Genomic DNA, 40,707 nt, shown 5'->3' with positions numbered 1-40,707 from the left:
ACTAGGTCGCGCGCCGCCCTCATGGGATGGATGAGAGGTATTATGATAGGCTTTGTGTGGGGTGGGATAAGATTGGAGAAATCCATATACCTCCCAGACTTAGAAACTCGCAACATCCGCTCATTCTATCGACATCCGCACTTTCCCGCGAAGGCGGGAATCTTGGGCGATGTTTCCAGTATTTTGTGAGATCCCTGCCTGCGCAGGGATGAGCGGGTTTTTGGGAATTATGGGACGTGATTGTTTAGAGAATGAGCTCGTTGGCTAAATTGGTCCAATCTGGGTTGGTTTCTTCGATCAAATTGATCTTCCATTGCCGCTTCCATTTTTTCATACGACGTTCGCGGATGAAAGCACTTTCCCGCGTGTCATGGAGTTCATACCAAACCAATGTTTCGCAATTATAGCCATGCGTGAAGCCATCTGATGTATGATTACGGTGTTGCCATGCACGCTTATTTATATCGTCCGTCATACCTGTATATAAAACACCTTGGCGTTTATTAGTGACGATATAGACATAAAATGGCATGTGGTTTCCCAACCTTTCCCCCCTCGTAAGACCATCATAGTCCGCTCATCCCTTCGAAGGAAGGGATTTTGGTGAATATGGGGCGTACTCTCATGAGATTCCCGCCTTCGCGGGAAAGAACGGTGTGGCGGGAAAGAGCGGTGTTGGTAGGAAAGAACGGATTTGTGCATACTCCCTTAGCAGAGGAGCGCCCCTCTCTACCCCATCGCATCTTCTGGTTCTAACTCATACATTTCCATGATTTTGCCGTCTGGGTCGACTTCTTTGAGGGAGACGGGATAGCCCCAGAGGTTGGCGAGGTGTCGCAAGACGCGCCATGTGTCATTCTCATCCAAGAGCACGCCTTCAGAGACATAATGGGTGAGGTTTAGACAGCGATCGCCGGCGAGGTCTACGTCTGAGACTTGGATATTCGCGTCTGATCGCGAGACATCATAATCACGCGAGAGCGCCCTGCGCACTTTTAGATAGCCGCGTTCATCATGGATGGCCGCGACTTCGATTTCCTCTTCATCACTATCATCGACGATGTGAAATAGGCCCATTTTTCGGATAAGGTGGGGCGATAAAAATTGTAGCACAAAGCTTTCATCGCGGAAATTAGCCCAGATATCTTTGAGCACATCCATATGATTGCCTTTGCCGGCAATATCGGGAAACCATTCCAAATCTTCTTGGCTTGGTTCATTGCAGATGCGCTCAATATCCTCACACATGGCAAAGCCCAGCGCATAAGGATTGATGCCGTTAAAGCGCCGATCGTCAAAGTCGGGCTGCATCACCACGCCGGAATGCGAATGCAGAAATTCCATAAACTGACCATCTGAGATTTGCCCCTTTTCGTGAAGGCGCGTCATGATGCGATGATGGGTATAGGTGGCGCAGCCCTCATTCATCATTTTTGTCTGGCGTTGGGGATAGAAATACTGCGCGATGAGGCGGACAATGCGGATGATTTCGCGCTGCCAAGGGGCCAGTTTGGGCGCTGTCTTTTCCAAGAAATACAATATGTTTTCTTCGGGCAAGCCAAGGATTTCACGCTGTTTGGCGAGCATTGCCTCATCGGGGCTGACCTTCTTTTCTTCACCTTCTGGCACTGTGCGCCATAAATCATTAAACAGGGCTTCGCCATGCTCGCGGCGTACGCGCTCACGGTCGGCTTCTTCGGCTAGGCTGGCTTGGCGTTTTTTGGGATAGCGATGAATGCCATGTGATTGCAGGGCATGGGCGGCATCAATCATCCGCTCGACGGCATCAGGTCCGTATTTATCTTCGCATTTGGCAATATAGGCTTTGGCAAAGGCCAGATAATCAATAATGCCGCTTGCGTCCGTCCATTGTTGGAAGACATAATTATTCTTGAAGAAATGCGAATGCCCAAAGGCTGCGTGCGCGATCACCAATGTCTGCATGGTGGCGGAGTTTTCTTCCATAATATAGCACACACACGGATCGGAATTGATCACGATTTCATAGGCTAAGCCCTGAAAGCCTTTGCGATACATGCTCTCATTATAGGCGTATTGCTTGCCAAAGCTCCAATGATGATAAAATAACGGCATACCTGTGGAGGCATAGGCATCGAGCATTTGCTCAGATGTGATCACTTCAATCTGGCTGGGATAGGGATCAAGCTTCATCTCGCCAATCGCGATGTCTTCGATGGCATTATAAACTTTATCGATCAGCGGTGCATCCCAGTCTGCACCCGTAAACAGCAAGTTCTCACCTGCGAGTGGTTGGGTTTTTTGTTTCTTCTTTTTTGTCTTTGTCTGTGCGGTCATGTCATGCCTCACACTTTCTGGTTTTCATTAATTTACGCGGATGCTTTGGCCGTTTCACGTTTTTTAAACAGCTCGGCGAATACAGGGAAAATCTCCCGCCTATGCTTTACTTTGCGCATCTCAACCGCGCCGCCCGATTCAACGAGATGATGATATGCGCGCCATAGGCCCGTCTCTTCATCACCCGACATACGAAAACGTTGTTGATCCTCATTGCCAACTTCCAGATAGGCGTAATATTGGCAGAGCGGCAGAATTGTATCTTGCAGCATGGTGATTGTTTTCAGGTTATCCGACGGCAGATTATCGCCATCTGATGCCTGTGCTGCATAGATATTCCATTGATCGGCAGGATAACGCTCGCGGATGATGTCAAACATCTGATCTAAAGCTGTAGAGACGATTGTGCCGCCGCTTTCTCGGCTATAGAAGAATGTCTGCTCGTCGACTTCTTTTGCTTCATGCGTATGACGAATAAACACCACTTCCACGCGGCTATAGCGTGTTTTCAGGAATAGATAGAGCAGGCTGTAAAAACGCTTGGCTAAATCCTTCATGTGGTCATCCATAGACCCTGACACATCCATCAAACAGAACATCACAGCGCGCGCGACAGGCTGGGGCACCCCTTCAAACCGGCGATATTTCACATCCAATGGATCAATGAAGGGAATAAACTTACGGCGCCGATTGAGCGTGGCGAGTTTTTCCTCAGCTGTTTTGATTTTAGCTGCGGGCGCTTCATCAGTGATCAGTTTTGTAATTGCTGATTGGGCAGCCTCAATCTCTTCATCACGTGGACGGCGCAATGCCACCCGCCGCGACATGGAATTGCGCATAGTCCGGCCAATCGCAATGGCTGACGGTGATCCAGCAGATTGAAATCCGGCGCGTTCAGGGATCACATCTTCAACACCCATAACCTGACGCTTTGCCAAATCTGGCAATTCAAGGTCTTCTAGGAAAAGCTCCATAAATTCTTCGCTGGACAGGTTGAATGTGTAGTCATCCTCGCCCTCACCTGAATCAGATGCTTTATTGCCCCGTCCTCGCCCATCTTCAGGGCGTTCAATGCGGTCACCTTCGAGAAATTCCTTATTTCCCGGCATGACACGTTCGCGCCGACCGCCTTCTCGTCCTTTGCGCAAAGACGGTTCGTGGACGCCGTCAGCGGGGATAACAATATCCCCGCCCTTGCCTGCATCTTTGATAGAGCGCCCGCTAGAGGCATCTTTTACTGCTTTTTTTACAAGCGCTTTTGAACGCTTTAAAAACCGTTGTCGGTTGGTAAGGCTTTTGCCCCCTTCACGTCGTCGGTCAATAATGTGCATGTGCGACTACCCCGCCTGTCTGACGCGCATATACCATTCAACAAGTCGTCTAACCTGACGTCCTGTATATCCGCGCTCGATCATGCGATCGACAAACTCGTCATGCTTTTTCTCGCTGTCAGAGTCTTTTTTGGAACCAAAAGAAATAACCGGAAGCAATTCTTCAACCTGCGCAAACATACGCCGCTCTATCACTTCACGGATTTTCTCATAGGAGGTCCAACTTGGGTTCTCACCTGAATTATTCGCACGCGTCCGCAATGAGAATTTCACCACTTCATTTCTGAAGTCTTTCGGGTTGGCAATTCCAGCTGGTTTCTCAATTTTAGAAAGCTCTTGGTTGAGTGATTCACGGTCTAATAATTGCCCCGTATCAGGGTCTTTAAAGTCCTGATCTTCAATCCATGCATCTGCATAATCGACATAACGATCAAACAGGTTTTGCCCATAATCATGATAGCTTTCAAGATAGGCTTTTTGGATTTCATGGCCGATAAATTCGGCATAACGCGGCGCTAGCTCACCTTTGATATAGCTTAGATATGCGCTCTCGACTTCTTCGGGAAATTGCTCTCTTTTTATGGATTGCTCCAGCACATACATAAGATGGACGGGATCAGCCGCCACTTCTTCTGTGTCATGGTTGAAGGTCGCTGATAGAGCCTTAAAAGCAAACCGTGTGGAGATGCCATTCATCCCCTCGTCAACACCGGCAACATCCTTATATTCTTGCATGGTGCGCGCTTTAGGGTCGACATCTTTTAAACTATCGCCATCATAGACGCGCATTTTTGCATATGGCGTTGAATTTTCGTGAGATTTTAAACGCGAAAGTACAGAACACTGCGCCAGCATTTCAAGCGTTCCGGGTGCACATGGCGCTTCGGAAAGTTCGGAACTGGCCACAAGTTTTTCGTAGATTTTCACCTCTTCTTCAACGCGCAAACAATAAGGCACTTTGATCACATAGATACGGTCGATAAAGGCTTCATTGGTTTTGTTGTTTTTAAAGGATTTCCACTCGCTTTCATTGGAGTGCGCCATCACAATACCGGTATAGGGTATCGCGCCGATATTTTCAGACCCCACATAATTGCTTTCTTGGGTTGCAGTAAGCAAAGGGTGCAGCATTTTGATGGGTGCTTTAAACATCTCAACAAATTCAAGCACACCTTGATTGGCGCGGTTCAAACCACCTGAATATGAATATGCGTCTGGATCATCTTGAGAGTGAAATTCTAGCTGTCGAATATCCACCTTTCCAACTAATGAAGACACATCTTGGTTGTTTTCATCACCCGGTTCTGTTTTGGCGATCGCCACCTGACGCAAACGCGATGGCATTAGCTTAGCGACTTTAAATTTGGTGATATCGCCGCCAAATTCATCGAGGCGTTTTAAAGCCCAAGGGCTCATCAAGCCATTTAAACGACGTTTGGGAATATTGTATTCTTTTTCAAGCTGTTCGCCATAGGTATCGGCTTCGAAAAGTCCAAGCGGACTTTCAAAAATCGGTGACACATCATCGCCTGCTTTCAGCACGTAAACTGGATTTTCTTCCATCAATGATTTTACGCGTTCAGCCAATGAGGATTTACCACCCCCCACAGGGCCGAGGAGATAAAGGATCTGTTTGCGTTCTTCTAAACCCTGTGCACCTTGGCGGAAAAACGCCACAATGCGTTCAATGGTTTCTTCCATGCCGTAAAATTCTTTAAAGGCTGGGTAAACGCGGATAGTTCTATTCATAAATATTCGACCCAAACGCGGGTCTTTGGAAGTATCCACCATTTCTGGCTCACCAATGGCCGCCAGTAATCTCTCATGTGGTCCGGCATACATTAATGGGTCGCTTTTGCAGCCCTCCAGATAGTCTTGGAGGCTCATAACTGTTTCGCGACGGGCTTCAAAGGCGCGTGTGTAAGAGTCAAAAAGTTCGCTCATGCTGTTCGCTCCGTCATTAGAGTTAGATTTTGAATTTGAATTTGGGTTGTATGGTAACGAGACCGTCGCCCTCTAAGGCGGGTAATGTTTCGACCAGACACAAAAGGCCCGGAAGTTCCAACCTGAAGCACTTTCGGCATGACGCCTCCTGTTCAGACAAAACTCGTTACGTCTGAATCATGAGGGCAAAATGCAAATTTCCAAAGCGAAAAAAGCATATGTTACAAGGTTGTGATCAGGGGGATAGGTCGCGATAGACGTGCGAAATCGTCCGGACACTAGAGCCAGATTTTAAGACAAAACTTCCACCACACTGTATGAAAGTGTGGGATAGTTTCGTTAAATATGGAATAAATTAATGCAGTTTTGATGCCAAATTTGCGGCAAATGCGTGATAAATGACACGCATCTGCTCGCTATTTGGTCATTGGGACTACGCAGCCCAAAGCACGATGAGGCGGTCACCAGCAGCTTTTTGTAGCGTTTTTATCGGAAGGGATTGATCATCACTTTCAAAGACTTCGCGTTTATCAGCGCCTGTCATCATCAAAATAACGGTGCTGGATTGAGCTATCGCTTTATAAGTCAATGTCATGCGTTCCAGTTCATCACCCGTCACTTTTGAGCGATTGGCCATAACAGCGGCAATAAGCGATTCATTATCTGGATCTGTCGCCTCAGCAAGACCGTCTGCATTGGGAAACCAAGACAATGAATGACCATCTGGCCCCATCCCCAAGATAACCACATCCAATGGCAGCGAGATTGTCGCAAATTCATCACCGCGCTGATCCACGGCCTCTTTTGCGCTTTTACCTTCAACATACATAGGGAAAAAACGCGCCGCAGCCCCTGCATTCTTCAATAGCGTATTGCGAAGCAATTTCTCATTGGAACGATCATGATCTGGCGCAACCCATCTGTCATCTACGAGACCAACATTGATGTTTGACCAATCCAAGTCTGAGCTTGAAAGCTGCTCATACAATGGACCGGGTGTAGATCCACCCGAACACATCAAACTTGCGCTTCCATTCTGAGCGAGACCGACATCAAGTGCTTCATAAACGATTTCATAAGCACGTTCGACAAGGTCTATTTTGTTTTCAAAAATTTCGAAGCTCATTATTTGTCCTTTATGATATCGCTATCAGTATTGAGACGCGTCAATAGACTGGAGCTATCCCAACGTCCACCACCCTTTTTCTGCACATCAGAATAAAATTGATCAATCACAGCCGTAACAGGCAAGCTCGCACCTGATTTACGAGCAGCATCCAACGCAATACGAAGATCTTTACGCAGCCAATCCACGGCAAAGCCAAATTCATATTCGCCTGCAACCATTGTCTTGCCACGATTTTCCATCTGCCAAGACTGCGCCGATCCACCTGAAACCGCTTTAAGAACTTGATCTGTATCAAGGTCATGCTTCATGGCAAAGTGCAGCCCTTCGGCTAAGCCTTGCAACACACCTGCAATACAAATCTGATTGACTGATTTTGCTAGTTGGCCGGTGCCAACCTCGCCAATTCTAGTTATCGTTGCGGCATAGGCTTGCATCACTGGAACGGCTTTTTCAAACACAGCTTCATCAGCGCCTGCCATAACCGTTAGCTTTCCATTCACCGCACCTGCTTCACCACCAGAAACTGGACCATCAATAAAATGAGCGCCTTTAGCTGAACATTTATCGGATATCCTTTTTGCAAGGTCTGCGGATGTTGTTGTGTGATCAATCACAATCATGCCCGGCTTGATGCCGGTTTCGATTTGCTCAAACACCGTATCAACATCAGGGTCATCCCCTAAACACATCATGACAAACTCTGCATCCTGAATTGCATCTAGCGGTGTTGCACAAGCAAGGCCCTTATATTTTAACGCCCACGCATCTGCTTTGGTGATGGTTCTATTCCAGACGGTCACAGAATGACCTTTTGTGGCGAGCCATCCCGCCATAGGTCCACCCATGACGCCTAAACCCAAAAATGCACACTTTGTCATCATATAACCTCCAATAAATCAGCACTATTTCGACAGTATATCATGACAAGTTCAGCATTTTTACCAGAGCTAGGCTCAATGGAGTCGATAGTATTTTGATACTATTTCTCACTATTTTTTGTCTATTCCACCTAATTCATGCACTTCGCCTTAACCATAATTGCCTAATTTCCCAAAATACACGCATTTTGACGAGGTGAGAGACAAAACGCATGGCTGACAACAGACCCATCGTTATCAAGAAGGTCAAAAAAGTTTCAGGTGGTGGCCATCATGGTGGTGCTTGGAAAGTGGCCTATGCTGACTTCGTGACAGCGATGATGGCGTTTTTCCTGCTCATGTGGCTGATCAACACCACATCACCGGACCAGAAACGCGGTATTGCGGACTATTTCGCGCCTGCAAGCGTTTCAAAATCACGTCAAGGATCTGACGGTATGCTGGGCGGGACAAGCTTTCAGGATGATGGTGCGCGTTCGGGTGGAACCAATCGTCCAATGCCAGAGAGCAAGCAAACAGCTTCCAAACGCCGAACCTCGACAAAAAATGCTGGAACACCGTCAAACGAAACAAATAAAAGCAAAGAAGTTTCTCAAAGTGCGATGAGCAAAGCCATTGCCATGCGCGAACAAGCAGAATTTGAGCGCGCCGAACAGAGCTTAAGACAAGCTATGCAAGACATGCCTGACCTTGCTGCGCTTTCCAAACACCTCGTGATTGACCAAACACCTGAAGGCATGCGCATTCAGATCGTCGATCAAGAAGGCCGCGCCATGTTTGCCGCTGCATCAGCAAAACCACTGCCCCGCGCAGAAAAAATTCTGGCAGCCGTGTCTCAAGTGATTATGAAATTACCAAATCGTGTATCAATTTCTGGTCACACAGGCGACCTTCCCACAGGCGTAGAGGGTTATTCTAATTGGCAATTATCTTCTGATCGCGCCAATTCAGCCCGCAGTATTCTAGAAAGTTCAGGTCTAGATGCTGATCGCATTTATCAGGTTTCAGGTAAAGCTGGCTCAGAGCCTCTTTATCCAGACGACCCTGACTTGCCAGGAAATCGTCGAATTTCAATCGTCCTATTGAGAGAATCTCCTGTGCTTCCAAGCAACCATTCTCTATAATAAGCCTCACGACTTACTAGACATTTATTTTGTAGAGGCTTTTAGTGTCCTGCGAGCTATTGATCTGCTCGAGAGGCAATTGGGATAAATATGCTCCTAACTCAGATTACATCTGCCTTAACCATGTGGATAAGCCTTGGTGTCGTGGTTCTAGCCATAGGTTTCTATATGTATGAACGCATTTCGATGGAGCTTGTCTCTGTTGGAATCGTCACGGGTTTGCTCTTTTTGTTTGCAATGCCATTTGCTGTTGGAGCAGATGGGAAACCAATCCCACCTGAATTGCTCCTAAATGGATTTGGAAATGCTGCTCTTGTAACAATCATGGCTTTGCTAGTTGTCGGGCAAGGTATGTTTCAGACCGGGGCCTTAGATGGCCCCTCGCAACGATTGTTAAAATCATATGCCGTTGCCCCCAGATTAACGCTGGTCGCGGCATTTATGGCTGTTTTTGTTACATCCGCTTTCGTCAACAACACGCCCGTCGTTGTGATGTTTCTGCCGATTATGAGCGCCATTGCTGGACGCACTGGAGCAGCCCCTTCAAAACTCCTTATTCCATTAAGCTTCGTGTCTGTCCTTGCGGGTATGACCACACTTATTGGATCTTCAACCAACCTCCTTGCAGCCGAGAGTCTATTACGTCTGGAAGGACGCGAATTAGGCTTTTTTGAACTCACCCCTGTCGGGCTAATGTTGGCGGCTGTTGGTCTTACCTACATAATAATTTTCGCCCCTATTTTGCTCCCGAGTAGAGAAGCAGAGGGAGAAAGCTCCAACAAAGGTACGGGTAAGCAATTTATCGCGCAGATAGAAGTTACTCATGATCACCCGATGGAAGGCAAACAATCTGTCGCCGGCATGTTCCCAGATTTGCCCAATATGACTGTGCGCATGGTCCAACGCGGTCAAGACACTATTCTACCCCCTTTTGAGGACCTTACGTTAAAGCCGGGGGATTTGATCATTGTCGCAGCGACTCGCAAATCTCTAACAGAGGTTTTATCAAGAAGACCCAAACTTCTACGGTCTATATGGCGCAGTGGTTTTGAGAAATATGATGAAGCCTCAGGTAATCCACCGCCGCTTTCATTGTCAGAAGCTGTCGTATCACCAGGGTCTCGTCTGATATCCAGAACAATTGATCAAATGGGATATGCTAATCGCAGCGATGCTGTGGTTATGGGTGTTCAACGTCGTTCAAGAATGATTCGCGCACGCCTTGGTGAAATCAGACTCGAATCGGGTGACACATTATTACTATGTGGCACGCGACAAGCCTTTGACGAAATGCGCACGGACCGCGATCTACTCCTTTTGGATTGGTCTCGCACAGACCTTCCAGATCTGACAAAAGCTATTTATGCGCGTTTAATCGCTCTTGCCGTCGTTATCTTTGCAGCAACAGGTCTTCTCAACATATTGCACGCCTCATTATTAGGAGCTGTCGCAATGATAAGTTTTGGTTGTTTAAATGTTCGCCAAGCTGCGCGGGCTTTAGATTTACGCATATTCCTTCTTATTGGAGCAGCTCTCGCTATGGGGGCCTCTCTAGAGGCCACTGGAGCAGCCGATTTCGTTGCTCAAAAAGCAGTAGACATTGCAGCGCCGTACGGCCCCCTCGCCATATTATCGATTTTGTTCATTACTATCGCGCTCGTCACGAACCTACTCTCTAATTCAGCAACCGCGATTATCTTTACGCCGATAGCCATTGCAACAGCACGCCAGCTCAATCTCGATCCGACACCTTTTGTGCTCACCGTTATTTATGCATCCAATTGTGCATTCGCGACTCCCATTGCCTATCAGACAAATTTATTGGTGATGGGACCGGGCCATTATCGCTTTGGAGATTATGTCAAGTTCGGAACGCCGCTTGTTTTATTAATTTGGATTGTATTTACCTTTATTGCGGGCTGGCAATTTGACTTAAGCGGAGCATAATGGGCTCCAAATGAAAGAAAACGATAACACCTTTTTTATTCCGCCAGACGTGGCGCGCAGCGTGCGATTTCATATTACGACTTCGCAGCCTTGCCCGTATCTGCCTGATAGAAAAGAGCGTAAGATATTTGCCAATTTAACTGGGACAAATTCAGTTGAATTGAATGATTCCCTGACGCGTGTTGGTTTTCGTCGGTCTCAGATTATCGCCTATCGACCAGCTTGTGTGGCCTGTCAGCAGTGTAAATCTGTACGTATTGATGTGCGTCAATTTAAATGGTCCAAACGCTGGCGGCGTGTCTTATCAAAAAATGATGACCTTGCCAGAACGCCGTGCCCAAAAACAGCAAGTAATGAGCAATTTAGATTGATGAAAAGATATCTAAATTCGCGTCATGACAATGGCGGCATGAATGATATGAGCATGCGTGACTATATCGGAATGGTCGATGCAAGCCCTGTCAGAACTGTTGTTTTTGAATACAGACAACCGGCTATGTATGCTTCCGATGATGGCATTCTAACAGCGACCGCCCTTTCTGATGTTCTTAGAGACGGCCTTTCCATGGTTTATTCTTTTTATTCCCCAGATGAAAAAGCACGTGGACTTGGTACATTTATGGTGCTCGACCATATTCGCCTCGCCCAAGAACTGGATTTACCATATGTCTATCTGGGTTATTGGGTCAAAAACTCCGAAAAAATGGGATATAAAAGCAATTACAAACCTTTAGAGGTCTGTGAAGGCGATGTTTGGCGTCCACTGCTTGACGATGAATGCTAGCACGTATTCATTGATAGAAAACGGGAGGAATCGCATGACTGATTCAACAAAGACTACAAAAAACAATAATGTAGCAAATGCAAATAGCTCAGCAATGGCGTCAACACGGCGCGGCATTCTTGGCGGAGTTGGATTTGGCCTCGCGGCCACTGCACTCGCAGCATGTGGAGAAAGCAATAACGCCGCCGCTAAAGATGATGTGCAAGCACCGGCAGTTGTTAGAAAAAAACGTACACTTACAATGGTCACAACATGGCCCAAAGGATTACCCGGCTTGTTTACTGCGGCTCAACGTCTCGCCGCACGGACAAAAGAACTCACTGAGGGCGAATTAGATATTAAAGTGTATGGAGCAGGCGAATTGTCTCCCGCACTTCAAGCTTTTGACGATGTCGCTTCCGGCGCAGCCGACATGTATCACGGTGCTGAATATTATTGGCAATCTAAATCCAAAGCATTCAACTTTTTCACAGCTGTCCCAATGGGCATGACCGCAAATGAAATTATGGGTTGGATTGATTTTGGTGGCGGTCAGGAATTATGGGAAGAATTGTCCGGCCAATACGGCGTTATTGCATTTCAAGGCGCAAATACTGGACAGCAAATGGGCGGATGGTTTCGCAAGGAAGTCAACACGCTTGAGGACTTTAAAGGCCTTAAAATGCGTATTCCCGGCCTTGGCGGTCAAGTTATTCGCGAATTGGGCGGAGCTGCTGAAACACTTGCTGGCGGTGAAATTTATCAAGCGCTTCAAACAGGTCAAATAGACGCGACAGAATGGATTGGCCCTTGGAATGATCTTGCTTTGGGCTTCTATCAACAGGCCGAATATTATTATGGCCCCGGCTTTCATGAGCCCGGCTCATCACTCTCATGTGGTATGAACCGTAAAGTATGGGACAGCCTCACACCGAGGCAGCAACAGGCAGTTAGAGTTGCATGTAATGAAGCTAACCATTTGTCATTAGGTGAATTTACATACAATAATTCCATCAGCCTACAGACACTCAAGCAAGAGCATAATGTAAAGCTACGCACATTCTCTCCTGAAGTTCTCAACCGCATAGGCGAAATCTCCAAAGACGTGCGTGCGCAAGCCGGTAGCGGCGGCGGTCTTGAGAAAAAAATCTATGAGAGCTTTGAAAAAGCACTTTCTGCAAATGCCTTATGGGGCAGTGTCGCAGATGGTCCTTTCTTAAACTCACGCTCCAAAGGATAATGAGCTAACGCTCAGAATTAATTCGTGTCCGATACCGCACTTCTCCTTGGGAAAGGCCTACATTATGTAGGCCTTGTTCTGTCACCAGTCCTGCTGGTTCCATTGTTTTTGCTGGCTTTTCCTCACTTTGGAGACAAGTTTAAAGGTATGGTTCAGCTTATTGATGGACTGAGCAAAGCCATGCTGAACATTGCGGGTTGGGCAGGCTTTATCATGGCCGCTGGCATGCTGACCGCCGTCTTGATGCGCTATGTTTTCGGCCTGAGTTTCAGTTGGCTAAAAGATATATGGATATATGCGTTTGCCACTTGTTTCATGTTTGCATCGGCTGGCGCGCTCAATTCTGGCGGTCATGTACGCGTTGACATTTTTTACGCAAATTTCACTAAAAAACAGCGGGCTATTGTAGATCTGGTAGGTACATATCTATTTTTATTTCCGCTTATGATTTTGATCCTAGATTCCTATGAGCCTCAATTAGCCAGAGCATGGGGTGCCTTGTCTGGTCGAATGGAATTATCAACCGAACCCGATGGTTTACCGCTTCTTTTCCTCTTCAAGACTTTGGTGCCTGTTTTTGCCGTAATGATGACGCTGCAAGGGTGGGCGAATGCAACCAAAGCAGTTGGGATTCTAAAAGAAATTCCAAGCCTTAAAACGACTGACACAGGAGATAATTAATGGCTGATTATCTTCACATACTCATGTTTGCGGCTGCTTTCATAGCATTGCTTGCCGGTTATCAGGTCGCTTTGACACTAGGGGGCATTGCACTCGCATTTGCCGCACTTGGCGTCGCCTTTGACGTGTTTGAACCACGTGCATTGATATTCTGGCCGAGCCGTATCCTTGGAAATATGAGTAATCAAGTGCTTGCTGCGGTGCCGCTCTTTGTGATTATGGGCGTAATCTTGGAAAAGTCCCGGGTCGCAGAAGATCTTCTCATTGCAACAGGTCGATTACTCTCAGGAGTGCGCGGCGGACTTGGCTATGCTGTTGTAATAGTCGGCGCTTTGCTAGCCGCATCCACAGGGATTGTCGGCGCAACAGTGGTCACAATGACTTTGATCGCCCTGCCCAGCATGCTCAGGCAAGGCTATGACAAACGCATTGCAGCCGGCACGATTGCCGCTTCTGGGACGCTTGGTCAGATCATCCCGCCTTCTATTGTTTTGATTGTGCTAGCCGATACTGTATCGAATGCGAATGCCGAAGCCCGCCAAGCAATGGGGCAGCCGCCCTCACCTGTCAGTGCGGGTGATTTGTTCACCGGTGCGTTATTACCCGGAATGCTGCTTGTCGGACTTTATCTTGCCTATTTGGCGTTTATGGCCATTAAAAACCCGGCATCCATGCCCGCTCGTTCTCAAAACATAGATATTGATCAAGATCAGGACATCCCTTCTGTTGCACGCACGGCTTTTTCTTTCATCGCACCAATAACACTCATCATTGCAGTGCTGGGGTCTATTCTTGGTGGGTTCACCTCTCCCACAGAAGCCGCAGCTGTTGGCGCTATTGGAGCGATAATATTGGCCGGTATTCGTATCCGGCTGGATGATGAAAAAACATCTCCATTTATGGCAATAAGTATAGCGGGGGCTTTTGCACTAATTCTTCTCATTCTAACGGTTTGGGGATTAAAGCTTGGCTGGTTAGGAAACTTAACCGAAGATGCGCCACCAAGCCTGTTCTTCACCAGTTCTTTGCTGGGTAAGATATACGCTGCCCTCATATGCGGTTTGATAGGCGCTGGAACATTTGCTTCTTTGTTCACGCTGGGAAGCAGTCAAAAACTCCAGACCTCTTTTAATAGCGCCGCTCAGATTACCTCTATGATATTCCTCATACTCATATGTGCTGGCCTATTCTCTATCGTATTTCGCGGTCTTGGCGGTGATGAATTCATAGAGCATTTATTGATAAATATTCCAGGCGGTATGTGGGGTGCCCTCGCCGTGACAATGCTCGTCATGTTCCTCATGGGCTTCTTTCTGGATTTTCTTGAAATCACCTTCATTATCGTGCCGCTGGTTGCACCGCCCCTGATTATGCTAGGCGCGGACCCAGTCTGGTTGGCCATTCTTATGGCGATGAACTTGCAAACCAGTTTCCTAACGCCGCCATTTGGATTTGCGCTGTTTTACTTAAAAGGGGCAGCTCCGCCAGAAATAGACACGCCAGATATTTGGCGCGGCGCTATCCCATTTATTGGATTGCAAATTATTGCACTGCTAGCTGTGGTGTTTATTCCACAATTAGTGACCGCTTTAATATGAGGGATAGAAGCATTCCCAACTTTAGGAATGAGCCAACCCAAAATTCAATATTTAGCTTTCAATAATCGGATTTGAAACAATCGTCATATGATAGCCATCTGCATCAGCACCACGGGTTGTTTGCGCATGCATTTTTGAAACGACAGCATTAATGAGTTTCAATCCTAAGCCCTCAACCTTGCTGGTGGAGGTATTTTCATGGGCTGAACCGACGCCATCATCATGACATGCGAGCCGCCATCCGGCGACGCCGTCAATGTGAAGTGTAATTTTGATAACGCCTTCCCGATCATCGGGAAACGCATGTTTTATGGAATTGGCAACAAACTCACTAACAATCATCGCGATTCCGGATGCATCCTCGGACTTCATTTCCAATGCATCACCCGCAAACTCAACTGTCACATTCGCAGGTGCTGACTTTTGAAGTAAATCAACAACCTTTTGAATAAAGCGCTTCATCGGCACCATTTCATTGCTGGTTGTTTGATGTAATTCTTCATGCAGAAGCGAGATCGCCTCTACTTTGCGTGCTACCGCATCAAATGCTTCCGCACTTTCTGGATGGCCTTTTGATTTATAGAGCCTGACAAGCGAAGCCACTGTTTGAAGAGAGTTTTTAACGCGATGATCCATTTCACGTCGTAAAACTTCTTGTTCTTCCAATGCCATACGCAATTCAAGTTCACGCATAACTTGCTTGGCCAATGTATTGAGAGTCTTTTTTTGAAAATCATTAAGCTTGCGTGGCTCATGATCTAGAACGCACAATGTGCCGATTGGTAATCCTTCAGACGTTTTGAGCAATGCGCCTGCATAAAATCGCAACCCTTGATCACTAAGACATAATGGATTGTCGCCTGTCCGATTATCTTTGAGCGTATCTGGAATTTCGACGAAATCATCTTCAAGGATAATATGGGAACAGATTGATGTCTCCAAAGGCGTTTCTCGGACACCCAAGCCAACCTCAGCTTTAAACCACTGACGATCAGCATCAATCAAATTAACCACGGAGATAGCGGTTCCACAAACAGTGGACGCGAGCTCAACAATATCGTCAAAGTCAGCTTCCCGCGGGGTATCCAAAATACCGTAGCTTTTTAACGCAACAAGGCGTTCAGCCTGTTTTGGATGCGAGTCTGCAATCATTCATGTCTTCCGGAAATAAGTACGCAATACGTTTGGCATTGATATATTTGAGAGTAGCCAACCAATTTCGATGCGGCAATCCCTTATTTTATCTCAGCTTTCGTTAACACTGTAGCGCCCCTGATGCCTTATATGCCATCAAGCCTTGATGCTAAATTGAGATATAAACACGCAGATCCAGCCTATCATAAAACACAATCCACCAAGCGGTGTGATAGGGCCAACCCAAGCGGGGATGTCAGCGATTTGGTTACATGCCAGCAAATAAAGTGAACCTGAAAACAAAATAATACCGGCACTTAGAAAATAACTGGCATAACCCAGCCATTTTACGCCCTGATTTAAGGTGATCAGAAAGCCTATAATAAACAGACCAACAGCATGATAAAACTGATAGCGCACGCCTGTTTCAAACGTGGCCAAATGGCGCTCGTCCAGTACACCACGCAATCCATGTGCACCAAACGCTCCTAGCATCACAGCAAAGAACGCGAATAAAGCAGCGACTTTAAAGCATGTGTATCGGCTCATATTTTTCCAAGCAAGATCAACTTGCTCGCCTCTCTTATAATAAAAAACGGAGAAGATTTGTGGCCGAAAACTTCACTTTTATATTCTTGATTTCTACAAACTAGAATTTCACTTCAGGGACGACTGAAAGGTCTGCGCGTGTTTCTTCGCCTAGGTCGAAGAATTCACGTTTACTAAAGCCCCACCCACCAGCAAGCATAACAGCAGGAAATTGCTCTATCGCTGTGTTGAAATCACCAACCGCAGAGTTGTAGAAACGGCGCGCTGCAGCGATTTTGTCTTCAATTTGAGATAGCTCGTTTTGAAGCTGAAGGAAGTTTGTATTGGCTTTTAAGTCTGGATAAGCTTCAGATAATGCGAACAATTTCCCCAAAGCGCCACTTAGCATACCTTCGGCAGCGCTGGCTTCTGCTGGGCCATTTGCGGCGATCGCAGAGTTTCTTGCTGAAATAACCTGATCAAGTGTTTCCTGCTCGTGGGAAGCATAACCCTTCACAGTGTCAACAAGATTTGGCACGAGGTTTTGGCGCAATTTCAACTGCACATCTATGCCAGAAAAGGACTCATTGCATTGCTGGCGCTTAGCGACAAGACCGTTGTAAAGCGCGATCAGATATATGACGATCAGCGCAATTACGCCCAAGGCGATATATAATGGCATCATCGTGTTTTCCCCTCAGATATGAAACACTTATTCCTTAGGAAAAACTCTAAACACAAATTGCAAACAGTGCAAAAGCCTAACTGAATTTTCCAGTGCGGTTAAAGCCTTTAGGCGCTAATTTACCTGCTGCTGCGCGTTTTCCAAGCCAGTCACGCCACTCATTGAGCGAGATATTGCGCCCACCTGTATCTTTCCAGAAGAAACCATCTTCAGAATCAAATGTGCAGATATCCATGAGTTGTTCATTGATAAGTCCGCTTTGTTTGTAATTTTGAAGCTTCACGCCTTTACCGCGCGCCATTTCTGGGAGTTCTTCTAGTGGGAAAAACAGGATTTTCTTATTGTCGCCAATAACGGCCACCATGTCGCCCTCAACACGCGGGCAGAACGCAAAAGTCGCGCCATCGGGTGGGTTTTGTATCACTTTACCGCCGCGTTTTTGTGAGACGAGTTCTTCTTCATTCACGACAAAACCATAACCTGCTGTGGATGCAACAACACGTCTGTATCCAGTTTTTGGTGTGATAGTGGCGATAATCTCTTCATCTTCTGGTAAATCAATGGAGAGTCTGATCGGTTCACCATGACCGCGCCCGCTTGGCAATTTATCTGCCGCGAATGTGAATGCTTTACCGCCCGATGCTAGCAAAACGACTTTATCTGTCGTCTGACATTCCAGCGTAAATGCGAGTTCATCTCCATCTTTGAATTTGAGTTTATCCATCGCCTGATTGTGCCCTTTAAGCGCACGTATCCAACCCATTTTGGAGAGGATAACTGTGATCGGCTCTTTAGGGATCATGGCCTCAAGCGCAGCGTCGGCATCTATCTCAACAGCAACGCCAAATTTGGAGCGGCGGCGACCAAGGTCTGACTCTGGATCAAACACCTCACGCGCGATTTTTAGCTGGCGTTTCACTTCCGTCCATTGGCGCGCTTCAGAACCGATAAGCTGCACAAGCTTGTCGCGTTCTTGTGTTAGCTTATCGTGCTCGCCTTGGATTTCGATTTCTTCAAGTTTGCGCAATGCCCGCAAACGCATATTGAGGATAGCGTCTGTTTGAATTTCAGAGAGCTTGAACGCCTTCATCAATTCTTCTTTTGGGTGATCTTCATAACGGATGATGCGGATCACTTCATCAATGTTGAGATAGGCTTTTAAATACCCTTCAAGAATGTGCAGACGGGCTTCGATTTTATCGAGGCGGTGCTGTGCGCGGCGAACAATCACTTCTTGGCGGTGAGCCAAATAACATTGCAGAACCTGCTTTAGCCCCATCACGCGCGGCACATTATGGTCCAGCACATTCATGTTGAGCGAGAAGCGCGATTCAAGGTCTGACATTTTATATAGGCTTGCCATCAAAACATCTGGATCAACCAGCTTGTTGCGCGGCACGAGCACGACGCGAATGTCTTCGGCGCTTTCATCCATGACATCATCAAGAAGCGGCGCTTTTTTAGTCTCGATCAATTCAGCAAGACGTTCGATGAGTTTGGATTTTTGCACCTGATAAGGAATTTCGGTGACCACAATTTGCCAGAGGCCGCGTGGTAGATCTTCTTTTTCCCATTTACAGCGCATACGGAAACCGCCGCGCCCTGTTTCATAGGCTTTAAGGATGCTGTCTTCGTCCTCAACGATTTCACCACCTGTTGGAAAATCCGGCCCCGGCATGATTTTAACAAGGTCAGCGGTTGTCGCGCTTTTGTTTTCGATCAAATGGATACATGCATCAATGGTTTCAGCTGCATTGTGAGGCGGAATGCTTGTCGCCATCCCCACAGCAATACCAGATGAACCATTACACAATAAATTTGGGAAACCAGACGCCAAGACGACCGGCTCTTTATCGCCGCCATCATAGGTTTCTTTAAAATCGACCGCGTTTTCATCCAGCCCTTCTAGCAATAGCTGGGCGGCGGGTGTTAGACGCGATTCTGTATAACGCATGGCGGCTGCGCTATCGCCGTCAATATTCCCAAAATTGCCCTGCCCATCCACAAGCGGATAACGCACGTTGAAATCTTGAGCCAAACGCACAAGCGCATCATAAATGGAAGCATCACCGTGGGGGTGGTATTTACCAATCACATCCCCAACCACACGCGCAGACTTTTTAAACGCCAATTCTGGGTTTAGCTTCAGCAAGCGCATGGCATACATCAAACGGCGGTGAACAGGCTTTAGCCCATCGCGCACATCCGGCAGCGCACGAGACGTGATGGTTGACAAAGCATAAGCAAGGTAGCGCTTGGAAAGCGCATCTGACATGGGTTCTTCGATTATACCATTGTCTTGGTCATCAGTCTTGAATTCATCGCTCATGGAGGATCTTACGCTTGTCTTCTGATTTGGGTGTTTTGATTCTTAACCATATTGTCTAAGACGAATTGTTCCAACCGCCAAGTGTGGTTAAGGATGGATGTTGTGAGTGGATGCATCGGAGAGAAACTGCCTCCAATATTTATGAACTGCCTTAAAAAATAGGCTAGCCTTTATGTTAGCTCCATTTTTTAATAAAACTTGCACTTCGAGAACTTGATACCCTCCGAATACTGATGAAACTACAGGGCCAAGAATCGGCTGAACTACAGGCTGTAAAATACCACCCCCGACTGTCTTTTTATTGAGTGTTTTAGAAACAATGGACTTATCAGGTTTATCAATTTTGAAATGCTTTGATCCATTTGCTAAGTCCTTACAGATACCAAGCTCAAAACAATCATCAATCAATTGTTTTTGAAAATTTCCTAAACTTTTCGAGTTCACAGAAGCAGTACGTAATTGAGCCACGTGCATCCAATCAGTAATATGCCAAGCAGTGACAGCACAATTAAAAGCGTGATCAGCTTGATGTTTATGATCGATATTGGAATTAGTTTCTGACGCTACAAGTCGACCAATCTCTCGCTCAAGCTTATCAATCATGTCTTGTGGTTTCACTAACCCAAATGCATATTCAGACATAATTATCTGCGCCTCTTAAAGAATAATTCAATACCAAATTTAACTGTTTCGATATCGAAAATCGGGCTACTTATTCTTAGGTTTCAATAAATTATCTAAAGAGAAAGATAAAATGATCGCAAAGATGCTTGCGATAATCAAAGCTATTGTAAGCGCTTGCATATCAATCTTCCTTTTCTATTCCAGCCGCTATTTTAGCAGCCCCGAATACAAAACTCAAACCTGCTATCATTGCCATCAGATTTAGCATAGGAAGTGAACGCCGTTTTGCTTCGCTCATATTATTGATATCTAATTGCAATAATCCCACTGACGCAGCCAACAACGCAGCGATTCCAATGGTCGAAAATACATTGATCAATACTTTACGGACTCCGTTTCGCCCCATAGTGGCTTGAATACCAAACATTTCCGACATTTTATCCCCCGACACTTAATTTGGAAGCATAAAAATTAGAACAAATCAGAAACAATTGCAATATAAAAGCTCTAATCCTTCCGATTCATAGGCTGTCTTATATGGCGGCCGACCTTTTTGTGTTCGGGCACATTGGGTTTTGCGCCCATATAATTGCCTTGGGCTGTGGCCGTTGGTTTTGGGGCTATTTGGGCTTGTTCTTTTGTGTGTAAAATTCGGCCTGATTTTTCCAAGCGTTCCAGCATGAGATAGCGCGCTTCGGGTGCGTCGCGGTTGATGTCTGCAAAGAGGCGGCGCGTGAGAAAATAGCCGGTTAGTTTAAATCCTGCGCCAATATCATAAGGGCTTGGCGGTGCTTTTGAATCTGTCAGAAAGGCTGGCAATGAGAGGAGCTTGTCTATATATTCTTCAGCCTCTGATCCGCGCACGGCGCAACCTGATCTGGGGCTAACATGGGTGAGCCCGTCATTGGCACCAGAGATAACGCATGTCTCTAGATTAAGCCCATATCCCATTTGTTGCAGAAACCCCAATTCCCATTTGATGAAAATAGCGGGCCAAATATCTGGCTCACCCATGACATCGAGGAGTGTTTCTGTGGCTTCGTATAGCCCTGATTTGGCCTCACCTTCTGGCAAGCCATCGCGCAAAATGGATGTGACCGCAGATAGACCCGCCAGCGCCAAAGGGTCTGTCATGCAGCGAGCGGCGCGTTGATTTATGGCATCGGCCACAGAGAAATGACCAAGGCTGGATTCTGTTTTGGCTTTCCATTGCACATCTATAGTGTTGCCCGCTTCAATCATTGGGCGTTTTTTTTGCGAGATACCGCCATAGACAAGCCCGCGCGTGCGACCACGGCTGGGCGTGAACACATCAAGGATCACATCTGTTTCACCAAATGTGCGTGCACCAAGAGATATTGCTGTATCGGACCATTCTGCCATATGGATATGGTTAAGCTGCATTGCGGATTTCGCAAAGTCGTTTTGCAAAGGATTGATGAAGTTTGTCGATTTGGATTGCTTTTTATGGCCCTATCCGCATAGGTTTTTCGCAAACATTCAAATTGGTTTTAAGGTCAGCTCATGCGTTTACTTATTTCAGCCGCCATCTCCGCTTGTATTGCTGCAAGCTCATTCAGCCTTCCGGCACATGCATGGGGCAAATTGGGCCACCGCGTGACGGGTGAGATTGCGGAAGGTTATCTTAGCGATCAGGCAAAAGTTGCTGTGGAAGCGATTCTCGGTGTTGAAGACATGGCTGAAGTGTCAACTTGGCCTGATTATATGCGCTCCAGTGATAATGAATTCTTCAAGCGCGAAGCCTACCCGCTTCATTTTGTGACTGTACCTGACGCACAATCATATGCAGAAGCCGGTGCCCCAAAACAAGGCGATGCATTTACCGGCCTAGAGCGCTTTAAAACTGTTCTGCAAAATAACGAATCTAGCGCTGAAGAATTACGCCTTGCCTTGATCATGGTGATCCACATTGTCAGCGATCTGCACCAACCTTTACATGTCGGCAAAGGAGATGACTGGGGCGGCAATAAAGTGGAAATCATGTTTAAGGGTGAAGCATCAAACCTGCATGAAATCTGGGATGAAAAACTCGTTCAAGATGAAGAACTTTCTTATACAGAAATGGCGCACTGGTTAGACCGTAAAATCACACCTGAATTGGCGCAAGAATGGTATAATGCAGATCCGTCTGTATGGATTGCTGAGAGTAAAGAAATTCGCCCTAGCATCTATCCTAAAGACGGCGAAACAGATTTGTCTTGGCAATATATATATGACCACCGCCCTGTCATGCGCCAACGTTTGAGCCAATCAGGCGTACGTCTTGCGGCATATCTCAACGAAATTTTCGGAGAGTAAAAACAAACAATCACCAAAGGAAAAAGAGACTGTGCTTTTAGTAAGTCTCTTTTTTCACGGGAGGTTTGCAGCCTGTTGTCACGCAGTCTGAAATCAACTGGGCATATCTTGCATATCCAGCTTCATTCAAATGCAGAGAATCATCTGAATATTCTGTGATCATGACGCCATTGCCATCGTCAAACCCGTGATAAATATCAAGATATTGCACGTCTTTATATTGAAGCATATCTTCAATGGCTGCGTTGGCGGCCTTAACTTCATTGGCTAGCCCAACGCCGCGCGGCAATATGGACAGCACGAAAATTTCTGTCTGCGGAAGATGCCAATATGTTTGATCGACAATCAACCCGATATTCTCAGCAATATGCTGACTATCATGGCCGAAATACAAATCATTTGTGCCTATTTTTATGAATAAGCGATCGGGTTTGTTTTTCCATATCTGAGATGTGCGCAGTAAAACACCATCAGTAACATCCCAGCTTACACCATAATTGATGGTTTCAACTTCGGGGAATAATACGTCCAATGGTGCTAATTCAGTGATGCTATCGCCAAGGAATAATACACCCGAATTTGCCGGCGCGAGTTTGTCTATTTCTTTGAGGCGCCGCGCAACATGCTTTTTGCCATCACTGGGGAAACCTTCCCATACTTCAATGCCAGCACTTTCAACGGGAAGAATTTCAACTTTTTTCTCTACGACAATCTGACTTGTTTTTTGCGGAGTCGGGCTTTCCAGCGTTTCCCTTGTACATGAAACACCGCCTAGCATCATAAATATAGCTATAGCTATTTGACTATTTCTTTTAACCAACTCAACCTTCCCTCTAGATCGCTTTCAGTTTCATACTTTACTGATACTAAACAATCTAGTTGCCTCTTCTCACCTTGATGCCTACACGCTCTGTTATTAAATTGACAGAGTCACAATTTCATTCCTTCTGCAGGAGCCTGCATTCATGCCTATTCACACCAATATCGTCGATGCCATTGGCAACACACCGCTCATCAAGCTTCGCAAAGCATCTGAATTGACCGGTTGCACGATATTGGGAAAGGCAGAATTTTTAAATCCGGGCCAGTCCGTGAAAGATCGTGCAGCACTTTCAATTATCCGTGCAGCCGAAGCAGATGGATCTCTTAAGCCAGGCGGGACCATTATTGAAGGCACAGCGGGAAATACAGGTATTGGTTTAACTCTTGTCGCTAACGCATTGGGTTATAAAACAAAAATTGTAATGCCACGCACACAAAGTCAAGAAAAAAAGGATGCTATCCGCCTCCTTGGTGCTCAATTGGTTGAAGTGGATGCGGTGCCCTACAAAAATCCAAACAACTATATTCACTATTCTCGTCGACTTGCTGAAGAAGAAGCGAGCAAATCTGACAAGAGCGTCATCTGGGCCAACCAATTTGATAATATCGCTAACCGCCAAGCTCACATAGACACTACCGGCCCTGAAATCTGGCAACAGACTGAAGGTCAAGTTGACGGATTTATTTGTGCAGCCGGTTCTGGTGGAACAATTGCCGGTGTCGCTATGGCCTTAAAGGATCGCAATAAAGACATCCAATGTGCCCTAGCTGATCCAGGTGGTGCAGCCCTTTATGGTTACTATAAAAACGGTGAACTCAAATCTGAAGGCACATCCATTACTGAAGGTATTGGCCAAGGGCGGATCACGGCAAACCTAGAAGGCCTTGAGCTTGATGACGCTTTTCGCATCACGGATGAAGTGGCGCTGGAAATTCTTTATGATCTTACGATAAATGAAGGCATGTGTCTGGGTGGCTCTGCAGGTATCAATATAGCCGGTGCTATTGAACTGGCAAAAAGCATGGGACCAGGAAAAACCATTGTGACAATGCTATGTGATTATGGGAATCGCTATCAGTCAAAAATGTACAATCCTGTGTTTTTGAAAGAAAAAGGCCTACCAACCCCACCTTGGATGTAGAGTGGATTTCTAAGGGATTTTACAATGACCGAAATACACTTTGACTCACCGCTCGTATCTGCCCAATGGCTCAAAACCAACTGGGGGCGTAAAGGCCTTAAAATAGTGGATGCAACATATATGCTTCCATTCCTGAATCCTGAAAAATCGGGTGAGCAATTATTTGAAGACTGCCATATTCCTGATGCTGTGTTTTTCTCACTGGATGAAATCGCAGATGGAAGCAGTGACCTGCCCCATATGTTGCCCAATCCCATCCATTTTAGTGCCGAGATGTCTGCGCTTGGCATTTCCAATGATGATGCGATTGTTGTGTATGACCAAAATAATTGGATCGCCTCAGCGCGTGTATGGTGGACCTTTCGAGTTATGGGACACACAAATGTCGCTGTCCTTAATGGTGGTTTGCAAGCATGGAAAGACGTGAATGGCGGCTTTGAAACAGGCCCTATACGCAAACCGCATTCAGGTGTGTATCAAGCAAACTTAAACGCTTCCCTCGTCGCAAATCTTGAAGAGATGCGCGCCCATGTGACGAAACAAAACAAGCAAATCATTGATGCCCGCAATTCAGCGCGTTTTCTTGGCGAAGCAGCTGAGCCTCGCGCCGGTTTAAAATCTGGGCATATGCCCGGCGCTTTCAATTTACCGCATTCAGCATTGCTGCGCGATGATGGTCATTTTCAGGATAGCGAAACCATAATTGATGTCCTAACTGAAATTGGTTTGGACTTGAATCAGCCCATCGTCACAACTTGCGGGTCAGGTGTTACAGCATCAATTCTAGCACTTGGTCTTGCGGTTATCGGACGAGAAGAAGTCGCTGTTTATGACGGTTCATGGTCCGAGTGGGGCGGAACAGAATACTGCCCAGTCCACACAAAAGCTGATCTGGAAAGCTAGGTTTCATGAGTAAGAATAAAGACCACGCCTTATCTACCCGTATGATTCATAGTGGCCGTGATCCAGCCAAGCAATTGGGGGCAGTTAGCCCACCAATTCACCGCGCTTCAACCATCATCATCGAAAAAGCCGAAGACCTGTATGCGGACAATATCCGCACATATGGGATTGGCGGTATGCAAGTTCATGATGAGCTTAAAAACGCTTTGTGCGCGCTAGAAGATGCCGAGCATTGTTTGCTGACCGAGTCAGGTCTTCTTGCTTGTACGCTTCCTATTTTTGCACTTGTGGGTGCAGGTGAGCATATTCTGGTTCCAGATAATGTTTACAGCCCGACACGGCGCTATTGTAATCGCTCGTTAAAACGCACTGGCGGCAGCGTCACATATTATGACCCACTTATCGGCGCTGGTATTGCCGACCTTATCCAAGATAATACGCGGCTGATTATGATAGAAAGCCCCGGCTCTCTGACATTTGAACTACCCGATATTCGCGCGATTGTTGCAGCGGCTAAAGCGCGTGGTGTCGCAACAGCATTGGATAATTGCTGGGGATCTGGTGTTTATCTTCGCCCGCTCGATCTTGGCGTCGATATCTCAATTCTGGCGACGACAAAATACGCTGGTGGACATTCGGATTCGCTATCTGGTGCTATTTTGATGAATGATGCAAAGATAGCGACCAAACTGCAAGAAGCTTCCGCAGACCTTGGTCTTTGCACTTCTCCTGAGGACGCAAATATCGTGCTTCGCGGACTGCGGACAATGACCACGCGGTTAAAAGTGCATGAAGCCGCCGGATTGGAAATTGCAACATGGCTCCAAACCCGCGATGAAGTGAAAGCTGTCCTTCATCCAGCGCTTCCCGAAAATCCTTTCCATGCCATATGGAAACGGGATTTCACTGGTTCAGCCGGTCTATTTGCATTTGAACTTAAGCCTTGCTCGCAGCAGGATGTCATTAATTTCCTAAATGCATTTGAAATATTTGGGCTAGGTTTTTCCTATGGTGGATTTGAAAGCCTTGTTGTCAATTGTAACCCGCAATTGTCCTATAGAGGGAATAAACAAAGCCAATTTGAAGGCCCGCTTATTCGGCTCGCCATCGGGCTTGAGGATACCAATGATCTTAAGGCCGATCTTGAAACTGCATTTGCAGCTCTAAATTATTAGAGCTGCAAAGCGGCATTTATTGAGCCGCTGGTATCGCGCAAATATCATCTTTTGTCGGCGGCACATAAACAGGACTATTTTTACACACATCACCCAAAATATTACGCAACCACATGGCACCCGGGTCTGAATTCAAGCGACGACTCCAATACAGGCGCAAATGAAAGTGTGGAAACTCAACAGGTGGCTGAACAGCTATCAACCCACCGCGATGCACATAGCGATGTGCAAGGCGCGATGGCGATAATGCCACCATATCAGTATCTCTCACTGTTTCTGCGATAGATGTGTGATGAGAAGACGTTAGCGCCACTCTGCGGCGTAGGCCATTTTCTGCCAGCAAATCATCAATGCGTGTATGACTATCTCCACGTGTTGAGAAGACAATATGCGTGAGATCAGCATAGGCATCCAACGTCATTTCCTGACACATTTTAGGATGGTTGGCACGCATGATCAGCACAAACTTCTCTTCTAGCATGGGTGAAAAATTGATGCGTTTTGGTGGCTCGGTGCCGCTGAAGAACAAAAAGTCGAGATCACCAGAATCCAGTGCATCATAGGTCTCGCCCAATTTTACCGGAGAGATTCTCAAATCAACGCGGGGTGCTTTTTTACGCAAGTCTTCCATAAGAGGTGGCAAGACGACATGATCAAAATAGTCCATCGCCCCGATACGGAAAGTGCGCTCGGACACTGTTGGATCAAAACTATCATGTGACGCCAATGTCCGCTCAACATGGCGAAGGGCTTCGCGCACATCAATGGCGATTTCAGAACAGCGTTCTGTTGGGTCAACACCAGAAGGCGTGCGAATGAATAATTCATCGCCGAAAGTTTCACGCAATCGGGAAAGTGCATTTGAAACGGCAGGTTGGGTCACATTTAAACGGCGCGCTGCTCGCGTGACATTTCTCTCTCGCCACAAAGCATCGAATGTATTGAGAAGATTTAGATCGAATTTCTTATCCATAATATATTCCAGCGCCCTTTAATGCCTTTGATAAGGCATGTTCGCACATGGATTATGAATCACATGCACATGCATTATCATCAACAATGATAACGCCGACGCGATATTTCACAATACCAAAGTAAATTTAGGGAAAGCTCAAAAGGCAGTGGAGACGTTTAGGTAACGATAAAATCGACTTGATCTTCAAACAATCGCACGGCTGTTAGCTTGCTGGTCATGTAGGCACCCGTATCAATGCTGATACGACGAAAATCACGATGCGGTGCATTAATAGGCGTGTGCCCGTGCACCACGACCTTATCAAATGCCTCTTTGTGATAGAGAAAATCATCACGTATCCACATCAGATCTTTTTCTGACTGCTCTTCCAGTTTTTTCCCGGGACGCAGACCAGCGTGAACAAAGACATAATCTCCCAAGACGAGACACACCTCTAAACTCTCTAAGAAGCTGCGGTGGTTGAGAGGCATATTGTCGATAAGATCCTGACGCGCTTTCGCCCATCCATCAAAATTATCGCGTCCGCGTGGAGGTTGGACATTATAAGAAACGAGCGTTTCAACCCCTCCATATTGAGCCCATCTTTCTCCGATACCGGAATTAGACAGAAAATCGAGGAAGGTTTCTTCGTGATTTCCGCGCAGGAAACGCAGATCAAATTCAGAATATTCTTCACTCACAAGCAAATCTATAACTTGTTTGGACTGAAAGCCCCTATCCACATAATCACCAAGAAAGACAATCGCATTGCGTGTTTCTGGATCATTGCTTTGAGCGACATCCTCACGGATTTTTTCCATGAGTTTCTTGAGCAAATCGGCGCGTCCATGAATATCTCCAACTGCATAGACGCGCGTACCTTCAGGTACTCGTGTTTCACGCAATGGAATATTTAGAGCTTCTTCAGTGGATAGACTATTTGGGTCTTTTTTAGCCAATTTTTTATCGGAAAAGACACGTCTCCATAACTGATAGGATCGCGCAACGGCATCGCGTCGGCGTTCTAAAAACCAGTCATTTAAATCTTCCCAATTTGGCATCGACCTGCGTCTAAGCTCCTTAAACTTCAATTACTCATTCAATCCCGAACTCAAACAAAGAGTTATGGTTGATAATCATAGAGCAAAAACCACGCCAACCATTATGTCTTTTATACAGATCAGTCTACTGAACTTGGAATACGCCCATTTATTGACGAAACAGCCCCAATTTATGTCACAGAAGATATATTTCAACGATCAGACATAATCTGACTTAAGCCCTTTCTAGCGCATATAGCTCAATAAAAATTAAATGGATTTAATTAAAATAGTGAGGTCTCTGCAAAAGAAAATACAATTATACAGTTATTTAAAGGGTTTTTTTTGGGTAAATCTAAGATACATGTTAATCAGTGGCGTAGACATTAACATGCCATAGTTTTTGCTTACTAAGGGTAGCACACCCTATGTTCAAGAAGGTCTTATTTTATGATCCGCTTTATTCTTATTATTCTTGCCATTTTTGCGGTTCTTATTGGTGGTCTCGTTGCTGCCGTTCATTTCATTCCTTCTTCCGCCTATAAAGACAAAATAGAAACAGTCGCCGAGTCTGCGCTAGGACGTGATGTCACCATTAACGGAGATATCAAACTTAGACTTTTCCCTAAAATCACCGCGTCTGCCGGTCAAACAGTGATCGCCAACCCTGAAGGGTTTGGAGATAGTGATTTTGCATCAATGACAGAGCTGCGCGCTGCGGTTAAAATCCTTCCATTGCTATCGCAGAAAGTGGAGATCGACGAGTTTATACTGGTTGACCCGAAACTTTCACTTGTGAAATTGGAAAATGGCGAAAACAACTGGACTTTCTCGTCAACATCAACTGGCTCACCTACTCCAGAAGATGAGACTCCAACCAATCCAGACGCTGTGCAAGCTCGCCTTGGTGATGTCCGCCTCGTCAATGGTGATTTGTCTTATGATGACAGACAGGCAGGACAAACACATACACTCACTAACTTGAATATCCTTATCAAGCTGCCAGAAATAAACGGCCCATTGGGTGTGGATGGTGATGGTATTCTCGATGAATTGCCGTTCGAGTTGAACGCTGATGTTGAAAATTTACAAAAGCTTTTAGAGGGTGTCTCCACACCCGTGAATGCTGATCTAAAAACAGACCTTGCAACAACAGGCTTTAATGGAAATATCGTTCTTGGTGATGTGATCGGACTTGATTTAACGGCCAACGCCGAAGTTCCCGACCTTCAAGCCTTCGCTGATTTCATGAAAATCGAAATACCCGGAGCTAAAGCGCTGGGCAAAGCCAATGTAAAAGCCAAAGTCGACGGTCAAGTTGGTGCACTCATTCTTAGCGATGTCATCTTAAAACACACTAGTGATTTGCTGAAAATTGATTTTACAGGCGGTGCCAATGTTGGTGAGAAAATTGCGTTCAAAGGTGACCTTGATTTCAACGCCCCTAACCTAAGAGCCCTTGCCCAAACTGCTGATGTTGTGCTGCCAGAAGGTGATATTTATCGCAGCTTTTCTTTAGACGGTCAGACACAAGGCTCGCTCGAATCCGTGTCGCTTTCAAACGCAACACTCAAATTTGATGATATCGTCGGCACGGGAAACATGCTGCTTAACCTCTCAGGCGCTAAACCAAAGCTGACAGGTAATTTGAAAACCAACACAATTAATGCCACAAATTATGCGGCAGCCTCTGGCGCAACCGAAAAGCCTAAATCCACAAACAAAACGGATGGGTGGCAAGACATTCCTCTTGACCTATCTCCTCTAAAATCCGTTGATGTTGATCTTAAAATTGAGGCCGAAGGTCTGAAATTCCAAGGCATAGATATTGGCAAGACTTTGCTTAATACCACAATCATCAATGGTAAGCTTGTCGCCGACCTCACAGAAACATCCCTATATGGCGGTAAAGGTTCTGCCAAAATCGTTGCAGACGCATCAGCAGCAACACCAAAAGTTGAGATGATTGCGAGTTTGAACGCATTGAACGCAGCCCCGTTTCTTGGTGCTGTCGCTGATTTTGACAAAGTTGAAGGTGTTGGTGGTTTCAACATTTCGATAAATGGAACTGGCGCTTCAATGTCCAGCATTATGAGTTCACTCTCAGGTGCGGGTGCATTCAAGTTTGATGATGGTGCCATAAAGGGACTGAATGCGGCTCAGCTCATGCGGTCAGCCACAGAGTTTCTAAATACAGGCACAATCCCAAGCGCGTTATCTGAAGAACAAGAAACAGATTTCACAGAGTTTGCAGCTGATTTCAATATTAATAAAGGTGTGGCTTCAACCAACGCTTTCAACTTTGTAACGCCTGGTTTGGAAATCCCAGGCCAAGGTCAACTCGACCTTGGAAACCGTACACTTTCATTGAGCATGTTCCCAAAATCAGGTGATAAATCACTCGGGATAAACGGATTTGCACCGCCCATTAAAATATCCGGTAGTTGGAATAAATTGTCAGTTGGTCTGGATCAAGACTGGTTAAAGGAACAACTGACTCAACAGCTCAAAAATGAAGCGCAAAACCTTATTCAAAAGGAATTGGGACTAGATAAAGCTCTCGGTGGTAATACAGGCAATATTCTAGGCAGCGGCAAAGAAGCAGATGATGCTCGCAAAGAAGCCATTGGCAATGCGCTTGGAAATGCGTTGGGCATTAAGAAGCCAGCGGCTACACCGACTCCGACAGCAACACCTTCTCCGACTGCAACAGCAGATTCAGCAACCAGCTCGACTGAAACAGTTGGACCTGAAGAAGAGGTTGATGAAGAGGAAAAGTCCATAGAAGAGCAATTAGAAGAAGAAGCGAAGAAAAAGCTTCGCGATCTTTTCAAATAGAGCTCATTTTCTGAATCGACCGACTCAATAAGGACTGCTACCAAAGATGTTATGAAAATTGCGTCTTGGAATGTAAACTCGGTGAATGCACGCTTACCGACCGTGCTTGAGGTTTTGAAAAACCTTGAGCTTGATGTTGTGTGCTTTCAGGAAATTAAATGTATTGATGACAATTTCCCGCGCCTCGAAATTGAGGACATGGGATATAACATCATTACCCATGGTCAAAAAAGCTATAATGGCGTGGCGATCCTCTCCAAACACCCGATAGAAGATGTTCAAATTGGACTGCCGGGGGATGATGAAGATGATCAAGCTCGCTATATAGAAGCTCTTATTATGGGCGAAACGCCTGTGCGTGTGGCCTCCATATACCTGCCTAATGGCAACCCCTTCCCCGGCCCTAAGTTTGACTACAAACTCGCTTGGATGGACCGCCTGAATGCACGCGCAAAAGAATTGCTCTCCTATGAAGAAGCGGTCGTTTTGGCTGGAGATTACAATTGCATTCCTCGTGATGAGGATTGTTACGATCCTGCCGCATGGGTAGATGATGCGCTTGCCCAGCCTGAAACGCGCGGCAAGTTTCGTGAACTTCAATGGATGGGATATACTGAAGGCTTTGCCGCACGTGATAATCGCGGCCACCAATATACATTCTGGGATTATCAGGCCGGTGCTTGGCAAAAAGACAATGGCATCAGAATTGACCATTTGCTTTGCAGTCCGCAAGCTGCTGATAAATTGAAATCAATATCCATTTATAAAGATGCGCGCGGCATGACTAAACCATCTGACCATGTGCCAATTATAGGTGAATTCGAGCTATGACGGCCCTGCCTGAACCCATTGATGTCACAAACAGCCCAGATACGATGTGGCAAGCTATCAAGCGTACAATAAAGGGTTGTTGCCCCAATTGCGGGCAAGGAAAATTGTGGACCAAATACATCAAACAAGTTGAGCATTGCGACAATTGCAGCGCTCACTTAGGCGCGGTGCGCGCAGATGATGGCCCAGCATGGCTGACCATCTTGATCGTTGGGCATATCTGGTCACCTATTCTGGTTCTTGTGACGCGATATGAGATACCTATGTGGTTTCTGTTTCCCGCACTTATGATCAGTGCACTTGCCTCGTGTTTGATGGTTTTGCCATTCGCCAAAGCGATATTCATCGGTGCAATCTGGAAATCGCAAGCTGGTGATCAAGCACACGATTAATCATTTTGCGCTGCTAGATGATATAACCTCACACAATTAAAATGTTTGATTTAAAGCTTTTTGGAAGCGATCAAAATCTTCAATATGTGGAAGGTGACCAAGATCATCTAATTCAATCAAATGAATGCTTGGATTGCGCGCTTTAACTTGATCGCCCAATTGATCATACCGTCCTAATTCATAATCAACGTCGGATTTTTTCCAATTGCGCCCTGGGCCTGTGCGATCACGCGTACCCAAAATTAAAGTGACGGGCATTTTGAAATCATCAAATTCTTCAATCACCGGACCGCTAAAAATCATATCATATGTGCGTGCGCTCACCTGCGCTAATAGCGACCAATCTGGACCATTCACCCAACCGACAAGCGGAATGGTGAGGGCTTCATATTCCTCATTCCAAGCACCATCGTAATAGTTTTTCTGCTGATAAGCGGCAATTTTCTCTGGCTTTTGACCAAGCTCATTTTGATAGAAAAAATCAACGTCTTTATATTCGACATAGTGCAAGTAATTTTCTAATCCGATAGGATTTACCAGCGTCAATTTCTCAGTAGCCTCAGGGTATTGCAAAGCAAATCGAGACGCCAACATCCCTCCCATGGAATGACCAATAATGTGAGATGATTGAATATCTAAATGATCTAACAGCGCCTTTGTATTATTCGCCAATGCTGGAAAACTATATTGGTAATCTGTGGGTTTAGACGATTTTCCAAACCCAATCTGATCCGGCATTAAAACACCATAGCCTAATCCATGCAGATATGCCGCCGTTTGTTGCCAGTAAGCGCCATTAAAGTTTTTCCCATGCAATAGCGTGATAATGCCTTTTGAATTCTCGGTTGCAGGCAAATACATATACGCCATTTCAAGGCTCTGGCCTTGAGACGAGAATTGAAATGTTTGTACTTCAAACGGATATGCATATTTTTCTAGCGACTTTCCGTAAGAGATTTTAGCTTCCGCCACTTTAGGCTCAGCTGTAACAGATGACGTCACACACGCAGTCAAAGCGAAACAAGCGCAAAATGCACTCAGCATTGAAAGATGTTTATTTCGTCTCATAACGCCTGCTCTTTTCATCTCTGACTATATCCTTTTTCACAAAAAACTCGCCAAACATATAGCTCAGCGAGTGATTGATAAATCTAGTAATTTTCTAATTTAGCCAATGCATTTGGTGTTAAATGCTGTTGTCTTTTCATTGTAAGCTTCAGCTTTTTCCATCAACGACACATTCATCAATTCAAGTTTGCTTTTTGCCTCTTCAGCTTGAGCGTGATGCTCTTCTACACTTGCTTCATATCCGGCTTTTTCGTCTTTCGTCATCTTTATGACACCAGTCTCAAGATTGGCCAATTCAGCCTTGGCTGCGGCGCGTTCATTATTGTGCAATTCAAACGTTGCGACAATCTCTTCACGGTCAGCTTGCATGCCGACAATCTCATTACCAACATTGACTAATTCTTTTTGCATGGACGAACATGATCCAGCATGAGCAGTTCCAGCAAGTGCAAGAGCAGAGACACTGACGATGAAAAATTTAGATGCGTTGCGCAATTGAAAAGTCATATATATCTCCGTTCAAAATTGTATTTCTCTAGGCTAAACTTATAAAGTCTCACCTGAATATGAAATGAAGTTATCGAGGTGATGTGGCCACTTCTGGGCGAAAACATGCCGATCACCCAACATTAAATTCTTTTAAATTATTGTTTTAGCACAGATATATTTAAGTCCATGGACCGTTTTCACCCCCATCCGACTGGGTATTGTCTTCATCAGGCTTGGCTGCAGGCGCACGTCCTGCACGATCTGACACACTATCAATCAATTGGAAAACCGCGACAAAATCTTCCATCAACTCGCGTATGCGATCAGGATTATCGAGCGGAGTAAACATAGAGCCCGGTTCGAATAAATCACCGCCTTCTACACACACAAATAACTCACCGCCCGAAAATGCACAGCGCAATTTGCCGCCTTGGAAAATGCGCTCAAGTTCGAGCAGCCTCTCCATAAAATCTGGCGTCAGCAGAAAGCGAGATTCAATCTGATCATTAGAGAAAACTTCAAATGCTTTTTCAAATTTGGGATCTTCTAAACGCACACGTTCCAAATTGTGGCCGGATAATTTATTCCCGATTTTATTGAAAACATTGAGAACACCCAAATCACGAAACACTTTTGTCAGTCCATTGAATGGCTTGTGAAAATTCATCACCAAACATTGGCCTTTAAAAACCGTGACCCATTCAGTTCGCGTGCGCCCTTTTCCATCTGATCGCGTGCGTTTATCTTCTAGGTGGGCTTCAAAAAATTCAAAATTCGTACTGCCGCGTGTTCCTAAAAGCTGGTCTTCAAAACTTTCCCTATCCCAACTCGGGATCAATCCAAGATTACGAAAACGACTAAGCACAAGAGGAGAAGCTGGCTCGGGATTATATTGCAGATCAAATCCATTTGCAGCAGTTTCAACGATGAGCAATTTGGCTTCACGTTTTAAGTCATTGAGACCATGGCGCCCATATGAAAACAATCCCATTCCGGCTATTCCACCAAGAAACATAGCAAAAGGCGAACGCGTCAAAGCAAGACCAATTAAAGCAATTGCTCCGCCTATAGCGACACCTAGCCTTGTATATGTGTGTGCTTTTTCGGCGGCGGCTATTCTGTCACCTTCGCGTGCTTGCAAGGAAGGTAATATCTCATCACGATAGACTTGTTTGAATGCATCAAACTCAGGCGGCAGCGTTTTAAACGCAGCTTCGACATCTGTTTCAGAATGATCTGTCATGAAATCCCCTTCCAGTAATTCTCATTCTGCACAGTTTGGCTAAAGCCTCAATAATCCATCCAGATTAAGGCGCATCCCCATAAATGCGTGTTTCAATTGTTCCATCAGCTGTCACAATACCGCGAAACATTCCCGGCGTGTTGAATACAAACGCAGAAGCCCCAGTTTTTGAAATAACGATCACGCCGCCATCACCGCCAAGGTCAGCCACTTTATCAAGCGCCACCTTACCAGCATCTTCAGGGGACTCATCCAGCAATTCAATCCTTGAACAAACGGTCTTAGCAACGGCTGTTCGAATGAAATACTCACCATGTCCCGTCGCAGAGACACCGCATCCATTATTGTCCGCATACACACCCGCGCCCACAATGGGGGCATCCCCAACGCGGCCAGGTGCTTTGGCTGTCATGCCGCCTGTTGAAGTTGCGGCTGCTATATTGCCGCGCACATCAATCGCCACAGCACCGACTGTGCCGCGCTTATCAGCCTTCTCAGCACGCGTTTTTAACACACGCTCAAGCGCAGCTTTACGCGCCTCTGTTGTGAAATAGGTATTTTCAACACGCTCAACGCCATGACTGTGCGCAAATTCAGAGGCAGCCTCACCTGCAAACATTACATGCTCGGATTTTTCCATCACAGCACGCGCCGCAAGCACTGGGTTTTTGACGGTTTTCACGCCAGCAACTGCCCCCGCATTGGTGTTGCGGCCATCCATAATGGATGCATCTAATTCATGATCACCAGCAGCCGTCAAAACAGCGCCATGTCCTGCATTAAAAGCTGGATTATCTTCTAGTAAAATCACCGCTGCTTCCACAGCATCAAGTGCTTCACCACCATTAGCAAGAACCGTTTGGCCAGCAAGCAAAGCCTCTTCTAATCCTTTATGATAGGCAAGCTCTCTTTCTGCCGTCATATGCTTGCGTTCAATCACACCAGCTCCGCCGTGAATTACCAATGTCCATTCTTGAGCCTCAGCAAATTCCATTGTGGTGTGGAGGCCGCTGGTTTGAACCTTATCGCCTGTTTGCGCACAAGATGGCAGAGCAAAGCATGAAAAGACAAATCCACAGCTGACCAACAATACCCGACGAGAAAGATTCAGCATATCAGCGCCCTATTTGAAGATTGCTTCCAGTGTCGCAAATGCTTCTTTGAGTTTTTCGATAGACTGCGTCAATTCAGAACGTCGATCCTGTTTCTCGGCCACAACATGCGCAGGCGCACGCGACACGAAATTCTCATTAGAAAGCTGCTTATCAATGATTTCCATTTCCGCATTCAGCTTGCCGATTTCACGGTCCAGACGCTCTTTCTCTGCGCCTAGATCAATGACATCAGACACTTCAAGCGCGAAAGTTGCCTCTTCAACAACAATTGACACAGTGCCACTTGGTGCATTCTTGGAAACGTTCAGATCTTCCAAACGCGCAAGGCGTTCGATAATGCCTTTATAGTCTCTCACTCTTTGCTTAGTGAGGTCATTTGCATTCAATACACTCACAGGCAGTTTGGCACCTGCTGGTATATTAAGATCAGCACGCGCAGAGCGAATATCTGTGATTGTGTTAATCACCCAGTCAATCTCAGCCTCAGCTTCCATTGATGCCGCTTCAGGACCAAAGGAAGGCCATGCTTGGTTGCAAAGAAGTGCCGTTTTATCTGCACGAAACTCTGCTTGGTCCGCCCACAACGCTTCAGTAATGAATGGCATGAATGGGTGAAGCAAGTGAATAATCTGATTCAGTGTCCACGCAGCTGTTTTACGCGTCTCTGCTTTTGCTGTTTCATCATCGCCATTAAGCAATGGTTTCATCAGCTCCAAATACCAGTCACAGAAGACATGCCATGTGAATTTATAAGCAGCTGAGGCAGCATCGTTGAAACGATATTCATCAATGTTTTTCGTGATATCTGCCGTTGCTTTGGCAACTTCAGACACGATCCATTTATTTAGCGTATGCTCAACTTTTAGCGGATCAAACTCATGTTGTTCCCACAAAGCGCATTCGTTCATTTCACAAAAACGCGCCGCATTCCAAAGCTTAGTTCCAAAGTTACGATAGCCCACTACACGATCAATCGAGAGACGAATATCACGCCCTTGTGCCGCTTGGGATGCTAGAGTGAAGCGAAGCGCATCCGTACCACACGCGGGAATACCATCTGGAAATTGCTGTTTGGTTTTGTTGGTAATGGCTTTTTCAGCGGCTTTGTCTTTTTTCTCATTACCCGTTTTTTTGATGTCTTTCACGCGCTTGGCGATCAATGTATCAAAATCACAGCCATCGATAATATCGATCGGATCGATCACATTCCCGATGGATTTAGACATTTTCTTACCGTCTTCATCCAAAACAAGCGCGTGGATATAAACATCCTTAAACGGCACTTCTTTCATGAAATGGATACCCTGCATCATCATGCGGGCCACCCAGAAGAAGATAATATCAAAGCCTGTTACCAGCGTGGCAGTTGGGTAGAATTTATCCAATTCAGGCGTCTTGTCCGGCCAGCCCATAGTCGAGAATGGCCAAAGCGCAGACGAGAACCATGTGTCGAGTACGTCTTTGTCTCGTTGGATGGTAACACTATCTACTTTGCCACCTCCATTTTCTAAGGCCGCACTTATTCCAAAATCAACAATACGTAGTTTTGAACTCGAATCGTCTCGAACCACCACTTTGCTTTCAGGTACATCATAATAAGCAGCGACCGCCTTTATGGCATCTGCTTCACTTGATGCAACAAAAGGAATATCCTCTCCACTAAAGTCAGCTCCAGTTTCGAGGATCCCACCTTTGGGAATATTTGGCCCATACCATGCCGGTATACGGTGTCCCCACCAGAGCTGACGTGAGATACACCAAGGCTCAATCTCATCCATCCAGTTATAATATGTTTTAGACCAATTTTCGGGCACAAAGCGTGTTTTGCCCTCTTTCACTGCATCCACAGCAGGACCAGCAAGTTTAGCTGCATCCACATACCATTGATCCGTCAGCATGGGCTCAATCACCACGCCTGAACGGTCACCAAATGGTTGCATGATTTTTTTATTTTCAACGTAAGGGACAGTTTCGGTAACTTCTATTTTGTTACCGTCTTCATCCTTGGTCTTACGGGTCGCAGTGGTCATCACCGCAAGCCCTTCATCTGTGATCGCTTGCACAACTTTTTTACGCGCTTCAAAACGATCAAGGCCGCGATACTCATCCGGCACCAAATTAATCGCGTCAATTTCTGAAGACGTAAACTCTCCAGATGCCAAGATTTCACGCGCTTTTGCAGCCGATACTGCATAAGGCTCACCATCATCACGCATGGACGCTTTCACATCCATAAGGCGATACATTGGAATATTATTACGCTGGGCAACGCCATAGTCGTTGGCGTCATGCGCACCGGTAATCTTCACCGCACCAGACCCAAATTCTGGATCAGGGTATAGGTCTGTAATGATCGGGATCAAACGGCGATCACCCTTAGGGCCAACAGGTATCTCACACAATTTACCCACGATAGGCTTATAGCGCTCATCGCTTGGGTGAACGGCGACTGCTCCATCACCCAGCATGGTTTCAGGACGTGTCGTCGCGATAGAAATATAATCGCGCTCTTCTTCCAGCGTGACATTACCGTCCTCGTCTTTTTCAACGTAAGTATATGTCTCACCGCCCTGCAATGGATATTTGAAATGCCACATGTGGCCATCAACTTCCACATTATCCACTTCAAGGTCAGAAATCGCAGATTGGAAATGCGGGTCCCAGTTGACCAGACGCTTGTCACGGTAGATCAGCCCTTGCTGGTGTAGCTCAACGAAAACTTTAGTAACTGCTTTGGACAGACCTTCATCAAGCGTAAAACGTTCGCGTGACCAATCACAGCTGGCACCAAGACGCTTAAGCTGATTGATGATTTGTCCGCCGGACTTTTCTTTCCATTCCCACACACGTTCAATGAATTTGTCACGCCCAAGGCTCGCCGCGCTTTGATTGCCTTCAGCAGCCAATTGGCGCTCAACAACCATCTGCGTCGCAATACCGGCATGGTCAGTCCCCGGTTGCCATAAAACATCCTTGCCTTGCATACGTTGATAACGACACAACAAATCCTGCAATGTGTTGTTTAACGCATGCCCCATGTGCAGCACACCCGTGACATTGGGCGGCGGGATAACGATGGAATAAGCATCAGCTGCACCCTCCGTTTCCATTTTGGGTTTGAATGCGCCGGATTTTTCCCAGCTATCATAAATTTTCGGTTCGGAGACACTATGGTCGAAATGTGAGTCAAGCATGAGGTGTTGATACAATAATTATCACACGCCGCAACGAAAAAAGAGCACAGTTTGAGGCTGTACTCTTATGATCATTGATTTTTTTTTGAATATCTTGGAGATACTCGCGTCTATCTCGCCATACGAGAAATACGTTGAAGCTCTTTTTGGACTTCCTGCTCAACAAGCTGCGGCAGATTCCCATCTAGCCATTCTTTAAGCATGGGTTTTAGCATTTCACGCACCAAGTCTTCAATCGTTGTGCCTTGGGATAGCATCATGGAGCCCATCAACTTGCCCAACTGACCTGCTGTCGCATCCGCTGTTGCGGCTGCAACCAAACCTTCGGATTCTGGTTCAGGAGCTGGTGCAGGCTTTGGCGCAGGTTCTGGTGCAGCCGCTACTGGTTCAGCAACAGGCTCAGGCTCTGGCTCTTCTTCGATTCCCCAATCCGCCATATCGACTTCGGGTTCATCTTCAGCCCATTCATCAGCATCAACAACCACAACATCACTTTGCGGTTCAACGTCTTCTGCCATTTCTTCCATGGCCGCTGCCATGTCGAATTCTTCTTCAGGTTCAGTTAAATCTAGATCAACTGGATCATCGTCAATCTGCTCAGCATCTGAGAGATCGAGCACATCAGCAGCACTCGCATCAGCTTCAGTTGGAGCTGGTTCGTCATCTTCAGAAATGATCTTGCGGATGGAAGCAAGAATTTCTTCCATGGTTGGTTCTGATGCGGCTTCTTCAGCTGACATGACGCGCCTCTAATACATAACTTTCGGCTTCATACATTCAGAAGCACTAGAATCACCTAAACATTAGGCAAAATGTAGTTAACAACGCCTTTCTAAGAAAGGACGTTGTTCGTTAGATATGCATTAAGTCTTAGAGTTATAAGGAAAGATTAACACCAAGAGATTCAGGTGTCAGCGCTCCCATAGCCGC

At 46.1% G+C, this 40,707-nt stretch carries 36 protein-coding genes; 14 read left to right on the top strand and 22 right to left on the bottom strand.

Going from position 1 to position 40,707, the window contains the following annotated elements:
- Positions 1 to 189, top strand: a 189-nt coding sequence (locus tag AC5EF3_RS11540; RefSeq protein ID WP_493548150.1) for a hypothetical protein, incomplete at its 5' end; no start/stop codon positions are given.
- Positions 190 to 244: 55 nt separating this feature from the next.
- Here the strand turns inward: AC5EF3_RS11540 and AC5EF3_RS11535 are convergent.
- The 6 genes from AC5EF3_RS11535 to AC5EF3_RS11510 form a co-directional block, all read right to left on the bottom strand.
- Positions 245 to 532 carry a GIY-YIG nuclease family protein gene (locus tag AC5EF3_RS11535; protein WP_493548149.1) on the bottom strand — a complete coding sequence of 96 codons (288 nt, stop codon included), beginning with the start codon at positions 530 to 532 and terminating at the stop codon, positions 245 to 247.
- 197 nt (positions 533 to 729) lie between these two features.
- Positions 730 to 2,316 (bottom strand): SpoVR family protein, encoded by a 1,587-nt coding sequence (locus AC5EF3_RS11530; RefSeq protein WP_493548148.1) that lies wholly within the window; start codon positions 2,314 to 2,316, stop codon positions 730 to 732.
- A 32-nt stretch (positions 2,317 to 2,348) separates the two neighbouring features.
- Positions 2,349 to 3,647: a YeaH/YhbH family protein gene (locus AC5EF3_RS11525; protein WP_493548147.1), complete on the bottom strand. Its 1,299-nt coding sequence runs from the start codon at positions 3,645 to 3,647 to the stop codon at positions 2,349 to 2,351.
- 6 nt (positions 3,648 to 3,653) lie between these two features.
- Positions 3,654 to 5,591, bottom strand: a complete 1,938-nt coding sequence (locus AC5EF3_RS11520) for a PrkA family serine protein kinase (RefSeq protein WP_015827201.1) — start codon at positions 5,589 to 5,591, stop codon at positions 3,654 to 3,656.
- 433 nt (positions 5,592 to 6,024) lie between these two features.
- On the bottom strand, positions 6,025 to 6,717 hold the full coding sequence (gene pgl / locus AC5EF3_RS11515; RefSeq protein ID WP_493548146.1) for a 6-phosphogluconolactonase: 693 nt from the start codon (positions 6,715 to 6,717) through the stop codon (positions 6,025 to 6,027).
- On the bottom strand, positions 6,717 to 7,598 hold the full coding sequence (locus AC5EF3_RS11510; RefSeq protein ID WP_493548152.1) for an NAD(P)-dependent oxidoreductase: 882 nt from the start codon (positions 7,596 to 7,598) through the stop codon (positions 6,717 to 6,719). Before AC5EF3_RS11510 ends, pgl begins: the two co-directional genes overlap by 1 nt.
- A gap of 212 nt (positions 7,599 to 7,810) precedes the next feature.
- Here AC5EF3_RS11510 and AC5EF3_RS11505 point away from each other — a divergent pair, with 212 nt between their 5' ends.
- The 6 genes from AC5EF3_RS11505 (at position 7,811) to AC5EF3_RS11480 (ending at position 14,951) form a co-directional block, all read left to right on the top strand.
- Positions 7,811 to 8,722 carry a flagellar motor protein MotB gene (locus tag AC5EF3_RS11505; RefSeq protein WP_015827197.1) on the top strand — a complete coding sequence of 304 codons (912 nt, stop codon included), beginning with the start codon at positions 7,811 to 7,813 and terminating at the stop codon, positions 8,720 to 8,722.
- A gap of 90 nt (positions 8,723 to 8,812) precedes the next feature.
- Positions 8,813 to 10,669: an SLC13 family permease gene (locus AC5EF3_RS11500; RefSeq protein ID WP_015827196.1), complete on the top strand. Its 1,857-nt coding sequence runs from the start codon at positions 8,813 to 8,815 to the stop codon at positions 10,667 to 10,669.
- Between the two features lie 10 nt (positions 10,670 to 10,679).
- A complete protein-coding gene (locus AC5EF3_RS11495; protein WP_493548145.1) occupies positions 10,680 to 11,453 on the top strand; it encodes an arginyltransferase in 774 nt (257 codons plus the stop codon).
- Between the two features lie 34 nt (positions 11,454 to 11,487).
- Complete coding sequence (locus AC5EF3_RS11490) at positions 11,488 to 12,672, top strand: TRAP transporter substrate-binding protein (RefSeq protein ID WP_493548144.1); 1,185 nt, start codon at positions 11,488 to 11,490, stop codon at positions 12,670 to 12,672.
- Between the two features lie 24 nt (positions 12,673 to 12,696).
- A complete protein-coding gene (locus AC5EF3_RS11485) occupies positions 12,697 to 13,353 on the top strand; it encodes a TRAP transporter small permease subunit (RefSeq protein ID WP_493548143.1) in 657 nt (218 codons plus the stop codon).
- A complete protein-coding gene (locus AC5EF3_RS11480) occupies positions 13,353 to 14,951 on the top strand; it encodes a TRAP transporter large permease (protein WP_493548142.1) in 1,599 nt (532 codons plus the stop codon). The genes AC5EF3_RS11485 and AC5EF3_RS11480 overlap by 1 nt, the downstream gene beginning before the upstream one ends.
- A gap of 51 nt (positions 14,952 to 15,002) precedes the next feature.
- Here AC5EF3_RS11480 and AC5EF3_RS11475 read toward each other — a convergent pair whose 3' ends face one another.
- The 7 genes from AC5EF3_RS11475 to recO all read right to left on the bottom strand — a co-directional run bounded on the left by AC5EF3_RS11475 (position 15,003) and on the right by recO (position 21,655).
- Positions 15,003 to 16,103: a histidine kinase dimerization/phosphoacceptor domain -containing protein gene (locus AC5EF3_RS11475; protein ID WP_493548141.1), complete on the bottom strand. Its 1,101-nt coding sequence runs from the start codon at positions 16,101 to 16,103 to the stop codon at positions 15,003 to 15,005.
- Between the two features lie 138 nt (positions 16,104 to 16,241).
- The gene (locus tag AC5EF3_RS11470; protein WP_493548140.1) at positions 16,242 to 16,634 is read right to left on the bottom strand and encodes a DUF423 domain-containing protein; all 393 of its coding nucleotides are present in this window, start codon (positions 16,632 to 16,634) and stop codon (positions 16,242 to 16,244) included.
- A 100-nt stretch (positions 16,635 to 16,734) separates the two neighbouring features.
- Positions 16,735 to 17,298, bottom strand: a complete 564-nt coding sequence (locus tag AC5EF3_RS11465; protein ID WP_015827189.1) for a LemA family protein — start codon at positions 17,296 to 17,298, stop codon at positions 16,735 to 16,737.
- A 76-nt stretch (positions 17,299 to 17,374) separates the two neighbouring features.
- Positions 17,375 to 19,627 (bottom strand): DNA topoisomerase IV subunit A, encoded by a 2,253-nt coding sequence (parC, locus tag AC5EF3_RS11460; protein ID WP_015827188.1) that lies wholly within the window; start codon positions 19,625 to 19,627, stop codon positions 17,375 to 17,377.
- An 87-nt stretch (positions 19,628 to 19,714) separates the two neighbouring features.
- Positions 19,715 to 20,269: a hypothetical protein gene (locus AC5EF3_RS11455; protein WP_493548139.1), complete on the bottom strand. Its 555-nt coding sequence runs from the start codon at positions 20,267 to 20,269 to the stop codon at positions 19,715 to 19,717.
- 163 nt (positions 20,270 to 20,432) lie between these two features.
- Positions 20,433 to 20,687: a hypothetical protein gene (locus AC5EF3_RS11450; RefSeq protein ID WP_493548138.1), complete on the bottom strand. Its 255-nt coding sequence runs from the start codon at positions 20,685 to 20,687 to the stop codon at positions 20,433 to 20,435.
- A 71-nt stretch (positions 20,688 to 20,758) separates the two neighbouring features.
- On the bottom strand, positions 20,759 to 21,655 hold the full coding sequence (gene recO / locus AC5EF3_RS11445; RefSeq protein ID WP_493548137.1) for a DNA repair protein RecO: 897 nt from the start codon (positions 21,653 to 21,655) through the stop codon (positions 20,759 to 20,761).
- 120 nt (positions 21,656 to 21,775) lie between these two features.
- Between recO and AC5EF3_RS11440 the strand changes: the two genes are divergently transcribed.
- On the top strand, positions 21,776 to 22,570 hold the full coding sequence (locus tag AC5EF3_RS11440; RefSeq protein WP_493548136.1) for a S1/P1 nuclease: 795 nt from the start codon (positions 21,776 to 21,778) through the stop codon (positions 22,568 to 22,570).
- A gap of 37 nt (positions 22,571 to 22,607) precedes the next feature.
- On the opposite strand, the gene AC5EF3_RS11435 is transcribed toward AC5EF3_RS11440, so the two are convergent.
- Positions 22,608 to 23,390: a GDSL-type esterase/lipase family protein gene (locus tag AC5EF3_RS11435; RefSeq protein WP_493548135.1), complete on the bottom strand. Its 783-nt coding sequence runs from the start codon at positions 23,388 to 23,390 to the stop codon at positions 22,608 to 22,610.
- 145 nt (positions 23,391 to 23,535) lie between these two features.
- Here AC5EF3_RS11435 and AC5EF3_RS11430 point away from each other — a divergent pair, with 145 nt between their 5' ends.
- From AC5EF3_RS11430 to metC, 3 genes are read left to right on the top strand one after another with little or no spacing between them, the layout of a single operon-like run.
- Positions 23,536 to 24,534, top strand: coding sequence for a cysteine synthase A (locus AC5EF3_RS11430; RefSeq protein ID WP_015827183.1), 999 nt, complete (start codon positions 23,536 to 23,538; stop codon positions 24,532 to 24,534).
- 24 nt (positions 24,535 to 24,558) lie between these two features.
- Complete coding sequence (locus tag AC5EF3_RS11425) at positions 24,559 to 25,437, top strand: sulfurtransferase (RefSeq protein ID WP_493548134.1); 879 nt, start codon at positions 24,559 to 24,561, stop codon at positions 25,435 to 25,437.
- Positions 25,438 to 25,442: 5 nt separating this feature from the next.
- Positions 25,443 to 26,612 carry a cystathionine beta-lyase gene (gene metC, locus AC5EF3_RS11420; RefSeq protein WP_493548133.1) on the top strand — a complete coding sequence of 390 codons (1,170 nt, stop codon included), beginning with the start codon at positions 25,443 to 25,445 and terminating at the stop codon, positions 26,610 to 26,612.
- 16 nt (positions 26,613 to 26,628) lie between these two features.
- On the opposite strand, the gene AC5EF3_RS11415 is transcribed toward metC, so the two are convergent.
- Positions 26,629 to 27,585, bottom strand: coding sequence for a LysR family transcriptional regulator (locus AC5EF3_RS11415; RefSeq protein ID WP_493548132.1), 957 nt, complete (start codon positions 27,583 to 27,585; stop codon positions 26,629 to 26,631).
- 158 nt (positions 27,586 to 27,743) lie between these two features.
- Positions 27,744 to 28,628 carry a metallophosphoesterase family protein gene (locus AC5EF3_RS11410; RefSeq protein ID WP_493548131.1) on the bottom strand — a complete coding sequence of 295 codons (885 nt, stop codon included), beginning with the start codon at positions 28,626 to 28,628 and terminating at the stop codon, positions 27,744 to 27,746.
- Between the two features lie 429 nt (positions 28,629 to 29,057).
- On the opposite strand from AC5EF3_RS11410, the gene AC5EF3_RS11405 reads away from it, so the two are divergent.
- Genes AC5EF3_RS11405 through AC5EF3_RS11395 form a run of 3 tightly spaced genes read left to right on the top strand, consistent with a single transcriptional unit; the run spans position 29,058 to position 32,668 of the window.
- The gene (locus tag AC5EF3_RS11405) at positions 29,058 to 31,445 is read left to right on the top strand and encodes an AsmA family protein (protein ID WP_493548130.1); all 2,388 of its coding nucleotides are present in this window, start codon (positions 29,058 to 29,060) and stop codon (positions 31,443 to 31,445) included.
- Positions 31,446 to 31,496: 51 nt separating this feature from the next.
- On the top strand, positions 31,497 to 32,276 hold the full coding sequence (gene xth / locus AC5EF3_RS11400; protein ID WP_493548129.1) for an exodeoxyribonuclease III: 780 nt from the start codon (positions 31,497 to 31,499) through the stop codon (positions 32,274 to 32,276).
- Complete coding sequence (locus AC5EF3_RS11395; RefSeq protein ID WP_493548128.1) at positions 32,273 to 32,668, top strand: DUF983 domain-containing protein; 396 nt, start codon at positions 32,273 to 32,275, stop codon at positions 32,666 to 32,668. Before xth ends, AC5EF3_RS11395 begins: the two co-directional genes overlap by 4 nt.
- A gap of 36 nt (positions 32,669 to 32,704) precedes the next feature.
- On the opposite strand, the gene AC5EF3_RS11390 is transcribed toward AC5EF3_RS11395, so the two are convergent.
- From AC5EF3_RS11390 to AC5EF3_RS11365, 6 genes are all read right to left on the bottom strand, one after another.
- Positions 32,705 to 33,712 (bottom strand): alpha/beta fold hydrolase, encoded by a 1,008-nt coding sequence (locus tag AC5EF3_RS11390; protein WP_493548151.1) that lies wholly within the window; start codon positions 33,710 to 33,712, stop codon positions 32,705 to 32,707.
- 123 nt (positions 33,713 to 33,835) lie between these two features.
- Positions 33,836 to 34,243, bottom strand: a complete 408-nt coding sequence (locus tag AC5EF3_RS11385; RefSeq protein WP_015827174.1) for a hypothetical protein — start codon at positions 34,241 to 34,243, stop codon at positions 33,836 to 33,838.
- A 160-nt stretch (positions 34,244 to 34,403) separates the two neighbouring features.
- On the bottom strand, positions 34,404 to 35,468 hold the full coding sequence (locus AC5EF3_RS11380; RefSeq protein ID WP_493548127.1) for a DUF3137 domain-containing protein: 1,065 nt from the start codon (positions 35,466 to 35,468) through the stop codon (positions 34,404 to 34,406).
- Positions 35,469 to 35,532: 64 nt separating this feature from the next.
- Positions 35,533 to 36,582: an isoaspartyl peptidase/L-asparaginase family protein gene (locus AC5EF3_RS11375; protein WP_493548126.1), complete on the bottom strand. Its 1,050-nt coding sequence runs from the start codon at positions 36,580 to 36,582 to the stop codon at positions 35,533 to 35,535.
- Positions 36,583 to 36,591: 9 nt separating this feature from the next.
- The gene (locus AC5EF3_RS11370; RefSeq protein WP_493548125.1) at positions 36,592 to 39,777 is read right to left on the bottom strand and encodes a valine--tRNA ligase; all 3,186 of its coding nucleotides are present in this window, start codon (positions 39,775 to 39,777) and stop codon (positions 36,592 to 36,594) included.
- Between the two features lie 110 nt (positions 39,778 to 39,887).
- Entirely contained in the window at positions 39,888 to 40,517 is a 630-nt protein-coding gene (locus tag AC5EF3_RS11365) for a DUF2497 domain-containing protein (protein WP_015827170.1), read from the bottom strand.
- Positions 40,518 to 40,707: the final 190 nt, after the last annotated feature.

The organism is Hirschia sp. (assembly GCF_058892565.1).
Note: the sequence above shows the minus strand (reverse complement) of the source record. Positions and strands in the feature narration are given on the sequence as shown.

What these genes read in the sequence shown, in the direction of transcription:
- AC5EF3_RS11535 (WP_493548149.1), bottom strand. Translation starts at nt 532, where the DNA reads ATGCCATTTTATGTCTATATCGTCACTAATAAACGCCAAGGTGTTTTA.
- AC5EF3_RS11450 (WP_493548138.1), bottom strand. Translation starts at nt 20,687, where the DNA reads ATGTCGGAAATGTTTGGTATTCAAGCCACTATGGGGCGAAACGGAGTC.
- AC5EF3_RS11365 (WP_015827170.1), bottom strand. Translation starts at nt 40,517, where the DNA reads ATGTCAGCTGAAGAAGCCGCATCAGAACCAACCATGGAAGAAATTCTT.
- AC5EF3_RS11430 (WP_015827183.1), top strand. Translation starts at nt 23,536, where the DNA reads ATGCCTATTCACACCAATATCGTCGATGCCATTGGCAACACACCGCTC.
- AC5EF3_RS11490 (WP_493548144.1), top strand. Translation starts at nt 11,488, where the DNA reads ATGACTGATTCAACAAAGACTACAAAAAACAATAATGTAGCAAATGCA.
- AC5EF3_RS11455 (WP_493548139.1), bottom strand. Translation starts at nt 20,269, where the DNA reads ATGTCTGAATATGCATTTGGGTTAGTGAAACCACAAGACATGATTGAT.
- AC5EF3_RS11530 (WP_493548148.1), bottom strand. Translation starts at nt 2,316, where the DNA reads ATGACCGCACAGACAAAGACAAAAAAGAAGAAACAAAAAACCCAACCA.
- AC5EF3_RS11510 (WP_493548152.1), bottom strand. Translation starts at nt 7,598, where the DNA reads ATGACAAAGTGTGCATTTTTGGGTTTAGGCGTCATGGGTGGACCTATG.
- AC5EF3_RS11425 (WP_493548134.1), top strand. Translation starts at nt 24,559, where the DNA reads ATGACCGAAATACACTTTGACTCACCGCTCGTATCTGCCCAATGGCTC.
- AC5EF3_RS11505 (WP_015827197.1), top strand. Translation starts at nt 7,811, where the DNA reads ATGGCTGACAACAGACCCATCGTTATCAAGAAGGTCAAAAAAGTTTCA.
- AC5EF3_RS11520 (WP_015827201.1), bottom strand. Translation starts at nt 5,591, where the DNA reads ATGAGCGAACTTTTTGACTCTTACACACGCGCCTTTGAAGCCCGTCGC.
- pgl (WP_493548146.1), bottom strand. Translation starts at nt 6,717, where the DNA reads ATGAGCTTCGAAATTTTTGAAAACAAAATAGACCTTGTCGAACGTGCT.
- AC5EF3_RS11475 (WP_493548141.1), bottom strand. Translation starts at nt 16,103, where the DNA reads ATGATTGCAGACTCGCATCCAAAACAGGCTGAACGCCTTGTTGCGTTA.
- AC5EF3_RS11525 (WP_493548147.1), bottom strand. Translation starts at nt 3,647, where the DNA reads ATGCACATTATTGACCGACGACGTGAAGGGGGCAAAAGCCTTACCAAC.
- AC5EF3_RS11415 (WP_493548132.1), bottom strand. Translation starts at nt 27,585, where the DNA reads ATGGATAAGAAATTCGATCTAAATCTTCTCAATACATTCGATGCTTTG.
- parC (WP_015827188.1), bottom strand. Translation starts at nt 19,627, where the DNA reads ATGAGCGATGAATTCAAGACTGATGACCAAGACAATGGTATAATCGAA.
- AC5EF3_RS11465 (WP_015827189.1), bottom strand. Translation starts at nt 17,298, where the DNA reads ATGATGCCATTATATATCGCCTTGGGCGTAATTGCGCTGATCGTCATA.
- AC5EF3_RS11405 (WP_493548130.1), top strand. Translation starts at nt 29,058, where the DNA reads ATGATCCGCTTTATTCTTATTATTCTTGCCATTTTTGCGGTTCTTATT.
- AC5EF3_RS11480 (WP_493548142.1), top strand. Translation starts at nt 13,353, where the DNA reads ATGGCTGATTATCTTCACATACTCATGTTTGCGGCTGCTTTCATAGCA.
- AC5EF3_RS11370 (WP_493548125.1), bottom strand. Translation starts at nt 39,777, where the DNA reads ATGCTTGACTCACATTTCGACCATAGTGTCTCCGAACCGAAAATTTAT.
- AC5EF3_RS11385 (WP_015827174.1), bottom strand. Translation starts at nt 34,243, where the DNA reads ATGACTTTTCAATTGCGCAACGCATCTAAATTTTTCATCGTCAGTGTC.
- AC5EF3_RS11380 (WP_493548127.1), bottom strand. Translation starts at nt 35,468, where the DNA reads ATGACAGATCATTCTGAAACAGATGTCGAAGCTGCGTTTAAAACGCTG.
- AC5EF3_RS11395 (WP_493548128.1), top strand. Translation starts at nt 32,273, where the DNA reads ATGACGGCCCTGCCTGAACCCATTGATGTCACAAACAGCCCAGATACG.
- AC5EF3_RS11470 (WP_493548140.1), bottom strand. Translation starts at nt 16,634, where the DNA reads ATGAGCCGATACACATGCTTTAAAGTCGCTGCTTTATTCGCGTTCTTT.
- metC (WP_493548133.1), top strand. Translation starts at nt 25,443, where the DNA reads ATGAGTAAGAATAAAGACCACGCCTTATCTACCCGTATGATTCATAGT.
- AC5EF3_RS11495 (WP_493548145.1), top strand. Translation starts at nt 10,680, where the DNA reads ATGAAAGAAAACGATAACACCTTTTTTATTCCGCCAGACGTGGCGCGC.
- AC5EF3_RS11410 (WP_493548131.1), bottom strand. Translation starts at nt 28,628, where the DNA reads ATGCCAAATTGGGAAGATTTAAATGACTGGTTTTTAGAACGCCGACGC.
- AC5EF3_RS11375 (WP_493548126.1), bottom strand. Translation starts at nt 36,582, where the DNA reads ATGCTGAATCTTTCTCGTCGGGTATTGTTGGTCAGCTGTGGATTTGTC.
- recO (WP_493548137.1), bottom strand. Translation starts at nt 21,655, where the DNA reads ATGCAGCTTAACCATATCCATATGGCAGAATGGTCCGATACAGCAATA.
- AC5EF3_RS11440 (WP_493548136.1), top strand. Translation starts at nt 21,776, where the DNA reads ATGCGTTTACTTATTTCAGCCGCCATCTCCGCTTGTATTGCTGCAAGC.
- AC5EF3_RS11500 (WP_015827196.1), top strand. Translation starts at nt 8,813, where the DNA reads ATGCTCCTAACTCAGATTACATCTGCCTTAACCATGTGGATAAGCCTT.
- xth (WP_493548129.1), top strand. Translation starts at nt 31,497, where the DNA reads ATGAAAATTGCGTCTTGGAATGTAAACTCGGTGAATGCACGCTTACCG.
- AC5EF3_RS11390 (WP_493548151.1), bottom strand. Translation starts at nt 33,712, where the DNA reads ATGCTGAGTGCATTTTGCGCTTGTTTCGCTTTGACTGCGTGTGTGACG.